Origin of the sequence: Lentzea tibetensis (genome assembly GCF_007845675.1) — a bacterium.
Classification (GTDB): Bacteria; Actinomycetota; Actinomycetes; order Mycobacteriales; family Pseudonocardiaceae; genus Lentzea; species Lentzea tibetensis.
The window spans coordinates 115,344-170,835 of record NZ_VOBR01000018.1; the positions used below are offsets into that span (position 1 = coordinate 115,344).

The 55,492-nt window shown below is 69.8% G+C and carries 57 protein-coding genes and 1 pseudogene (2 of these 58 only partly in view); 27 read left to right on the forward strand and 31 right to left on the reverse strand.

Annotated features, from left to right (window positions below):
• The 3 genes in view from FKR81_RS26640 to FKR81_RS43740 are tightly spaced (at most 44 nt apart) and all read right to left on the reverse strand, a layout consistent with a single transcriptional unit that may run on beyond the window.
• Positions 1-464, reverse strand: the 5' portion of a protein-coding gene (locus FKR81_RS26640) for a hypothetical protein (protein WP_146355635.1). It extends 235 nt beyond the left edge of the window; only the first 464 of its 699 coding nucleotides appear in the window; it begins with the start codon at positions 462-464; its stop codon lies off the left edge, out of view.
• A gap of 44 nt (positions 465-508) precedes the next feature.
• Positions 509-2,752, reverse strand: coding sequence for a TOMM precursor leader peptide-binding protein (locus FKR81_RS26645; protein ID WP_235921786.1), 2,244 nt, complete (start codon positions 2,750-2,752; stop codon positions 509-511).
• A 14-nt stretch (positions 2,753-2,766) separates the two neighbouring features.
• Complete coding sequence (locus tag FKR81_RS43740; protein ID WP_186763189.1) at positions 2,767-2,940, reverse strand: hypothetical protein; 174 nt, start codon at positions 2,938-2,940, stop codon at positions 2,767-2,769.
• A 232-nt stretch (positions 2,941-3,172) separates the two neighbouring features.
• Here FKR81_RS43740 and FKR81_RS26650 point away from each other — a divergent pair, with 232 nt between their 5' ends.
• On the forward strand, positions 3,173-3,958 hold the full coding sequence (locus FKR81_RS26650) for an AfsR/SARP family transcriptional regulator (protein ID WP_146355639.1): 786 nt from the start codon (positions 3,173-3,175) through the stop codon (positions 3,956-3,958).
• Positions 3,959-3,972: 14 nt separating this feature from the next.
• Positions 3,973-4,908, forward strand: a complete 936-nt coding sequence (locus FKR81_RS26655) for an LLM class F420-dependent oxidoreductase (RefSeq protein WP_146355641.1) — start codon at positions 3,973-3,975, stop codon at positions 4,906-4,908.
• On the opposite strand, the gene FKR81_RS26660 is transcribed toward FKR81_RS26655, so the two are convergent.
• The 6 genes from FKR81_RS26660 to lpdA form a co-directional block, all read right to left on the reverse strand.
• Positions 4,889-5,368 carry a hypothetical protein gene (locus tag FKR81_RS26660; protein ID WP_146355643.1) on the reverse strand — a complete coding sequence of 160 codons (480 nt, stop codon included), beginning with the start codon at positions 5,366-5,368 and terminating at the stop codon, positions 4,889-4,891. The genes FKR81_RS26655 and FKR81_RS26660 overlap by 20 nt on opposite strands.
• Complete coding sequence (gene lipB, locus FKR81_RS26665) at positions 5,368-6,096, reverse strand: lipoyl(octanoyl) transferase LipB (protein WP_146355644.1); 729 nt, start codon at positions 6,094-6,096, stop codon at positions 5,368-5,370. Before lipB ends, FKR81_RS26660 begins: the two co-directional genes overlap by 1 nt.
• Positions 6,053-6,631, reverse strand: a complete 579-nt coding sequence (locus tag FKR81_RS26670; protein ID WP_146355646.1) for a phosphatase PAP2 family protein — start codon at positions 6,629-6,631, stop codon at positions 6,053-6,055. The genes lipB and FKR81_RS26670 overlap by 44 nt, the downstream gene beginning before the upstream one ends.
• A complete protein-coding gene (locus tag FKR81_RS26675) occupies positions 6,628-7,518 on the reverse strand; it encodes a TIGR01777 family oxidoreductase (protein ID WP_146355648.1) in 891 nt (296 codons plus the stop codon). The genes FKR81_RS26670 and FKR81_RS26675 overlap by 4 nt, the downstream gene beginning before the upstream one ends.
• Before the next feature lie 1,415 nt (positions 7,519-8,933).
• Entirely contained in the window at positions 8,934-10,658 is a 1,725-nt protein-coding gene (gene sucB, locus FKR81_RS26680; protein ID WP_146355650.1) for a 2-oxoglutarate dehydrogenase, E2 component, dihydrolipoamide succinyltransferase, read from the reverse strand.
• Between the two features lie 50 nt (positions 10,659-10,708).
• A complete protein-coding gene (gene lpdA, locus FKR81_RS26685; RefSeq protein ID WP_146355652.1) occupies positions 10,709-12,079 on the reverse strand; it encodes a dihydrolipoyl dehydrogenase in 1,371 nt (456 codons plus the stop codon).
• Positions 12,080-12,256: 177 nt separating this feature from the next.
• Here lpdA and FKR81_RS26690 point away from each other — a divergent pair, with 177 nt between their 5' ends.
• Complete coding sequence (locus FKR81_RS26690; RefSeq protein ID WP_146355654.1) at positions 12,257-12,571, forward strand: oxidoreductase; 315 nt, start codon at positions 12,257-12,259, stop codon at positions 12,569-12,571.
• On the opposite strand, the gene FKR81_RS26695 is transcribed toward FKR81_RS26690, so the two are convergent.
• Together FKR81_RS26695 and FKR81_RS26700 are read right to left on the reverse strand one after the other, a co-directional pair.
• Entirely contained in the window at positions 12,572-13,036 is a 465-nt protein-coding gene (locus FKR81_RS26695) for an OsmC family protein (RefSeq protein ID WP_146355656.1), read from the reverse strand.
• Between the two features lie 88 nt (positions 13,037-13,124).
• A complete protein-coding gene (locus FKR81_RS26700; RefSeq protein WP_146355658.1) occupies positions 13,125-14,597 on the reverse strand; it encodes a leucyl aminopeptidase in 1,473 nt (490 codons plus the stop codon).
• Between the two features lie 191 nt (positions 14,598-14,788).
• Between FKR81_RS26700 and FKR81_RS26705 the strand changes: the two genes are divergently transcribed.
• The gene (locus FKR81_RS26705; protein ID WP_146355660.1) at positions 14,789-16,015 is read left to right on the forward strand and encodes an APC family permease; all 1,227 of its coding nucleotides are present in this window, start codon (positions 14,789-14,791) and stop codon (positions 16,013-16,015) included.
• On the opposite strand, the gene FKR81_RS26710 is transcribed toward FKR81_RS26705, so the two are convergent.
• From FKR81_RS26710 to FKR81_RS26730, 5 genes are all read right to left on the reverse strand, one after another.
• Positions 15,963-16,214 (reverse strand): hypothetical protein, encoded by a 252-nt coding sequence (locus tag FKR81_RS26710; RefSeq protein WP_146355662.1) that lies wholly within the window; start codon positions 16,212-16,214, stop codon positions 15,963-15,965. The genes FKR81_RS26705 and FKR81_RS26710 overlap by 53 nt on opposite strands.
• The gene (locus FKR81_RS26715; RefSeq protein ID WP_146355664.1) at positions 16,211-16,474 is read right to left on the reverse strand and encodes a hypothetical protein; all 264 of its coding nucleotides are present in this window, start codon (positions 16,472-16,474) and stop codon (positions 16,211-16,213) included. The genes FKR81_RS26710 and FKR81_RS26715 overlap by 4 nt, the downstream gene beginning before the upstream one ends.
• Positions 16,475-16,519: 45 nt before the next feature.
• Entirely contained in the window at positions 16,520-16,768 is a 249-nt protein-coding gene (locus tag FKR81_RS26720; RefSeq protein WP_146355666.1) for a hypothetical protein, read from the reverse strand.
• Positions 16,765-17,019, reverse strand: a complete 255-nt coding sequence (locus tag FKR81_RS26725; RefSeq protein ID WP_146355668.1) for a hypothetical protein — start codon at positions 17,017-17,019, stop codon at positions 16,765-16,767. The genes FKR81_RS26720 and FKR81_RS26725 overlap by 4 nt, the downstream gene beginning before the upstream one ends.
• A 161-nt stretch (positions 17,020-17,180) precedes the next feature.
• Positions 17,181-17,462 (reverse strand): hypothetical protein, encoded by a 282-nt coding sequence (locus FKR81_RS26730; RefSeq protein ID WP_146355670.1) that lies wholly within the window; start codon positions 17,460-17,462, stop codon positions 17,181-17,183.
• Between the two features lie 124 nt (positions 17,463-17,586).
• Here FKR81_RS26730 and FKR81_RS26735 point away from each other — a divergent pair, with 124 nt between their 5' ends.
• Positions 17,587-18,675: a branched-chain amino acid aminotransferase gene (locus FKR81_RS26735; protein ID WP_146355672.1), complete on the forward strand. Its 1,089-nt coding sequence runs from the start codon at positions 17,587-17,589 to the stop codon at positions 18,673-18,675.
• On the opposite strand, the gene cobS is transcribed toward FKR81_RS26735, so the two are convergent.
• The 3 genes and pseudogenes from cobS to cobU form a co-directional block, all read right to left on the reverse strand.
• Positions 18,668-19,372, reverse strand: a complete 705-nt coding sequence (gene cobS / locus FKR81_RS26740) for an adenosylcobinamide-GDP ribazoletransferase (protein WP_146355674.1) — start codon at positions 19,370-19,372, stop codon at positions 18,668-18,670. The genes FKR81_RS26735 and cobS overlap by 8 nt on opposite strands.
• A 317-nt stretch (positions 19,373-19,689) precedes the next feature.
• Positions 19,690-20,718: pseudogene (cobT, locus tag FKR81_RS26745) on the reverse strand (nicotinate-nucleotide--dimethylbenzimidazole phosphoribosyltransferase); the annotation flags it as partial.
• An 8-nt stretch (positions 20,719-20,726) separates the two neighbouring features.
• Positions 20,727-21,266, reverse strand: coding sequence for a bifunctional adenosylcobinamide kinase/adenosylcobinamide-phosphate guanylyltransferase (gene cobU / locus FKR81_RS26750; RefSeq protein WP_146355676.1), 540 nt, complete (start codon positions 21,264-21,266; stop codon positions 20,727-20,729).
• Positions 21,267-21,282: 16 nt separating this feature from the next.
• Here cobU and FKR81_RS26755 point away from each other — a divergent pair, with 16 nt between their 5' ends.
• Positions 21,283-21,483 carry a hypothetical protein gene (locus FKR81_RS26755; protein WP_146355678.1) on the forward strand — a complete coding sequence of 67 codons (201 nt, stop codon included), beginning with the start codon at positions 21,283-21,285 and terminating at the stop codon, positions 21,481-21,483.
• Here the strand turns inward: FKR81_RS26755 and FKR81_RS26760 are convergent.
• Positions 21,458-21,868, reverse strand: a complete 411-nt coding sequence (locus FKR81_RS26760; protein ID WP_146355680.1) for a GNAT family N-acetyltransferase — start codon at positions 21,866-21,868, stop codon at positions 21,458-21,460. The genes FKR81_RS26755 and FKR81_RS26760 overlap by 26 nt on opposite strands.
• A 176-nt stretch (positions 21,869-22,044) precedes the next feature.
• On the opposite strand from FKR81_RS26760, the gene FKR81_RS26765 reads away from it, so the two are divergent.
• Positions 22,045-23,031: an aldo/keto reductase family protein gene (locus FKR81_RS26765; RefSeq protein WP_146355682.1), complete on the forward strand. Its 987-nt coding sequence runs from the start codon at positions 22,045-22,047 to the stop codon at positions 23,029-23,031.
• A 260-nt stretch (positions 23,032-23,291) separates the two neighbouring features.
• Here FKR81_RS26765 and FKR81_RS26770 read toward each other — a convergent pair whose 3' ends face one another.
• Positions 23,292-23,924, reverse strand: a complete 633-nt coding sequence (locus tag FKR81_RS26770) for a DUF3043 domain-containing protein (RefSeq protein ID WP_146355684.1) — start codon at positions 23,922-23,924, stop codon at positions 23,292-23,294.
• Between the two features lie 41 nt (positions 23,925-23,965).
• Here FKR81_RS26770 and FKR81_RS26775 point away from each other — a divergent pair, with 41 nt between their 5' ends.
• Positions 23,966-25,045, forward strand: a complete 1,080-nt coding sequence (locus FKR81_RS26775) for a glycerate kinase family protein (protein ID WP_146355686.1) — start codon at positions 23,966-23,968, stop codon at positions 25,043-25,045.
• A 106-nt stretch (positions 25,046-25,151) separates the two neighbouring features.
• Complete coding sequence (locus tag FKR81_RS26780; RefSeq protein WP_146355688.1) at positions 25,152-25,520, forward strand: HesB/IscA family protein; 369 nt, start codon at positions 25,152-25,154, stop codon at positions 25,518-25,520.
• A gap of 63 nt (positions 25,521-25,583) precedes the next feature.
• Here the strand turns inward: FKR81_RS26780 and FKR81_RS43745 are convergent, their stop codons facing one another.
• Positions 25,584-25,754, reverse strand: coding sequence for a hypothetical protein (locus tag FKR81_RS43745; protein WP_186763191.1), 171 nt, complete (start codon positions 25,752-25,754; stop codon positions 25,584-25,586).
• A 181-nt stretch (positions 25,755-25,935) separates the two neighbouring features.
• Here FKR81_RS43745 and FKR81_RS26785 point away from each other — a divergent pair, with 181 nt between their 5' ends.
• The 3 genes from FKR81_RS26785 to FKR81_RS26795 all read left to right on the forward strand — a co-directional run bounded on the left by FKR81_RS26785 (position 25,936) and on the right by FKR81_RS26795 (position 28,730).
• Positions 25,936-26,865, forward strand: coding sequence for a carbohydrate kinase family protein (locus FKR81_RS26785; RefSeq protein ID WP_146355690.1), 930 nt, complete (start codon positions 25,936-25,938; stop codon positions 26,863-26,865).
• 27 nt (positions 26,866-26,892) lie between these two features.
• Complete coding sequence (locus FKR81_RS26790; RefSeq protein WP_146355692.1) at positions 26,893-27,666, forward strand: class I SAM-dependent methyltransferase; 774 nt, start codon at positions 26,893-26,895, stop codon at positions 27,664-27,666.
• A 116-nt stretch (positions 27,667-27,782) separates the two neighbouring features.
• Complete coding sequence (locus FKR81_RS26795) at positions 27,783-28,730, forward strand: hypothetical protein (protein ID WP_146355694.1); 948 nt, start codon at positions 27,783-27,785, stop codon at positions 28,728-28,730.
• Between the two features lie 37 nt (positions 28,731-28,767).
• On the opposite strand, the gene asnB is transcribed toward FKR81_RS26795, so the two are convergent.
• Positions 28,768-30,696 (reverse strand): asparagine synthase (glutamine-hydrolyzing), encoded by a 1,929-nt coding sequence (gene asnB / locus FKR81_RS26800; protein ID WP_146355696.1) that lies wholly within the window; start codon positions 30,694-30,696, stop codon positions 28,768-28,770.
• Positions 30,697-30,906: 210 nt separating this feature from the next.
• On the opposite strand from asnB, the gene ctaC reads away from it, so the two are divergent.
• Both ctaC and FKR81_RS26810 read left to right on the forward strand, forming a co-directional pair.
• The gene (gene ctaC / locus FKR81_RS26805; RefSeq protein ID WP_186763190.1) at positions 30,907-31,839 is read left to right on the forward strand and encodes an aa3-type cytochrome oxidase subunit II; all 933 of its coding nucleotides are present in this window, start codon (positions 30,907-30,909) and stop codon (positions 31,837-31,839) included.
• An 18-nt stretch (positions 31,840-31,857) separates the two neighbouring features.
• On the forward strand, positions 31,858-32,274 hold the full coding sequence (locus FKR81_RS26810; protein WP_146355698.1) for a cytochrome c oxidase subunit 4: 417 nt from the start codon (positions 31,858-31,860) through the stop codon (positions 32,272-32,274).
• Positions 32,275-32,326: 52 nt separating this feature from the next.
• Here FKR81_RS26810 and FKR81_RS26815 read toward each other — a convergent pair whose 3' ends face one another.
• The 4 genes from FKR81_RS26815 to FKR81_RS26830 form a co-directional block, all read right to left on the reverse strand.
• Complete coding sequence (locus FKR81_RS26815; RefSeq protein WP_146355700.1) at positions 32,327-32,998, reverse strand: lysophospholipid acyltransferase family protein; 672 nt, start codon at positions 32,996-32,998, stop codon at positions 32,327-32,329.
• A 264-nt stretch (positions 32,999-33,262) separates the two neighbouring features.
• Entirely contained in the window at positions 33,263-34,315 is a 1,053-nt protein-coding gene (trpD, locus tag FKR81_RS26820; RefSeq protein WP_146355702.1) for an anthranilate phosphoribosyltransferase, read from the reverse strand.
• Positions 34,316-34,325: 10 nt separating this feature from the next.
• The gene (locus FKR81_RS26825; protein WP_146355704.1) at positions 34,326-34,742 is read right to left on the reverse strand and encodes a hypothetical protein; all 417 of its coding nucleotides are present in this window, start codon (positions 34,740-34,742) and stop codon (positions 34,326-34,328) included.
• A 42-nt stretch (positions 34,743-34,784) separates the two neighbouring features.
• The gene (locus FKR81_RS26830) at positions 34,785-35,174 is read right to left on the reverse strand and encodes a hypothetical protein (RefSeq protein WP_146355706.1); all 390 of its coding nucleotides are present in this window, start codon (positions 35,172-35,174) and stop codon (positions 34,785-34,787) included.
• An 82-nt stretch (positions 35,175-35,256) separates the two neighbouring features.
• On the opposite strand from FKR81_RS26830, the gene ctaE reads away from it, so the two are divergent.
• Genes ctaE through qcrB form a run of 4 tightly spaced genes read left to right on the forward strand, consistent with a single transcriptional unit; the run spans position 35,257 to position 39,505 of the window.
• A complete protein-coding gene (ctaE, locus tag FKR81_RS26835) occupies positions 35,257-35,865 on the forward strand; it encodes an aa3-type cytochrome oxidase subunit III (protein ID WP_146355708.1) in 609 nt (202 codons plus the stop codon).
• Positions 35,866-35,913: 48 nt separating this feature from the next.
• Entirely contained in the window at positions 35,914-36,738 is an 825-nt protein-coding gene (gene qcrC / locus FKR81_RS26840) for a cytochrome bc1 complex diheme cytochrome c subunit (protein ID WP_146355710.1), read from the forward strand.
• Positions 36,735-37,859, forward strand: coding sequence for a cytochrome bc1 complex Rieske iron-sulfur subunit (qcrA, locus tag FKR81_RS26845; RefSeq protein ID WP_146355712.1), 1,125 nt, complete (start codon positions 36,735-36,737; stop codon positions 37,857-37,859). The genes qcrC and qcrA overlap by 4 nt, the downstream gene beginning before the upstream one ends.
• A complete protein-coding gene (qcrB, locus tag FKR81_RS26850) occupies positions 37,856-39,505 on the forward strand; it encodes a cytochrome bc1 complex cytochrome b subunit (RefSeq protein WP_146355714.1) in 1,650 nt (549 codons plus the stop codon). Before qcrA ends, qcrB begins: the two co-directional genes overlap by 4 nt.
• A 108-nt stretch (positions 39,506-39,613) precedes the next feature.
• Here the strand turns inward: qcrB and FKR81_RS26855 are convergent, their stop codons facing one another.
• The gene (locus FKR81_RS26855; RefSeq protein WP_146355716.1) at positions 39,614-39,898 is read right to left on the reverse strand and encodes an Lrp/AsnC family transcriptional regulator; all 285 of its coding nucleotides are present in this window, start codon (positions 39,896-39,898) and stop codon (positions 39,614-39,616) included.
• A gap of 45 nt (positions 39,899-39,943) precedes the next feature.
• Between FKR81_RS26855 and FKR81_RS26860 the strand changes: the two genes are divergently transcribed.
• A complete protein-coding gene (locus tag FKR81_RS26860; protein WP_235921787.1) occupies positions 39,944-40,753 on the forward strand; it encodes an MIP/aquaporin family protein in 810 nt (269 codons plus the stop codon).
• A gap of 479 nt (positions 40,754-41,232) precedes the next feature.
• Here the strand turns inward: FKR81_RS26860 and FKR81_RS26865 are convergent, their stop codons facing one another.
• Complete coding sequence (locus FKR81_RS26865; protein ID WP_146355718.1) at positions 41,233-42,933, reverse strand: DEDD exonuclease domain-containing protein; 1,701 nt, start codon at positions 42,931-42,933, stop codon at positions 41,233-41,235.
• A 129-nt stretch (positions 42,934-43,062) separates the two neighbouring features.
• On the opposite strand from FKR81_RS26865, the gene FKR81_RS26870 reads away from it, so the two are divergent.
• From FKR81_RS26870 to FKR81_RS26885, 4 genes are all read left to right on the forward strand, one after another.
• The gene (locus FKR81_RS26870) at positions 43,063-44,400 is read left to right on the forward strand and encodes an NYN domain-containing protein (RefSeq protein ID WP_146355774.1); all 1,338 of its coding nucleotides are present in this window, start codon (positions 43,063-43,065) and stop codon (positions 44,398-44,400) included.
• 64 nt (positions 44,401-44,464) lie between these two features.
• The gene (locus FKR81_RS26875; RefSeq protein WP_146355720.1) at positions 44,465-45,493 is read left to right on the forward strand and encodes a C40 family peptidase; all 1,029 of its coding nucleotides are present in this window, start codon (positions 44,465-44,467) and stop codon (positions 45,491-45,493) included.
• An 11-nt stretch (positions 45,494-45,504) separates the two neighbouring features.
• Positions 45,505-46,557 (forward strand): hypothetical protein, encoded by a 1,053-nt coding sequence (locus FKR81_RS26880; protein WP_146355722.1) that lies wholly within the window; start codon positions 45,505-45,507, stop codon positions 46,555-46,557.
• A gap of 9 nt (positions 46,558-46,566) precedes the next feature.
• Positions 46,567-47,667, forward strand: a complete 1,101-nt coding sequence (locus FKR81_RS26885; protein WP_146355724.1) for a glycosyltransferase family 4 protein — start codon at positions 46,567-46,569, stop codon at positions 47,665-47,667.
• A 56-nt stretch (positions 47,668-47,723) separates the two neighbouring features.
• On the opposite strand, the gene FKR81_RS26890 is transcribed toward FKR81_RS26885, so the two are convergent.
• Together FKR81_RS26890 and FKR81_RS26895 are read right to left on the reverse strand one after the other, a co-directional pair.
• On the reverse strand, positions 47,724-50,612 hold the full coding sequence (locus tag FKR81_RS26890; protein WP_146355726.1) for an AfsR/SARP family transcriptional regulator: 2,889 nt from the start codon (positions 50,610-50,612) through the stop codon (positions 47,724-47,726).
• A 253-nt stretch (positions 50,613-50,865) separates the two neighbouring features.
• Positions 50,866-52,662, reverse strand: a complete 1,797-nt coding sequence (locus FKR81_RS26895; protein ID WP_146355728.1) for an AMP-dependent synthetase/ligase — start codon at positions 52,660-52,662, stop codon at positions 50,866-50,868.
• 98 nt (positions 52,663-52,760) lie between these two features.
• Between FKR81_RS26895 and FKR81_RS26900 the strand changes: the two genes are divergently transcribed.
• The 4 genes in view from FKR81_RS26900 to FKR81_RS26915 are tightly spaced (at most 37 nt apart) and all read left to right on the forward strand, a layout consistent with a single transcriptional unit that may run on beyond the window.
• Positions 52,761-53,159, forward strand: a complete 399-nt coding sequence (locus FKR81_RS26900) for a polyketide cyclase / dehydrase and lipid transport (protein WP_146355730.1) — start codon at positions 52,761-52,763, stop codon at positions 53,157-53,159.
• Positions 53,160-53,196: 37 nt separating this feature from the next.
• Positions 53,197-53,985, forward strand: a complete 789-nt coding sequence (locus FKR81_RS26905; RefSeq protein ID WP_146355732.1) for a metallophosphoesterase family protein — start codon at positions 53,197-53,199, stop codon at positions 53,983-53,985.
• Between the two features lie 22 nt (positions 53,986-54,007).
• On the forward strand, positions 54,008-54,430 hold the full coding sequence (locus FKR81_RS26910; RefSeq protein WP_146355734.1) for an SRPBCC family protein: 423 nt from the start codon (positions 54,008-54,010) through the stop codon (positions 54,428-54,430).
• Positions 54,427-55,492 carry the 5' portion of an ArsA family ATPase gene (locus tag FKR81_RS26915; RefSeq protein ID WP_146355736.1) on the forward strand. It continues 155 nt past the right edge of the window, so 1,066 of the gene's 1,221 nt are visible here — the first part of the coding sequence; it begins with the start codon at positions 54,427-54,429; its stop codon lies beyond the right edge, outside the window. Before FKR81_RS26910 ends, FKR81_RS26915 begins: the two co-directional genes overlap by 4 nt.

Sequence of the window (55,492 nt, forward strand, 5' to 3'; positions counted from 1 at the left end):
CCATCAACGTCCTCTATCGACGCACCTGGCCGGATCGTGATCAGCTGTTCGTCGGCCACGTGCGGACATCGGAACACCGCATTCCCCACGACCGCGATCAGCGACAGAATCGGGCCCGCACCGTCCTGCAGGCCCAGCGACGGCACCACGCAGCCGCCGAGCCGGTCGAGCGTCCGCCGCAGCCGCAGCCACTGCGCACCGATCTTGCCGGACGACTTCCACAGCACGAAGTCGTTGAACAGCACGGGAATGTTCTCCAGCGACACCGGGCCGAGCCCCATCCGGTGCAGCGCCTCGCGCACCAGCGGACTCGAGTCCGTCACCTCCACGGCACCCCATCTGCCGTGCACCGTCAGCCTGCCGGACTCGGCGCTGACGAGCGTGTCCTCGAGCAGCGAGAACAGAGGTCGCCCGGCGGGGATGTGCCCAGAAGGAAAGTCCCCAGCAGGGATGTCAGATGTCACCGCGCTTCTCCAGCTCTGCCAAGGCCGCGCGAGATCAACGCCGGTCATAAGAACATCGGGACCGGGTTGAGTTCTTCGAACGCGGCACGTCGCTCGACCCGTCCCAGGGTTAGCGGGACGTCGTAGAGGCGCCCTTGAGCGAGCCTGGACCAGAAGTGCCGCATCCCTGGCACCACGACCCTGACGACGGGCAGTTCGACGTCGGGTCGCGTCTGGTCGAGCACCAGCAGTTCCAGGCCCGCGGCCTCCAGGCGCGTCCGGATGCTCTCGACGTCGGCGCGCAGGTCCTGCTGCGGCACGTACGAATGCCGAGGAGTGAGCAGAGTGGGATCTGGTACCAGGTAGGGATGTTCGGCGGTAGTCGCGGTCAGCAGCCACCGCCGCAGATCCACGTCCATCGTGCGCCACTGGTGTTCGGAGACGTTCAGCACGGGCGGCATCACCTGGTTCAGCTCGGTCAGCGCGCGCTTCACCGCGATGCGCGGGTCGAGGTGCGCGCCGAAGCCGAAGACGATGTCCTCGCGCGGGCCGTCGACGCACCGCGAGATCGCGGCCATCACGGGCACCGCGAGGTCCGCGGTCAGGTCGAGCACCCACACCTCGCGACCGAGCGAGGCGTAGACGGAGCGCAGCTCGTCGACGAACGGGTCGTTCATCCGCTCGAGGTCGATGGTGGGCATGCGGGTGCGGTTGTACCACCACAGCGCGACCGCGTCCCGTTCGATCACCTCGAACAGCGCCTGCAGGATCGCGTCCTCGACGCTCGACCCGGCCGCACAGCCGTTGGAGCTCGCGGTGATCGACGCGGGGGAGGGCGCCCCGTAGTAGAGAGATGCGGTCGGCAGCAGCCGGTGGCACTGGTTCGTCACCGACCACACCGGCGTCCAGTCGAGCACGCCGTGCTTGTCGAACGGTTCCGGCACGTGCTGGAACGCCGCGTGCGCCGCGTTCCACTCCGTGCGCGAGTCGAACTGGCGCGGGTCGAACAGCTGGAAGGCATCCGGGTGCACGGCTTCGTCGCCGAGCGCGCGGAAGCTGGCGCGGATCCTGGCCTCGTCGCCGTGGTAGGTGCCGCTGTAGCGCTCGACGGCCTCGCACAGCGCGCCCGCCTCGGCGTGCAGCGGCGTGACGCCCTTGCCGCCGTTCTCGCAGCGCAACGTCGAGCGCAGTGAGTCGAGACCGGGTCCGCCCGCGGCCACGTTCGTGCCGGAGCGGTAGGAGTTGAAGAAGTCGTGGCCCCTGCTGTCGCGGCGGATCTCCTTGACCACACCGGAGATCGGGCTCACCAGGTGCCGGTAGCGGTCCAGCACCTCGCGCGCGGACGCGGACCGGTGCCCGCCGCCGTCGGAGGACCGCTTGATCCTCGACTCGACGCGCACCGGCCGGAGCGTCCGCTTGCGCACCAGGTCCGGGTCACCGCACGCGGGACACTGCGGCAGCGCCCGCACGGCGTGCTGCGTCGCACGCAGCTCCAGGCTGTCGAACGCCCAGATCTCGCGCTGCCCGGCGTGCCGGTACCCGGCCAGCCACTTGGTCGCCTCCAGCGCCGCGACCTCGACCGCGGTGGCCGAGACCGAGGGCAGGCCGACGGCGGGCCGCGCCGCGGGACCGTGCACGCCTCGCCGGGCCTGCACGTGCGCTTCGGCCGGCCGGTTGGCCGACAACCTGGCGGCGAGACAACGCCAGCAGGCGCCGTCGCCGGGCGTGAACACCGGGCCGACCCACACCTGCGCGCCGGTCGGCTTGACCAGCAGCCAGGGTGTGCCGGTCGCCCGGTGTTCGTCGTCGACTTCCCTCAGCGCGGGAGCGAGGTAGTCGTTGCAGATCACGATGGAGAGCGAGGGCGGGATGTCACGGGCTGCGCCGGCCGTGACATCCAGTTCGGCGCGGCGTAGCGCGCCGATCATCGCATCGGGCTCGACGCCACCGGCGGTGATGACCCGGACGTGGGCGTTCCTCGTCGCGCCGACGGCGGTGGAGGCATCCAGGCCCGCTGCGTCCCAGTAAGCGTGCGCAGCGGTGCCGTCGGTGTCGTCCGATGAGCGGGTGCCGATGAGCCCGGCGGCACCCAGCCTGGTGAGCAGGCGTCCCGCCTGTTCGGCGGGCACCTCCTCGGGCAGGTCCCTCAGCAGCGCCGAGAGATCCCGTGTTCCGTCCAGCAGCGAGGCCAGCAGTTCGACGTGAGGTCCTTGCAGGGCCGTCACCCCGCTCTCCGAGAACAGGTAGACCGCCTCACCTCGGACGATCTCCGGTCTCAGATGACGCTTGAACCCGATTCGTTCGTGCACGGCCCCGCTCCTGCTCAGGCTGCTGCGGTTGTCGGCGCCTCACCGATGATCACTGGGCCGCCGCAATGGACTGTGAACGCGAGCAGGTCGAGATCTCCAGCCGTGCCGGTGGGCCGGTCGAACTCGTAGATCACCAGGTCGGCCTCGTCGGCAGGAACGATCTCTTCGAGGGTGCGGGTGCTGAACATGATTGTCTCCCCTTGGGGTCTGGCGTGGACCGGAAGTGCTGGGAGCGATTCTGGGTCGGTGGCCGATGCCCCCGGTAGTTACGCGTTAACGCGCCCGAATATGAAGTTCTCACCCCTCCGCACGGGGTGACTTCATGCGCAACTGGTGGTAGGGACACTGCCGCTGGAGGCCCAGTTGCGATGGACTGATCTGCACACGTCGGGGCGGGTTTTCCTGAGGAGGAACGTGGCGATGCAGATCAAGATCCTGGGGCCGCTCGAGGCCACGCGGAACGGCCGTTCGACGTTGCCGACCGCCGCGAAACCGCGGCAGATCTTCGCCCTGCTCGCCCTGCGCGCCGGGCAGGTCGTACCGGTGACGACGCTCATCGAGGAGCTGTGGGGCGAACGTCCGCCGCGTAGCGCGCGCACCACGCTGCAGACCTACATCATGCAGCTGCGCAGACTCCTCGGTGACAACGCCAGCGACGTGCTGGTCACCCGGTTCGGCGGCTACCTGCTGAACGTCCCGGTGGAGAACGTCGACGTGCACGAGTTCGAACGCCTCGCGGCGGCCGGACGGCGTGCCTCCGAAGCAGGAGACCACGAGTCCGCCGCCCGGCTGCTGGGCACGGCGCTCGGCATGTGGCTCGGGCCCGCGCTCGTCGACACACCGACCGGTGACGTGCTCAGCATCGAGGCGACCAGGCTGGAGGAGTCGCGGCTGAGCGTCGTGGAGAGCCGCATCGACGCCGAGATGCTGGTCGGACGGCACCACACGCTGCTCAGCGAGCTGGCCGTGCTGACCGCGCGGCACCCGATGAACGAGAACCTGTGCGCCCAGTACATGGTCGCGCTGTTCCGGTCGGGCAGGCAGTGGCAGGCGCTGGACGCGTTCAAGTCGCTGCGTCAGACGCTGATCGAGGAGCTGGGCGTCGAGCCGTCGGCCAGGCTGCGCGAGCTGCACCGCGCCGTGCTCACCGCCGACTCGTCCCTCGACCGGGTGGAGACCTCCGAGGTGCGCCAGTTACTCGCTTGACTAGATTCGGGGTCGTGGAACTCCGGATCTTCACCGAGCCCCAGCAAGGGGCCAGCTACGACGACCTGCTGCGCGTGGCGCGGACCGCCGAGGACGCGGGCTACGGCGCGTTCTTCCGCTCCGACCACTACCTGAAGATGGGGTCGGTGTCCGGTCTGCCGGGCCCGACCGACCCGTGGATCACGTTCGCGGGCCTCGCCCGCGAGACGTCCACCATCCGGCTCGGCACGCTGATGACCGCCGCGACGTTCCGCTACCCCGGACCGCTGGCGATCAGCGTGGCCCAGGTGGACCAGATGTCCGGCGGCCGCGTCGAGTTCGGCTTCGGCGCCGGGTGGTACGCCGACGAGCACACCGCCTACGGCATCCCGTTCCCGTCCGTCACCGAGCGCTTCGAGCGGTACGAGGAGCAGCTGGCGATCATCACCGGCCTGTGGGAGACGCCCGCCGGTGACACGTTCTCGTTCTCCGGCGAGCACTACGAGCTCACCGACTCGCCCGCGCTGCCCAAGCCTCTTCAGTCGCCGCGCCCGCCCGTGCTGATCGGTGGCGTTGGCGCTCGGAGGACCCCGGCGCTGGCCGCCCGCTACGCCAACGAGTTCAACCTGCCGTTCCAGTCGATCGAGACCGCCGAGACGCAGTTCGCGCGCATCGACGCGGCGTGCTCGGAGATCGGCCGCGACCCGAGCGAGATCACCCGCTCCGCCGCGCTCGTCGCGTGCATCGGCCGCACGGACGCCGACGTCGCGCGCCGTGCCTCGGCCATCGGGCGCGAGGTCGAGGAGCTCAAGGAGAACGGCCTGGCCGGTACTCCGGACGAGGTCGTCGAGCGCCTCTCGGTGTGGCGCGAGCGCACCGGCATCCAGCGCGTCTACCTGCAGGTGCTGGACCTGTCCGACCTCGACCACATCACCGAGATCGCGTCGGACGTCATGCCGAAGCTCGGCTGACCGCCTTCACGACGGACTCGGGGAGCGCGAACGCGCGATCCCGGAAGCGCGGGAAGTTGCCGATGACCCGCAGCTGCAACGCCGGGTCGCGCAGGTAGCGCTCCTCGAGACCGTCCTCGTCCAGGATCAGCTTGAGCCCCTTGCGCAGCATCGACGGCGTGTCCAGCTTCAGCCGGTCGCGCAGGTAGTCGGCCGCGGCGTGGTCGCCGTGCTCGACGACCGCCTTGACCACGTCGGCGATGTCGACCTCGCGGTTCGGCTCGTCGGCGCGGACGCCGTCGCGGTGCGCGATGCCCAGCGCCTTCATGGCCCGCTGGTGCGCGCCGCCGTCCAAGCCGAGGTAGTAGCGCTCCCAGTCGCCGATGCGCACGGTCCCCTCGGGCACCGAGGCGTGCGCGACCGAGGGAGCGATCACGGTGATACCGATGGCGGCGAAGAGCTGACGCCGGGAGAGGAGCACTACGGCATGCTAGCGAAGGTGATCCCAGGTGCGACTGGGCCAGATCGGGCAAGGTAGCGGTCCGTCAGTGGCAACGTTCCGTCAAGTGCGGCCAACACCGCGTCACGAGCGAGCGGAAGCACCTCTGCGACCGTGACGTCGCGCCCCAGTTCGACGGACAGCGACGCGACACCCGCGTCCCGGATGCCGCACGGGATGATCTCGCCGAACGCCGACAGGTCCGCGTTGCAGTTGATCTCGAAGCCGTGCATCGTCACGCCGCGCTGCACCCGGATGCCGATCGCGGCGATCTTGCGCTCCGGCCCCCGGTCGTCGGCGGGCAGCCACACGCCGCTGCGCCCGTCGACCCGCCCGGTGTGCACGCCGAGCTGGTCGCACACGTGGATCAGCCCCTGCTCGACGCGCCGCACGTACTGCACGACGTCCATCGGCTCGGTCAGCCCGACGATCGGATACCCCACCAGCTGACCGGGCCCGTGCCAGGTGATCTTCCCGCCGCGGTCGACGTCGATGACCGGGGTGTCGCTGTTGGTGGGCCGCTCCTCGTCGAGCGTGCGGCGTCCGCACGTGTAGACGGGCGGGTGCTCCAGCAGCAGCAGCGTGTCCGGCCCCTCGCCGGCGGCACGCGCTTCGGCGATCTCCTTCTGCAGGTCCCACGCGGCCGTGTACTCGATGAGCCCGAGCTCACGAACCTGGACCGGATCTGCGGAAATGCGGCACGACGTCACGTCCCGACGTTACCAACCCGAGCGCCAGCGCGGCGAGGAGCCCGACCCCCACCACACCCAGCACCGACCCGATCACATCGGTCACCCAGTGCCGCTCCAGCACCACCCGGCTGGCAGCCGTGAGCACCGTCGCCGTCACCGCGATCGTCGCGCCGCGCCCGAGCAGCACGACCAGCGTGAACCCCACCGCGGCCACGGCCACCGTGTGCCCGCTCGGGTACGCCCACTGCGGATAGTCGACCGGCCGCACACGCCGGAAGAGGTAGCGGCTGAGCAACGTGCCCCAGCACAACCCGAACAGGACCAGCCCGCGCCACAGCCGCGCGTCTTTCTTCCGGTAGGCGATGACGGCGAGCCCAACGCCGAACGCCGACGCGACGACCGGCCCGAACACGTACCCGAAGAAGGTCGACGCCGTCCGCAGCCACTCGGGCCGGGGCACGCGCGACTGAACCCACAGGTCGAGCGCGGTGACCTCCGGCAACCCCAGGAGAACCCACGAGATCACCAGCACCGCACCGACCGCGCGCGTCATGCCACGGCAGCGCTCAACGCGGATCCGAGCGCCGGGTGCTGGAAGTGGAACCCCTTGCTCTCCAGCACCTGCGGCGTCAGCCCGGGCCCGGTCAGCAGCAGCTCGTCGGCCCGCTCCCCGCCGAGCAATGCCCGAAGCGCGAACCCCGGCACCACCCACGGCGTAGGCCGGTGAATCGCATGCCCCAGCGCCTCGGTGAACTCGGCGTTCGTGGCCGGTGTCGGCCCGGCGAGGTTGACCGGCCCGGCGATGTCGTCGTGCTCGACGACGAACCGGTACGCGGACACCACGTCATCCAGCGAGACCCAGGGGAAGAACTGGTCACCGCTGCCCAGCTTCCCGCCGAGGAACAACGAGAACACCGGCTTGATCCGCCCGAGCACACCACCGTTGGGCGACACCACCACAGCCGTGCGCAGCAACACGACGCGCACCCCGCCCTGCTGAGCCGCCGCGGTAGCCGCCTCCCAGTCCTGCGTGAGCCTGGACATGAAGGTGCTGCCACCAGGCGCACTCTCGTCAGCGATCCGGTTTCCGGTGTCGCCGTAGTAATGCGCCCCCGACGAGTTCACCAACACCGGCACCCCGTGCTCCACGACCGCGGCCGACAACACCTCGGTGGGCACGATCCGACTGTCCCTGAGCACCTGCTTGCGCGCGTCGTCCCACCGCTTGTCCCCAACCCCGGCGCCGCACAGGTTGATGACCGCGTCCACACCGTCGAGCGCACCTTCGTCGATGCGCCCCGCGTACGGGTCCCAGCCCCGCTCGTCGGGCGCGGCGGGCTTCCGACGCACCAGCCGAAGCACCTCGTAGCCCTCCGCGCGCAACGACGCGACCAGGCTGCTGCCGATCAGACCGGACGAACCCGCGATGACAACCCGCATGCGTTGATCGTCTCCCACCAGGCGTGCGCTTGCACGCGGGGAATGTGTGCTGAACGACACCTGAACCGGTAGCGGGCCGCTTGGCCCACTTCTCGAGCTCCGAACGCCGTAGTTGCAGCCCCGATGGGGCGCTCGGCGTGGGCCGGGGTGTGCGGGCTCGCCGGTTGGTGGGCGTGTCGACGTGCCCGGTTGTCGCCTGGCTGGGCTTGGCTGCCGGTTCTCGTCGGGGCCGGGCTCTTTGCCTGGCTGCCGGTTTCGTGTGGGCTGGATTCCGATGCTTGCTGCGCTTCGGTGTTTCGCTGTCGGGTGGTTGCGTCGCGCCTTCGGCGCAGCGATTGGGCCTTGACTTGGGGCCCCTCGCGGCGTGGTGGGGCCGGCTCCGCCGGCAGGAAGAGAACCTGCCGGCCCGATAGGGGTACCACGCCGCACCCCAAGTCAAGGCCCAATCGCCAGGTGCCCACCACCCCGCTGACTGCGGAAGCGCACACTCCTTGCCTGATCACACCGGCCCGCCTGCCGTCGGACTCGCTTTCCGCAATCACACCGACCCGCCTGCCGTCGGACTCGCCTTCCGTAGGTGCACCGACCCACTTGCCGTCGGGCCCGCCTTCTGTCGGCACACCGACCCGCCTGCCGTCGGCCCGCGATCCGTAGACACACCGACCTGCCCGCCGTCGGGCCCGCCAGCTCGACCCACCCGCCGCTGGGCCCGACTTCCACCCGACACGACACACCCCTGGCCCTGCCAGGCCGCCGCTCACGGCCGCGAGCGCGCTCACGCGGGCGTCCCCCGCACCCGAGAACCCCCCGAACCGATGCTCCCAGCCAGCACCGACAATCCCCCGCCCCACAGACAGGCCAGCCACGAAACCAGGGGTGCGACAGCCCGCAACATCTGCGGCGCAGCGTGGACCCCGGCGAGCGAAGCGACGCCAGCACACCAAGCAACCCACCACGAAACCGGCAGAAACCAAGGGAGCACCGGCCAAACCGGCAGGCACCAAGCGAGCCCAGCGAAACCGGCGCGAACCAAGCGAGCACCGATCAAACCGGCAGGTACCAAGCGAGCCCAGCGAAAACGGCGCGAACCAAAAGAAAAGAGCGCCCGCCGCATTCCCAACCCCCGCACTGCCAACCGGGCGCGGCCCCCGAGCCAAAACCGGCAGCCAAATGATCCCAAGCATCCGAAGGGCCAGGGTGGGGAGGTTCTCGCTGATCAGGCGCAGCCTTGCCATATTTTCAGGGCGGGGTCAAGACGTCTTTTTGTCTTGACCCCGCCCTGAAAATATGGCCACCTCTGGTGATCAGCGAGAACCTCCCCACCCACCACCGAAAGCCCGCACAACCAAAGCAAGCAAAGCAAGCAAAAGGCCACCCCGGCCGAAACCGGGGTGGCCCAAGCAATACGTCAGACGTCAGAGACCGAGATCAGCCTCGAACGCGCCTTCCTCGAGCCGGTTCTTCACCGTGGTGAGGAACCGACCGGCGTCCGCACCGTCGACCAGCCGGTGGTCGTAGGTGAGCGCGAGGTACATCATCGACCGGATGGCGATGGTGTCGCCGCCGTCCTCGTCGGTGATGACGACCGCGCGCTTCTTGACCACGCCGACGCCCAGGATGCCGACCTGCGGCTGCTGGATGATCGGGGTGTCGAACAGCGCGCCGTTGCTGCCGAGGTTGGTCAGCGAGAACGTGCCGCCGGTGAGCTCGTCCGGCGTCAGCTTGTTGGACCGCGCCCGAGCGGCGAGGTCGCCGATCTTGTGCGCGAGACCGGCCAGGTTGAGGTCACCGGAGTTGTGGATGACGGCGTTGAGCAGGCCGCGGTCCGTGTCGATCGCGATACCCAGGTGCTCGGCACCGTGGTACGTGACCTCCTTCTTCTCCTCGTCGATCGACGCGTTCAGCACCGGGTGCTGCTTGAGCGCCTCGATCGCCGCCTTGGCGAAGAACGGCAGGAAGGTCAGCTTGGCGCCCTCGCGCTGCTCGAACGCCTTCTTGGCCTGGTTGCGCAGGCGGGCGATCTTGGTGACGTCCACCTCGAACACCTGCGTGAGCTGTGCGGACATCTGCAGCGACTCGCGGGTGCGCTGCGCGACGATCTGACGCAGGCGGGGGAGCTTCTGCACGGTGCCGCGCTTGCCGCTGGTGTCGACCGAGGCCGGAGCGGCGGTGCGGGCGGCGGGTGCGGCCGCGGCCGGAGCGGCGGGTGCCGGAGCCGGGGCCTTCTTGGCCTCGACGGCGGCGAGCACGTCCTGCTTGCGGATGCGGCCACCGACGCCGGTGCCCTTCAGCGAAGCCAGGTCGATGCCGTTCTCCGACGCCAGCTTGCGGACGAGCGGCGTCACGTACGGCTGGCCGTTCGCGTCCTCGCCCGAAGCCGAAGCCGGCGCGGCGGCCGGCGCGGCGGCGGCCGGAGCAGCAGCCGGGGCCGGAGCGGGGGCAGCGGCGGCGGGTGCCGGGGCAGCCGGAGCCGGCGGAGCGGCGGCGGGAGCCGGAGCAGCGGCGGCCGGGGCCGGGCTGCCGGAACCGATGACGGCGAGCTGGCCGCCGACCTCGACGGTCTCGTCCTCGCCCGCGGTGATCGCCAGCAGCGTGCCCGCGACCGGGGACGGGATCTCGGTGTCGACCTTGTCGGTCGAGACCTCGAGCAGCGGCTCGTCGACGGCGACGCTGTCGCCGACCTGCTTCAGCCACCGGGTGACGGTGCCCTCGGTGACGCTCTCGCCGAGCGCGGGCATCGTGACCGGCGTGCCCTCGGCAGAACCGGAATCGGCAGAACCGGAATCGGAAGAGGCGGGAGCGGCGGCCGGGGCCGGAGCCTCCTCGGCGGCCGGAGCGGCGGGCTCCTCGGCGGCGGGCGCGGACTCCTGAGCGGGCTCGGGCGTGGCGGCGGGCGCGCTGTCACCGTCACCGATGACGGCGAGCTCACCGCCGACCTCGACGGTGTCGTCCTCCTGCGCGACGATCTTCTGCAGAACGCCTGCCGCGGGGGAGGGGATCTCCGTGTCGACCTTGTCGGTGGACACCTCGAGCAACGGCTCGTCCACCTCCACCCGGTCGCCTTCCTGCTTCAACCACCGGGTGACGGTGCCTTCGGTGACGCTCTCACCGAGTGCTGGCATCTGGACGGAGAAGGCCATTGTTCGCTGACTCCTCGTGCTCTCGTGTGGCTGACTTAGATGGGGAACGGTCAGCCGTGCACGTGCAGCGGCTTGCCGGCCAGGGCGAGGAAGGCCTCGCCGAGGGCTTCTGTCTGGGTCGGGTGGGCGTGGATCAGCGGAGCCACGTCCTCCGGGTGAGCCTCCCAGCTGTAGATCAGCTGGGCCTCTCCGATCAGTTCGCCGACGCGGTCGCCGACCATCGTGATGCCGACGACGGCCCCGTCCGGCTCCTTGACCAGCTTCACACCACCCGCGGTCTTGAGGATCTGCGACTTGCCGTTACCAGCCAGGTCGTAGATGAACACCTGGACATCGCCGTACTTCTCCTTGGCCGCGGCCTCGGAAAGACCGACCGACGCGACCTCGGGCTTGCAGTACGTGACGCGCGGGATGCCTGCCTCGTCGATCACCTTCGGCGCGAGGCCCGCGATCTCCTCGGCGACGAAGATGCCCTGCTGGAAGCCGCGGTGCGCGAGCTGCGGGCCGGGCACGATGTCGCCGACGGCGAAGACGTTCGGCAGGTTCGTGCGCAGCCGCTCGTCGGTGATGACGAAGCCGCGGTCGATCGTGACACCGGCCTCCTCGAAGCCGTGGCCCGCGCTGTTGGGGCCGCGGCCGACGGCGACGAGCAGCAGGTCCGCGTCGAGCACGTCGCCGTTCTCGAGGGTGACCTGGACGCCGGAGTCGGTCTGGGTGGCGGAGCTGAACTTCACGCCGGTCTTGGACTTGATGCCGCGGCGGCGGAACGCGCGCTCCAGCTGCTTCGACGCGTACTCGTCCTCGGCGGGGACCAGGCGCGGAAGGGCCTCCACGACGGTCACGTCGGCGCCGAACGACCGCCACACGCTCGCGAACTCGACGCCGATGACGCCGCCGCCGAGCACGACGACCTTCTCCGGGATGAAGTCCAGGTTCAGCGCCTGGTCGCTGGTGATGATCCGGCCGCCGATGTCGAGACCGGGCAGGCTGCGCGCGTACGAACCGGTCGCGAGCACCACGTTCTTGCCGGTGTAGCGCTGACCGTTCACCTCGACGGTGTTCGGGCCGACGAACCTGCCGGTGCCCTCGACCATGGTGACCTTGTTGGCCTTCGCGAGACCCTGCAGACCCTTGTAGAGCCTGCTGATCACGCCGTCCTTGTACGAGTTCACGCCGGCGATGTCGATGCCCTCGAGCGAGCTCTTGACGCCGAACTGGTCACCCTCGCGCGCGTTGTCCGCGACCTCCGCCGCGTGCAGCAGCGCCTTCGTCGGGATGCAGCCGCGGTGCAGGCAGGTGCCTCCGAGCTTGTCCTTCTCGACCAGGACGACGGACAGGCCGAGCTCGGCCGCGCGGAAAGCGCAGGCGTAGCCGCCGGAGCCGCCGCCGAGGATCACGAGGTCGGCGGAGGTGTCGGTCACTTCGATCTCCTCGGGATACTTACTTCGCGCGGGTGCGCGCGAGACACGAGTCATCTTGTCACTACTTGCCCCGACGTGGGCACGGGGCCCGCTGACCACGTCCTGTTGAGATCATTCGGCCACCTGGCCGCCGCACGCCTGGCACCATGGAGGGGAGAAAACCGCAGGAGGTGCCCGGTGGGGCTGTTCGATCGTTTTCGCAGGAAGTCGCGTCCTGGTGTGCTGCGCACCGCGTCCTCACAGGACACCAGCCACCTCGAGCAGTGGGCTACCAGCCGCCGGGGCGTCGAGGCCTATGTGGAGCCCAAGACCACGGTGACCGAAACCACTGTGGTGCTCGTCGCGCACGACGGTGAGTGGACGCGCCGCCGCATCGACGGCACCGAGGCGGCGCGGAAGTTCGCGCGCAAGCTCGGCATCCCGATCTACGACGCGGGCATCGTCGGTTACCCGAAGCGCATGCGCGAGTACAAGAAGAACAACGGCAACTAGCTAGCTCGCCGTCTGGGGGTCGTGGCGGACGGGGAAGTTCACGCTCGCCGCGATGAAGCACATCGAGTGCGCTTTCTCGTGCAACGCCTGCGCGGTGTCCTTGGTCGCCGGGTCGGCGACCGTCACCCGAGGGTTCAGCGTCACCTCGGTGAACCGCCCGCTGCCGTCGGGGTGCTCGGTCATCAGCCCGGTCGCGTGGTCGCGGTAGTCGGTCACCACCACGCCGTTCACCGAGGCCAGGTGCAGGTACCAGAGCATGTGGCACTGCGACAGCGATGCGACCAGCAGCTCCTCCGGGTTGTACCGCTCGCGGTCGCCCCGGAACGCGGGGTCGGACGAGCCGAGGATCGTGGCCTTGCCGGGGACGCTGACCTCGTGGGCCCGTTCGAAGTCGCGGTAGCCGGACGTTCCGCTACCCGAGTTCCCGGTCCACACGAGATCCACTTCGTACCTGTGCGCGCCCATGCCCCGATCCTGCCCCGCGGGGTGACGCGAGGGCCACCCTCACGCGTGTGAGGGTGGCCCCATCGGACGCCAGCCGTTAGCTGCGACTTCAGCCGTTCGCGGCGATGTCCGCCAGCACGGCCGCGATCGTGCGGACCGGAACGCCGGTGCCGCCCTTCGTGGTGTACCCGTACGCGCCACCCGTGTGGAACGCCGGGCCCGCGATGTCGATGTGCGCCCACTGCACGCCCTCGGCGACGAACTCGCGCAGGAAGATGCCCGCGGCGAGCATGCCGCCCCAGCGGTGGCCGGTGACGTTCGCCAGGTCGGCGAGCCGGGAGTCGAGGTCGCCGCGCAGCTCGTCCGGCAGCGGCATGGCCCACGCGCTCTCGCCGACGGCGCGGCCGAGCGCGGCGATCCGGTCGCGGAACTCGTCGGAGCCCATGATCCCGGAGGTGCGCTTGCCGAGCGCCACGACCTGCGCGCCGGTCAGCGTGGACGTCTCGATCAGGTAGTCCGGCTCGTCCTCGCACGCGCGGACGATCGCGTCGGACAGGATGAGCCTGCCCTCGGCGTCGGTGTTGAGGACCTCGACGGTCTTGCCGCCGTACATGGTCAGCACGTCGCCGGGGCGGTACGCGTCGCCGGACGGCATGTTCTCCGCCATCGGCACGGTCGCGATCACCTCGAGCGGGTACTTGAGCTTCGCGGCGAGCACCATCGACGCGACGACGGCGGCGGCACCGGACATGTCGCTCGACATCTCGTCCATGTTCGCGGCCGGCTTGATCGAGATACCGCCCGTGTCGAACGTGATGCCCTTGCCGACGAGCGCGACCTTCTTGGCCGCCTTCGGGCCCTTGTAGGACAGGCGCACCAGGCGCGGCTGGCGGGACGAGCCGACACCGACGCCGAGGATGCCGCCGAAGCCCTTCTTGCGCAGCGCCTTCTCGTCGAGCACCTCGACCTCGAGCCCGGCGTCCGCGGCGAGCTTGGCCGCGCGCTCGGCGAACGAGGCGGGGTAGAGGTCGTTCGGCGGGGTGTTGATGAAGTCGCGGGCGATGATCACCGACTCGGCGATCGCGGTCGCCGCCTTCACCGCGGCGCGGGCCTCCTTGGAGACCGGTGCGAACAGATCGACCTTGGCGACGGGACCGTCGCCCTTGTCCGACTTGTACTCGGTGAACGCGTACCCGCCGAGGAGCGTGCCCTCGACGGCCGGGCCCAGGTGGATCGACGCGAGGGTGGTGACGGCGCGCTTCTTGCCGCCCAGCGCACGCGCGGCCACACCGGACGCGCGGCGCACCTGCTCCTCGGTCGCCTCCTTGCCGAGTCCGACGGCGAGCACGACCGGCGCGGCCAGCTTGCCGAACGTCGGCACCTTGACGAGCTCGTCGGCCTTGCCGGACGCGCCCAGCGTGCGGAGCACCTCGACCAGGGTGCCGTCGAACGCGGCGTCGACCGCACCGGCGCCGTCCGCCAGTGACAGACCGTCAGGACCCTGCAGGGTGCCCACGACGACGGCGTCCGCGGTGATGCTGCTCAGGTCACCTTCAGTGAGGGCCAGCTTCGGGGCTGTCACGTGCTGCTCCAGTTGTGCGCAGGGGCCATGTCTCGGAAATCGTGACCTATGCTAAAGGTCGGCCTGTCCCACGAATGCCGTGGGCCATCTCTGTCGGCCGGTCCTCGTCGCAATCCGTAGTGATACACCCAATCAGCTCATCAACCGACCGGGTGGTTACCGCCGGCGAAACCATCTGCGACTGTGTACCGGTGACGCAAACGCCACGCGCCGTCGTCCTCGGCCTGACCGCGATGCTCGGCGCAGGTGTCTTCGCGGGATTCGCACCGGCCGCCGGCCTCGCGGGCTGGTGGTTCGTCCCCGCTCTGCTGCTCTCGGCGCTCGCGGCGCTGTGCTCGGCGTTCTCCACCGCCGAGCAGTCGCACGCACTCCCCGACGCGGGCGGCGGCTACGGCTACATCCGCACCCAGCTGGGCCCGTGGCCCGCGCGGCTCGGTGCCGCCGCGTACCTGCTCGGCCGGTTCGCGATGGCCGCCGCGATCGCCACGACGTTCGGCCGTTACGTGGTGCCGGACCACCCGGTGGCCGCGTCCGTCGGGCTCGTCGCGTTCACCGCGCTGCTGCTCGCCGCGGGTTTCCACTGGACGACCGGCCTGAGCTGGGGCGCGGTGTTCTTCGTGCTGGCCGCGCTGGCCGTCGTCGTCGTGTCGTGCTTCTCGATCGCACCCCCACAGGCGGTGACCACCTCCGGTAACCCGAACGAGCTCGTCGGCGTGGCGGGCCTGATGTTCGTCGCGTTCCTCGGCTTCGAGCGCATCACCGCTCCGCTCGCCGGTGAGCCGGTGCACTCGCCGCGCGTGCTGCGCGTCGCGATCCCGGTGACGATCGTCGGTTCGCTCGCGATCTACCTGACCGTCGGCGCGGCCGTGCACCGCCAGCTCGGCACGGACCGGCTGTCGCTGTCCGGCGCCCCGCTGCACGACGCGCTGATCGCGGCCGACGCGTACGCGCTGATGCCGGTCCTCCAGGCGGGCGCCGCCGTCGCCGGGCTGTCGTCGATGTACTTCGTGCTCGCCGGGACGCGCCGGACGATGACCGCGATGGTCGAGCACGGCGACCTGCCGACGTCGCTGTCGCGCGCACCCAGGTCCGTCGACGTGCTGGCCGCCGCGGCCGTGCTGGTCACGGTGCTGCTGATGCCGTTCACCGTCGCGCTGGGCGTGGCCGCGTGCGCGATGCTCTTCTACTACGCGTTCACGAACGCGTCCGCGCGGATCCTGCTGCAGGACGAGCGCACGTGGCCGATGCGCACGGCGTGCTTCGGGCTCGGCATCTCGGTGCTGCTCGCCATGAGCGTGCCCGTGCCCGCGCTGCTGACCACGATCGTCGGGCTCGGCGTGGGCACCGGTTTGTTCGGACTCATCGCTAGAGCAGCAAAACCATCAGTGCGAACAGGTCCCACGCTACGAGCGACATGACGCGGTCGCGGTTGCCCAGCTCGTCCCGCTTGTCGAACCAGGCGAAGATCAGCAGCGGGGTGACGGCCGCCGCGACGAGCAGCCCGCTGATCTCCCCGTGAGTCCAGCCCGCCAGCACGGCCGCGCCGCCGCCGAGGGTGAGCAGCGCGGACTCGACGAACAGCGGCGCGCCGCCTTCCGGCGGCCTCTCGAGGCTCAACGCCCGTACAGGAACAGCAGCACCGTCCCCGTGGTCAGCAGCGCGAGCAACAAGAGCCGGCCGAAACCGGGCGGCCCGTAGTTCTCCCGTCCGCGCGCCCACTGCCAGAAGAACGTTCCGACGATCATCCCGCAGACGATCAGCCCACCGACGTCTTCACCGCCCCAGCCCCACAGCATCAGCGCCCCGCCGCCGAGCGTGAGCAACGAGGCCTCGGTGAACAACTTGACGTCAGCGCCCGTGGACTTGTCCCGGCCCATCCTCGGACCGTAGCCCGGTGATCATGCCCGGACCAGGGTCGCCCGTCACGTGACCAGCAGGATGAACACCGCCAGCAGATCCCACGCCACGAGCCACCCGAGGCTGCCGATCGACACCGGCGTCTTCCGCTTCCCGAGCCACCAGACGGCGTAGACGAACGTGACGAGCCCGGCGACGCCGAGTGCGTCATCGGCCCAGCCGATCATCATGATCGTCCCGATGCCGACCGTCAGCAGCGCCGCCTCCACCGCGAGCCGCCAGCCGGGGGTGCTCTGCGTCTCGACTTCCGTCATCCCCACACCACGAGCACGAGTGCCAGCACGACGATCAGCACGCCGAGGCAGCCGAGCCGCCGGTTGGTGACCGCGAAGTTCTCCCGCAGCCCGAACCAGACGCCGAGCAGCACGCCCAGCGGGACGAAGGCCGCGATGATCAGCCCGGCGCCGCCGCCGACCACCCAGCCGTCGAGCAGGATCAGGCCGCAGGCCAGTGGAACCAGCGCGGCTTCGGCGAACAGCCGGGCGTCCGTCCCCTTCTCAGTCACGCCTGCGAACCTAGGTACGTGCGCCACACCCGGACCACACTCGCGCGGTGGTGACGGTCAGGCCTGTGCCTGTGCCTAGGACGCGGCCGTGCTCGCGCAGGGGTCCCCGCTCGGGGGCACCCTAGATCCATTCTCCCAGGCAGCACCGACAATTCCGGGCGCTAGCGGTTCGCGAGAAAAACGATCAAGGTCATGCCGGAGTAGATGGCGTACCAGACGACGGCGCCGGTGCTGGGCCCGGTGACCTCGCCCTTCTTCTTCGCCTCGTTCCGCATCGACCAGAGGAACAGGTAGAAGACGCCCACCATCATCGCCGAGCCCACCAGGCCGACCACGCCGCCGAGCGCCAACCCGGCCAGCAGCGTGAGCCCGGAGCCCAGCACCAGCAGTGCCGCGTTCAGCAGGACGCGGACGTCCGCGGCGGTCGATTTCTCCTCACTCATGAGGGCACACCCTAGTTCCCGATCTTGCCGGCGGTCTGCGGAACGCCTCAGTCCGCATTAGTAGGACGTCCGAGTATTGGGATCGCGATTTTCCGTACGGCCATCCGGGCATTACCGTGCACACATGACGACGTCGTTGCCTTTCACCCGGACCCCCAACCCGCAGCCGGAGACCCCGGAGCGCGTTGCGGAGGTACTCGAGAAGCCGGGCTTCGGGCAGCACTTCACCGACCACATGGTGACGATTCGTTGGAACCGGGAGCAGGGCTGGCACGACGCTGTCGTCGGCCCGTACGGCTCGTTGCAGCTGGATCCCGCCGCGATGGTGCTGCACTACGGCCAGGCGATCTTCGAAGGGCTCAAGGCCTACCGCCAGCCCGACGGATCGATCGCGTCCTTCCGACCTGAGGCGAACGCCGCGCGCTTCCGCGCGTCGGCCCGCCGCATGGCCATGCCGGAACTCCCCGACGAGCTCTTCCTCGAGTCGGTCCGCGAGCTCATCGCGATCGACGAGCGGTGGGTGCCCACCGCCGACGAGGAGTCGCTCTACCTGCGTCCCTTCATGTTCTCCACGGAGAAGGGCCTCGGCGTGCGGCCCGCCAAGGAGTACATCTACGTCCTGATCGCGTCCCCCGCGGGCTCCTACTTCGCCGGCGGCATCAAGCCGGTGAGCGTGTGGCTGTCCACCGAGTACGTCCGCGCGGCGCCCGGTGGCACCGGTGCGGCGAAGTTCGCGGGCAACTACGCCGCGTCCCTCGTCGCGCAGGCGCAGGCCGCCGAGAAGGGCTGCGACCAGGTCGTGTGGCTCGACGCGATCGAGCGCCGCTGGGTCGAGGAGATGGGCGGGATGAACCTGTTCTTCGTCTTCGGCGACAAGGTGATCACGCCCGAGCTGACCGGCACGCTGCTGCCCGGCATCACCCGCGACTCGCTGCTGAGTCTCGCGAAGGACCTCGGCTACTCGGTCGAGGAACGCCGGGTGTCCACTGAGGAGTGGGAGAAGAAGGCCGAGTCCGGTGAGCTCACCGAGGTCTTCGCCTGCGGCACCGCCGCGGTCATCACGCCCGTCGGCCACGTGAAGCACGCGGGCGGCGAGTTCTCGGTGTCCGAGGGCAAGACCGGCGAGCTGACCATGAAGCTGCGCGAGCGGCTGACCGGCCTCCAGCACGGCCACGTCGCCGACGAGCACGGCTGGATGACCAAGCTCAGCTGAGCACGACCAGCACCACGAGAGTCGAGAGTTCGGCGGCAGCACCGAGAACGTCCCCGGTGATGCCGCCGAACCGCTTCCGGGTGTGCTTCACCAGCAGCACGACGACCGCCAGCGCGAGCACGACCGCGACCGGCCCGCGCACACCGAGGTAGAGCGACGCGCACGCCAGCCCGAGCCACCACACCGCGACCACCCAGTGCGGCTGCGAGCCCGCCACGAGCGCGCCCAGCCCCTCCGGCCGCGCCGCGGGCACACCGCGCAGGCAGCACACGCCGAACGCCGCGCGTCCGGCCGTCAGCGCCAGCACGACCGCTTCCCAAGGCGCAGAAGGCAAAGCGACCGCCTGCGCACCCAGCACGACGATCAGCGTGACCACCGCGAACGGTCCCGCTCCACCGTCCTTCATGACCTCCAGCGCGCGCTCCGGCGGCCCGTAGCAACCGAGCCCGTCCGCCGTGTCGGCCAGCCCGTCGAGGTGCATGCCGCGCGTCACCAGCGCGAGCACCCCCACCGTCAGGAACCCGGCCAGCAACGGCGGGACGTCCAGTTGCGACAGTCCGAAGAGGATCGCGGAGGCGAACCCGCCCAGCAGCAGTCCGACGGCCGGCGCCCAGTACAACGCGCGGCGGGCAGCCGTGCCGTCGACCTCACCGACGCGGACGGGCAGGATCGTCAGCCACGACAGCGCGAGGCGCATCAGTCCCTGTCCGCGTCGCCGGACTGCTGCTCAGCGTCAGCCGCTGCCCCAGGTCCAGCCGCTGCCCCAGCGCTGGTCCCGGCCCCAGTCCCAGTCGCAGCGTTGGTCTCAGCCCCAGCTCCTGCCCTGGGTCCGGCTTCAGCGTCAGGTCCGGCCTCAGCTTCGGCTCCAGCCGCAGTTGCAGCGTTGGTCCCAGTCCCAGTCCCAGTCCCAGTCCCAGTCGCAGCGTTGGTCCCAGCCCCGGCCTCGGCTCCAGGTCCAGCGTCGGCTCGAGCCTCAGCCTCCGGTGCCGCCTCAGCCTCGGCCGCACCGGCCTTGCCCGAGACGCCCGCGCTGTCGAACGTCGCCATCTCGGCGAGCAGCTTCGTCGCCGCGGTCAGCAGCGGCAGCGCCGCCACCGCGCCCGAGCCCTCGCCGAGCCGCATGTCGAACTCCAGCAGCGGCTTCAGCGACAGGTGCGCCAGCGCGATCGCGTGCGCGGGCTCGGCGGACTGGTGCCCGGCGACCCACCACTCGCGCGCACCCGGCGCGAGCTCCTCGGCGACGACCGCGGCCGCGCCGACGACGACGCCGTCCAGCACGACCGGCGTGCGCCGCACAGCCGCCTGCGCGAGGAAACCGGCCATGGCCGCGATGTCCGGGCCGCTGGCGGTCGCGAGCAGCGCGATCGGGTCGCTGATGGTCAGCCGGGCCCGGCGCAGCGCGTCGCGGATCGCCGCGGTCTTGCGCATCCACGCCTGGTCGTCGATGCCGGTGCCGCGGCCGACGACCGCCACCGGCTCGGAGCCGGTGAGCGACGCGATCAGCACGGCCGACGGCGTCGTGTTGCCGATGCCCATGTCGCCGGCGACGAGCACGTCGGCGCCGCCGTCGACCTCCTCGTCCGCGACCTGGCGCCCGGCGGCGATCGCGGCCTCGCACTCCTCGCGGGTCATCGCGTCCTCGCGGTCGATCGACCCCGAGCTCCGCCGGACCTTGAGGTCGCCGACGGGCGTGTCGCCGTCGACGGACATGTCGACCACGCGCACCGTGGCGCCCGCGACCTGCGCCAGCACGTTCACCGCCGCGCCGCCGGTCAGGAAGTTCTGCACCATCTGCCCGGTGACCTCGCTCGGGAACGCCGAGACACCGTGCCGCGCGACACCGTGGTCGCCGGCGAACACCACGACGCGCGGCCGCACGAACGGCTTCGGCGGGCACACGCCCTGGCACGCCGCGACCCAGTTGCCCAGCTCCTCGAGCCTGCCGAGCGAGCCGACCGGCTTGGTCAGCACCGACTGGCGCACCTCGGCTTCGCGGGCGACGGCCTCGTTCGGCGGCTCGACCGGCGGGAACTCCGTGGTCACCTGTGCTCCTAACGCAGTCGCAGTGGGATGCCCGCGACGAGGAGCAGCACCTCGTCGCACACCTCGGCGAGCCGTGCGTTCAGCGAACCGAGGTGATCTCGGAAGAGCCTGCCAGAGTGGGTGCTGGGCACCACGCCGAGGCCGACCTCAGCGGACACCAGCACGAGCCGCGTCCGGCAGGCCGTGACCGCGCTCAGCAGCGCGTCGACCTCCCGTTCGACCAGCTCGAAGCCGTGCCCCTCCCACGCGCCCGCGTCGTCCAGCGCGCCGACCAGCCACGTCGACAGGTCGTCCACCAGGATCGACGGGTCCTCCGGCCGCGTCGCGGTGAGCAACGCGGGCAGGTCGCCGGGCGCGGGCGCCTCGACCGTGTGCCAGCCTGCGGGCCTGCGCGCGACGTGCCGGGCGATGCGCGCGTCCCAGTCCGGGTCGTCCGGGTAGCGGCGCGATGTTGCGACGTACGTCACCGCAGGGTCGGTGAGCAGGCCTTCCGCGTGCGCGGACTTCCCAGAACGGGCTCCGCCGAGCACCAGAGTTCGTCGGGTCACGAGTTAGCCTTCGCTCATGGAGTTCCGTTGGCGGTACCAGGATGCACAGGGCCGCGAGGTCGTCGGTCCCGAGGTGGCCTTCGCCGACCAGGCCGAGGCCGAGGAGTGGTTCAGCGCCACCTGGCAGGACCTGCTCGACAGCGGCGTCGAACAGGTGACGCTGCTGTGCTCGGAGTCCGAGGTGTACGGACCTATGAGCCTGAGCCCGTCTGCCTGATGCCCCTCGGTCTGAAGACCATGCCGTTGACGCGCTGGAAGCCGAACCGCTCGTAGAACGGGACGACGTCGTCGTCGCAGACCACGTCGATGCTGTAGACCCCGCCGATCTCGCCGACGACGCGCCGCACCAGAGCGCCGCCGATGCCCTGCCACTTGTACTTCGGCAGCACCTCCAGCAGCGGCAGGTAGGCGGAGAACACGCCGTCCGACAGCGCCGTGACGAACCCGACGACGCGGTCGCCGTCGAACGCCAGCACCGCGTGTTGCGCGTGTTTCAGCAGCTCAACGTGCGCCTGCGGCGACGGTGGCGACGGCCAGCCGACGAAGAACCCGGTCAGCTGGTCCGGCCGCAGGTCATCTGGGACGCCCGCATAACGGATCACGGTGCTCGACGATACCCAATGGTCGTTAGCCAGACGAACGACTAGCGGCGATCCGGCGAACAGTTGACTGTCGACAGTTGGCAGGCATCGCCGGCCGCGCCCGTTGTCGACTGCCAACTGTTGACATCTCCGTCAGTTCATTAGCAAGCCGAACGAGTTCGAGTTAGTCTTCGAGCATGGAGTTCCGACGTCTCGGCCGCAGCGGCTTGAACATCAGTGAGATCTCGTACGGCAACTGGCTGACCCACGCGTCGCAGGTCGAAGAGGACCAGGCGCACGCCTGCGTGAAGGCCGCGCTCGACGCCGGCATCACGACCTTCGACACCGCCGACGTGTACGCCAACACGGCGGCCGAGTCGGTTCTCGGCCGTGCGCTCAAGGGCGTGCGCCGCGAGTCCATCGAGGTGCTGACCAAGTCGTACTGGCCGACGGGCCCTGGCGGCCCCAACGACCGCGGCCTCGGCCGCAAGCACATCATCGAGTCGGCCAACGCGTCGCTCCAGCGGCTGCAGACCGACTACCTCGACCTCTACCAGGCGCACCGCTTCGACCACAGCGTGCCGCTCGAGGAGACGATGCTCGCCTACAGCGACCTCGTCCGTCAGGGCAAGGTGCTGTACATCGGTGTGTCCGAGTGGACCGCCGAGCAGATCGCCCGCGGTGCCGCACTGGCCCGCGAGCTGAAGGTGCCGTTCATCTCGCACCAGCCGCAGTACTCGATGCTGTGGCGCGTCATCGAGTCCCAGGTCGTGCCGACCTGCGAGCGCGAGGGCATCAGCCAGATCGTGTTCTCGCCGATCGCGCAGGGCATCCTGACCGGCAAGTACCTGCCGGGCGCCGAGCTGCCTTCGGGTTCGCGCGCCGCCGACGAGCGCGGCTCGCGGATGATCTCCCGCTGGATGCGCGACGACGTGCTGACCGCCGTCCAGGGCCTCAAGCCGCTGGCCGCCGAGGCCGGCCTCACGATGGCCCAGCTCGCGGTCGCGTGGGTGCTCCAGAACCCGAACGTCGCGTCCGCGATCATCGGCGCCTCCCGCCCCGAGCAGGTGCGGGAGAACGTCAAGGCCGTTGGCGTGAAGCTGGACGCCGACCTGCTGAAGAAGATCGACGAGGTGCTCGACGGCGTCGTCACCGACGACCCGAGGCTGACCGCCGAGGGCTGATCCGCGGAGGAGGCGCTCCGACCATCAGCCGGGGCGCCTCCACCCGAGCTAGTACCCCACTCGCGCGATTCGAGCACATCTCGGTCCGCGCACCGCGACTGTCAGAGTGCGTCGCTACCCTCGGATTCGGGGGGAATCCCCGGCCCCCAAGGGGGAGTGTGAGGTCCCCACTCCAAGCGTATCGCCGAGCACCGACAATCCCGGCCACCCACATGATCAACTCACGCCCGCGGCTGCAGCCGCGGGCGTCGTCGTCGGTGCTACTTGACCGCGTCGCCAGGGGAGACGCGCGGCTTCGGGACGCGGAGCCTGCGCAGCTGGCTGGCCCGGATGAACGAGTACCAGCCGATCGAGATGCCCTTGATCGGCTCGGTCGGGAACTTCTCGCGCACCCGCTTGGTGACGAGCCTGCCGAGGACGAAGCCCTCGACGACCATCGCGAGCAGCATGAACGTCGTCGCCAGCGTCGCGTACTGCTGCACCGCGATCGACGGCGTCAGCAGCGCGACGAACACGAGGATCGCCAGCGGCATGAAGAGGCCCATGAGGTTGCGCCGCGAGTCGACGACGTCGCGGATGTAGGCCTTGACCGGACCGCGGTCGCGCGGCAGCAGGTACTTGTCGTCACCCGCGAGCATGCGCTTGCGGCGCTCGGTCGCGGCGGCGCGGCGCTCTTCCTTGTTCACCTTGCTCCCGCGCATGCGCTTGAACGCCTCGCGCTGGGTGCGCGGAGGCGGGGGCACCGGGCCGGAGCGCCGGCCCTGTGCTTCGCGCCGCTTCGGCGTGGGCTTGCCCTTGCCCTGGGTGTGGCCCTTTTCGAGCGGTGGAGCCAGTTCCGCCTCGGTCTCGGCGGTCTCGCTGGCTTCGGCGGAATTACGGCGCAGGAACCTCACGCGCACAAGGGTATGACAGGGGCATCTGTACCTTTCGCGAGGTGCGCGTACTCATCGCTCCCGACTGCTTCGGCGGCACGCTCACCGCCCGCGAGGCGGCCGACGCCATCGCCTCCGGCTGGCACTCCGCCAAGCCGGACGACCACCTGGTGCTGCGACCGCTCGCCGACGGCGGCCCCGGTTTCGTCGACGTCCTGCACGCCTCGCTCGGCGGCGACGTGCACGTCACGACAGTGACCGGCCCGCTCGGCACGCCCGTCGAAGCACGCTGGCTCACGCACGACGGCACCGCGTACGTCGAGTCCGCCGAGGCCTGCGGGCTGCACCTCGTGCCCGCTGACCAGCGCGCACGCGTGTGCGAGACGACGACCACGCGCGGCGTCGGCGAGTTGCTGCTGGCGGCTCGGGCCGCAGGCGTCCACACGATCGTCGTCGGGCTGGGCGGCTCGGCCACGACGGACGGCGGCGCGGGCCTGTTTGAAGCTCTCGATCATGACCCCGCGGGGGTACCCCCCACTTCCAGCCTACCGACGAGCACCGACAATTCCGGTGCGCTGATCGGGAGTTGTCCACAGCTCGTCGCGGCATCCGATGTCGAGAACCCGCTGCTCGGCCCCCACGGCGCCGCCCACACGTTCGGTCCCCAGAAGGGCGCCTCCCCGGAGGCGGTGGAACGCCTGGAGCAACGACTGGCCGGCATGGAACGCCTGGAAGCGGTCAAGGACCAACCGGGCGCGGGCGCGGCGGGCGGCCTGGGCGCGGCACTGCTGTCGCTGGGCGCGACGGTCACCTCGGGAGCCGGATTGGTACGCGACCTGACCGGGCTCGACACCGCACTCGACACCGTCGACGTCGCCGTCACGGGCGAAGGCAGCTTCGACTGGCAGTCGCTGCGCGGCAAGCTCGTCACCACGGTCGCAGCCGGAGCCGCCCACCGCGGCCTGCCGTGCGTGGTGCTGGCCGGACAGGTCAGCGTCGGCAGGCGGGAAGCCGCGTCAGCAGGGGTGCAGGACGCGTACTCGGTGTCCGAGCACGCCGGGTCGACCGAACGATCGCTCGCCGAACCGGGGCCGACGCTCGAAGCGCTGGCCGCGCACGTCGCGCGGCAGTGGTCCACGTGACGTTCGACAAGCACGCGTGCTGTGGGACCATGGGAACTGGAACAAAGCGGGGTACGCCCGTGTTAGACAGGGGCGAACGCCCGCATGAGGACCTCCGAGGAGAGCCATGACGACCGCTCAGGACGCCGCTTCGAACGCGGAGACGCAGACCCACGGCGTGACGCTGACCGAGGCTGCCGCCGTCAAGGCGAAGGCGCTGCTCGACCAGGAGGGCCGCGATGACATGCACCTCCGCATCGCCGTCCAGCCCGGTGGCTGCGCTGGTCTGCGCTACCAGCTGTTCTTCGACGAGCGCACGCTCGACGGTGACCTCTTCCGCGACTTCAACGGCATGAAGGTCGCCGTGGACCGGATGAGTGCGCCGTACGTCGAGGGCGCCAGCATCGACTTCGTGGACACCATCGAGAAGCAGGGTTTCACGATCGACAACCCGAACGCGGGCGGCTCGTGCGCCTGCGGCGACTCGTTCCACTAGGTCATCTGCAACGCGGAAAGGCCGCGATCCTGAGTGAGGATCGCGGCCTTTCGCGTGTGCGAGCTACACGAATGCGTCCAGGCCTTCGACCTGGCGCATGCACGCTTCGTCGACGTGCCAGGCCGCTGCCGCACGAGGTTGGGGCAGCGGGTGCTCCGGATGGGTGACCGCGAACGGGATCTGCGCACAGTCCTCGATCAGTTCGGTCATCGTGGTCGCGTCGGGAATGGTCACGACCTGACCGTAAGTCGGCGCTCTGACCTGCGGTAGGCCTACCAAACGGTAGTGTTCGAGAGTCAGCCTTCCGGGCGAGCGGCCGGACCGGTAAACCTTGTTGAACAACTTTCACAATTTGGAATGGGAGGGCCGCCTGGTGCCCGTCGCTGTCTGCGGAAGCATCGCAACCGACCACCTGATGCACTTTCCGGGCAGATTCGCCGAGCAGCTGGTCGCCGACCGCCTCGACCGGATCTCGCTGAGCTTCCTCGTCGACGACCTGGTGGTGCGGCGCGGCGGCATCGGCGCGAACATCGCGTTCGGCCTCGGTGTGCTCGGCCGGCGGCCCATCCTGGTCGGCGCCGTCGGCGAGGACTTCGACGACTACCGCTCGTGGCTCGAGCGGCACGGCGTCGACACCTCCGGCGTGCACGTCTCCGAGGTCGCGCACACCGCCCGGTTCGTCTGCACCACGGACGACGACATGTGCCAGATCGCGTCGTTCTACGCGGGCGCCATGGCCGAGGCCCGGCTCATCGAGCTCGCCCCGATCGCCCGCGAAGGCCTGGAGCTGGTCCTGATCAGCCCGGACGACCCGCAGGCGATGCTGCGCCACGCCGACGAGTGCCGTCAGCGCGGCTACGACTTCGCCGTCGACCCGTCGCAGCAGCTCGCCCGCATGGACGGCGCGCAGGCCCGCGCGTTCGTCGAGGGCGCGAAGTACCTGTTCAGCAACGACTACGAGTGGGAGCTGCTGCTCCAGAAGACCGGCTGGACCGAGCAGGACGTGCTCGCCCGCGTCGGCATGCGCGTCACCACGCTCGGCGAGAAGGGCGTCGAGATCGTCGACGCCAACGGCCTCGCGCTGCAGATCCCGGCGGTCGCCGAGGTTGCGAAGACCGACCCGACGGGCGTCGGCGACGGCTTCCGCGCGGGCTTCCTCGCCGGCGTGTCCGGCGGGCTCGGCCTCGAACGCGCCGCGCAGCTCGGCTCGCTGATCGCGGTGCTCGTGCTCGAGACCGTGGGTACGCAGGAGTGGGTGCTGGACCGCGCTGCTGCCATCGCACGCATCAGTGAGGCGTTCGGCCCAGAGGCCGCGGCGGAGATCGCCGGGGTGCTTCCAGCCTGACCCTGATCCACGGCATGATCAGGTGACATGGGGAAGTACTTGTTCGGCAACACCGGGGCGTTGCTGGAATCGCAGTTCGACGCGCTCAGCGGACTGCTCGATGCGGGGACGTTCGCCCGCATCGAGCAGCTCGAACTGCCTGACCGCGCGCGCTGCCTCGAAATCGGCGGCGGAGGCGGCTCGGTCACCGAGTGGCTCTCCGACCTCGTCGGCCCGAACGGCCACGTCACGGCCACCGACCTCGACGTCGAACGCCTCGCGCCGCTGGAACGGGACAACGTCACCGTGCTCCAGCACGACGTGGTCCGGGACGTGCTGCCAGAGAACGCGTTCGACCTGGTGCACTCCCGGCTCGTGCTGATCCACCTGCCCGAGCGCGAAGCCGTGCTGCGCAAGCTCGCTCGCGCGCTGCGGCCGGGCGGCTGGCTCGTGCTCGACGAATTCGCCTGCTCGCCGCAGCACGTGCTCGCGGCACCGTCCGACGCCGACACCGAGCTGATCATGATCATGAAGGCCCGCCTGCTCGGACTGCTGGAACAGGCGGGCGCCGAGATCGACTGGGGCAACCGGATCGAACGCCTCCTGCGCGAAGCGGGCCTGCGCGACGTCGGCGGGGTGCGCGAGATCGAGGAGTGGAAGGGCGGCTCACCCGGCTGCCGGCTGATGGCCACCACCGCGCTGCAGACGCGGGCCAGGAGCGGCGCGTCCCCGGCCGAGCTCGACCGCTACCTGGAACTCATGGCCGACCCCTCGGTCGTCCTGTCCGGGTACGCGATCTGCTCGGCTTGGGGCCGCCGCTGAGCAAGGTCGTGAGTGATTAGGAGGCCTATAGCACTCCCAATCACTCACGACCCGGTTATCCACAGGTTCGAGATTGACCCTGACACGACCGTTCGGACCTGATCACGCTGGTCTGCATGGGGGATCACTTCGACGAGTGCGGGCTTGCCACCACGTGGCAGCTGCGGGTGAACGGTGTCACGAAGGACTTCATCGAGGCGCAGGTGGCGGCTCAGCGTTGGCAGCGGGTTACCCGGGGCGTCTACGCGTGTTTCACCGGACCTTTGCCTCGACAAACCAGACTCGCTGCCGCGCTCCTGTACGCGGGACCGCTGTCCGTCCTCAGCCACCAGACCGCGGCCGAGGAGTGGGGGATCCTGCGGATCGATGAAGACCGGCCTGTGCACGTCACGGTTCCTTACACATGCTCGGCTGTCTCGTGCCTCCCGCTCGTGCAGTTGCACCGTTCGCGCGCATTCCGCTACATCGGTGTCGGGACAGACCTGTTGCCGCGTACGACGAGCGTGGTGACGGTCGTCGATCTCGCGGTCGCGGAGACCTCCCCGGACGAGGCGATGCGCTCACTCATAGCGCTTGCCAACCGAGCACACGTGACCGTCTGGCAGCTGCTGAACCAACTCGCAGTCCGTCCGCCGTATCGGTATCGCGCAGTGCTGAAGGAAGCGGTGGGCCACTTCGCTCGAGGTGTGACCTCGGCACTGGAATACGAGTACATGTCCGAAGTGGAGATGGCGCACCGACTTCCTGCGGGGCAACGCCAAACGCCGTTCGCCGTGGATGGACGCACGTTGTACGAGGACGTCACCTACGACAACATCGGGGTGCGGCTGACCGTTCGGTTGGACGGCAAGGAGCACCACTCGGTCCGGGGCGTGGCTTTCCGGGATCGGCGACGTGACAACGCTGCTGAGCTCCAAGGCCGCGCGCGGCTCGTCTACGGCTGGCACGACGTGCACAGCAATCCGTGCGAGGTCGCGCGAGAAGTGCTGACCGTCCTGCGCCGTGAAGGATGGAACGGGCCCGTCACAACGTGTTCCCGCTGCTCAGGGCTCGTGAGTGATTAGGAGGCCTATTGCACTCCTAATCACTCACGAGCGTCTGTCAGAGCTTCACCGGGTAGTGCGGCTCGGGCACGACCGGGTGGATGCGGCCCTCGACGAAGATGCCGTGCCAGATCATGAACACCAGCAGCGCCCAGATGCGGCGGCTGTGGTCCAGGATCCCGGACCGGTGCTCCTCGATGAGCCGCAGCACGGCGTTCTTGTCGATGTACTGGTCGGTCTGCGACGAGCGCACGATGCCGACCGCCCAGTCGTGCATCTCGTCCTTCAGCCAGTGCCGGATCGGTACCGGGAAGCCGAGCTTGCGGCGGTTCAGCACGTGCGCGGGCACGATGTCGCGGATCGCCTTGCGCAGCGCGAACTTCGTCGTGTCCTTGGTGATCTTCAGCTCGGACGGGATCTGCGACGCGATCCGGAACACCTCGGGGTCGAGGAACGGCACGCGCAGCTCGAGCGAGTTCGCCATGGTCATCTTGTCGGCCTTGACCAGGATGTCGCCGCGCAGCCACGTGAACAGGTCGACGTGCTGCATGCGCGTCACCGGGTCCCAGTGCTCCGACTCGCGGTACGCCTGGGCCGTCGCGTCCATGTGCGACACAGCGGGGTCGTACGTGCGCAGCACCTGGCGCAGCTGGTCGTCCAGGAAGATGCGCGCGTTGCCGTAGTAGCGCTCCTCCAGCGTCAGCGCGCCGCGGCGCAGCAGGTCCTTGCCGCGCACGCCCTGCGGGATCTTGGTCGAGACCTTGCCCATCGCCTTGCGCAGCGCACCCGGCACCTTCTCGAACGGCGCCAGCGACAGCGGCTCGCGGTAGATCGTGTAACCGCCGAACAGCTCGTCCGCGCCCTCACCGGACAGCACGACCTTCACGTGCTGACGCGCCTCGCGCGCGATGAACCACAGCGGCACCAGCGCCGGGTCCGCCACCGGGTCGTCGAGGTACCACGTGATCAGCGGCAGGGAGTCCATCATCTCCTGCGCGGTGACCGTGCGGACCACGTGCTTCACGCCGATCAGCGCCGCGGACTCGGCCGCGACGTCCACCTCGGAGAAGCCCTGGCGCTCGAAACCCGTCGTGAACGTGATCAGGTCCGGGTTGTGCTCCTTGGCCAGCGCCGCGACGACCGTCGAGTCGATGCCGCCGGACAGGAACGAGCCGACCGTCACGTCCGCGCGCATGTGCTTGGCGACCGAGTCGCGCAGCGCCTCGGTGATCTCGTCGTACAGCGCGTCGGCCTCGGCCTCGCTGCGCACCGTGCGGATCTTGAACGACGCCGGGAAGTACCGCTCGGTCGTCACCTTGCCGCCGGGCGTGATGGTGAACGACGTGCCGGACTCGATGCGGCGCACGGTGTCGTGCAGCGACGCGGGCTCCGGCACGTACTGCAGCGTCAGGTAGTGCTGCAGCGCCTTGCGGTCCATCTGCAGCTGGATGCCGAGCGTGCTCGCGAGCTCCAGCACGCTCTTCTTCTCGCTGGAGAACGCCGTGCCGTTCGGGCCCGTCGCGTAGTAGAGCGGCTTGATGCCGAACGGGTCCCGTCCGCCGAACACCATCGAGCGCTCGGAGTCCCAGATCAGGAACGCGAACATGCCTCGCAGCCGGGTGATCGCGGCCGGGCCGAGGTAGTGGTAGGCGGCGACGATCGTCTCGGTGTCACCGTCGGTCGCGAAGCGAGCGCCGTACTTCTCGGTCAGCTCCGCGCGCAGCTCGAGGTAGTTGTAGATCTCACCGTTGAAGTTGATCGTGTACCGGCCGGGAGCCTCCGGCGGGCCCCAGTGCAGGGGCTGGTGGGAGTGCTCGATGTCGATGATCGACAGGCGGTTGAAGCCGAACACGACCTCGCTGCCGTGCCAGGTCCCGTGCTCGTCGGGGCCGCGGTGCCGCTGGCAGCGCATCGCGGAGTCGACGGCCGCGCGCGCGACCTCAGCCTCGTTCTCGGTGGGGCTGACCAGTCCTACCAGGCCGCACAAGGCGATCGCACCTCTCGACGTATCCGTTTCGGGGACGTACGGGGAAGAGCCCAGTATGCCGGGGGCCTGTTGTGTGACCGAAACTGCACTCGGCGGGCCTGCCCCCAAGGGGTGTGCCGGGTTGCGCTGGGCTACGCTCCCGCATGATCCGGCAAGGAGGAAGTAGCCCCCTTGCCTGCGAGCTTTCGGTAAACGAGGAGGCGGCGAGCAGTGGGCCTGAAGGAGGGCACCAGGGCTACCCGGCTGGCGAAGACCGCCGGGCTGGTCGGCCTGGTCGGGATCGGGGCCACCGGTTGCTCCACGGATGAGGTCCTGCGCTTCGGCTGGCCGGTGGCCGTCACGCCGCAGGGCGAGCAGATGCGCGAGCTGTGGACGTGGTCCGTGATCGCCGCGCTCGTCGTCGGCGTCATCGTGTGGGGCCTGATCCTGTGGTCGGTGGCGTTCCACCGCAAGAAGTCCGAGGAACTGCCGCGCCAGACGGCCTACAACCTGCCGTTGGAGCTCGTGCTCATCGTCGTGCCGACGGTGATCGTGGCGGTGCTGTTCTACTTCACCGCGGTGACGCAGAACGACGTCCTCAAGAAGACCGGGAACACCGACGTCACGGTCGACGTGATCGCGTTCCAGTGGAACTGGGAGTTCCAGTACCCGGAGCACAAGACTTCCGACGGCCAGACCGTCAGCACGCTGGGCACCTCCACGGAGATCCCGCTGCTGGTCGTGCCCGCTGGCCAGTCGATCCGCTTCAACCTGAAGTCGACCGACGTCATCCACTCGTTCTTCGTCCCCGAGTTCCACTTCAAGCGGGACGTCTTCCCCGAGGCGAAGAAGAACAACCAGGACGACGCGTTCGAGATCACCTCGATCGACCGTCCGGGCGCGTTCGTCGGTCGCTGCGCCGAGCTGTGCGGCTCCTACCACTCGGTGATGAACTTCGAGGTCAGGGCGCTGCCGAAGGCGGACTGGGACAAGTACATCAACCTGCGCGAGCAGACGAACGACAAGACCGGCAAGGCCTACACGGCGGCCGAGGCGCTCGCCGAGGTGAACTGCCCCGACTGGTGCTCGCCTCTCGCCACCACGACCACGCCGTTCAACACGGATCGGACCGCCCGCGAGGCGTCCGGTTCGGGCAACAAGTGATCCGGGAGGTTTGACGAGATGAAGATCGAAGCCCGGATTTTCGACCTGGTCATGGGATTCTCGTTCCTGATGGCCGTCGTGTACGGCTACTGGACGTGGGCGGACACCAAGGCGGTGGAGCCGACCGGCACCGTCGCACTGGCGCTGACCGGTGGTCTGGCCCTGATCGTGGGCACGTACTTCCGCTTCGTCGCCCGCCGCATCGAGGTCCGTCCCGAGGACAACCCCGAGGCCGAGGTGGCCGACGGTGCTGGTGACCTGGGCTTCTTCAGCCCCGGCAGCTACTGGCCGATCGGTCTCGCGGCCGCCGCCGCGACCGCGGGCATCGCCATCGCCTTCTGGCAGATCTGGCTGCTCGTGATCGGCGTCGTGATCCTGCTGATCATGATCGGTGGCCTCGTGTTCGAGTACCACACGGGCCCCGACCACAACTGATCATCACGTTCGATGAAGAGGGGCGCTCCGCGGAGCGCCCCTCTTTCGCGTCTCAGGCCGCGACAGCCGACTTCTGGTAGGCGTCGACGTACTCCTGGCCCGACAGGTCCAGGATCCGGTAGATGATCTCGTCGGTGACGCTGCGCAGCACCGGCAGCGAGTCCTGCATGCCGTCGTACCGCGAGAAGTCCAGCGGCTGGCCGAACCGGATCGTCACCGGCACGATGCGCGGAAGGACCTTGCCGACCGGCTGCACCTTGTCCGTGCCGATGATGCCGACCGGCACCACCCGCGCGCCCGTCTCCAGCGCCATGCGCGCCACACCGGTGCGACCGCGGTGCAGTTTCCCGTCCAGCGACCGGGTGCCCTCGGGGTAGATCGCGAACGCGCCACCGTCGTTCAGCACCTGGTTCGCGGTGTCGAGCGAGTCGCGCGCCGCCCGCCCCTGGCCGCGCAGGACCGGGATGTGGCCGAGCGAGCTGAAGAACCACCTGCTCAGCGCACCCTTCACGCCCGTGCCGGTGAAGTACTCGGCCTTCGCCAGGAAGCTGACGCGGCGCGGGATCACCATCGGGATGACGATGCTGTCGATGAACGACAGGTGGTTCGGGGCGAGGATGACCGGGCCATCCTTGGGGACGTTCTCCAGGCCCTCGACGGTCGGGCGGTAGATCAGCCTGGCCGTGGGGGCGACGACGTGCCGCATCACCGGGTAGAGGACCATGCGTCAAGCATCCCAAATCCCCATTGCGGTGCCGTTACTACGTGGCGCGGATCTCCGGACCCGTTCGGCTCAACACCGTCGTCCGTCGACGAACAGGGCGTGCCTCCGCAGGGAGCAATCCGATCACCCCGGCCGTGCTTTCGCAGGCGTCCCCGCCGGGGGAACCCCTGATTTCAGCATCCCACGCGACACCGACAGTTCCGGCCCGCCAGCGACCAGTTCAAGCCCGATCCGCGCGGTGAACGGGCCGTTCACCGCAGCCCCTCACGAAGCCGAAGCGGCCTTGATCTCCGTCGACAGCGCGGCCCACCGCGCCAGCAGCTCACCGGAGGCGCCGGAGTCGATCGCCGCGGCAGCCCGCCCGAGAGCGGCCCCCATGTCCGCGTGCAGGTCCCCGGACAACCCGGTGTGCGCCGCGATGGCCCCGGCCGCGTTCACGAGCACCGCGTCCCGCACGGACCCGGTCTTCCCGGCCAGCAGGTCCCGCACGACCTCCGCGTTGTAGGCGGCGTCGCCGCCCCGCAGGTCCTCCGCGGACGCAGCCGAGATCCCGAGCACCGAAGGATCGATCCGGTCGGTGCGCACGACACCGCCGTCAGCGATCCACACGGACGTGGTCGTCGTCGTGGTGATCTCGTCCATCCCGTCGTCACCGTGCACGACGAGCGCGGTGTGCCCCCGCCGCGCGAACACCCCCGCGATCAACGGCGCCGCGGGCTTCCGCGCGCACCCGATCAGCCCGACGGTGGTCTGCGCCGGGTTGGTCAGCGGGCCGAGCAGGTTGAACGACGTCGGAATGCCGATCTCCCGGCGCGGCGCACCCGCGTGCCGGAAACCGGGGTGGAAGACCGGGGCGAAGCAGAACCCGATGCCGATCGCCTCGACGGTCCGCGCGACGCCCTCCGGCGGCAGGTCGATCGCGACGCCCAGCGCCTCGAGCACGTCGGCCGTCCCGCACTTCGACGACGCGGCTCGGTTGCCGTGCTTCACCACGGGCACGCCGGCCGCCGCGGTGACGATCGAGGCCATCGTCGAGATGTTGACCGAATTGGAATGGTCGCCGCCGGTGCCGACGATGTCGGTCGCGCGCACGTCCACGGTGAAGCGGCGCGCGTGCTGGAGCATCATCGTCGCGAGGCCGTCGATCTCCTCCGGCGTCTCACCCTTGGCGCGCAGCGCGACCGCGAACGCGGCGAACTGCGCGGGGGTGGCCGCACCGGACATGATCTGGTCCATCGCCCATGCGGTGTCGTCCTCGGAGAGGTCGACGCGGTCGATCAGCTGGTTCAGCAGCCTGGGCCATGTGCGGTCGCCCATCGCGCGCGCCTCAGCCTTGGGCGGAGACAACGGTGCTGCCGGTCGAGCGCAGCACCTCGGCCACGGTCTCGGCAGCGGCCAGCGGGTCGAGGGGGTGCACGAGCACCGCGTCGGCCTGCGACCACGTCGCCAGCCAGCGGTCGTCCTTGCGACGGACCGCGACGATGATCGGCGGGCAGTTGGTGATCTCGTTCTTCAGCTGGCGCGAGAGACCCATGCCGCCGGTCGGCTGCGCCTCGCCGTCGAGGATCAGCAGGTCGATGCCGCCGCCGTCCACCTCTTGCAGGACCTCGGCGATGGTGCCCGACTCGACGTAGTCCACCTTGCCCAGGTCGAGTGCGGGACGACGGCCGACCGCAGTGATGATCGTCTCACGCACCTCGGGCCGGTGGCTGAACACCAGGATCTTCGTGGTCTGCGTGCTCATCTGCGCGATCCTCCGCGTCTAGTGACCAAGGTCGCGCCGATGTTATCGGGCCGGTTGCAGCGCATCCCAGCCGAGGGCTTCGCCACCGAGCCGCTGGGCGAGGCTCGCCATTCTGGAACGTTCCTGAGCGCAGTGCAGCGCGTCCAGTTTCTGCACGCGCACAGCGTGCAGCGGCGAGCCGTCGAGCACCGTCCAGTCGTCCGGCGCCAGCAGCTCGCGGGCGCGCTCTACCTGGTCAGCGGGCAGCGACAGGTGGTGACGCAACACCGCGAGCTCGTCGGGACGCCAGTCAGGGGAACGCGCGAGCACCGCCGAGTCCGCCTCGGCGGGGTCGAACGCCGACGCCACCACGACCAGGTCGGGGGAGTCGATCGTGAGCTCTGGTTCCCGTTCCCGTGACAGCAGATCGCGCAACCGGCCTAGCAATCCCACTCGACGTTCACCCTCCGTGTGACCCAGGCGACCCAAGATCTGCCCCGGACCCGATGGGCGGAGCAAAAAACCGCAAGCAATAATGCGTCCCGTGACAACGGCAGCGCCTTCCATCGGCCAGCGCGTGCACTCGCTGAACCGCCCGAACATGGTCAGCGTCGGCACGATCGTCTGGCTGTCCAGCGAGCTCATGTTCTTCGCTGGCCTCTTCGCCATGTTCTTCACGGTGAAGGCCCAGAACGAAGGAGAATGGCCGCCTCACCCGACAGAGCTGAACATCCCGTACGCGTCGTTCTTCACGATCATCCTCGTGGCGTCGTCGTTCACCTGCCAGTGGGGCGTCTTCGCCGCTGAGCGGGGCGACGTCTTCGGGCTGCGTCGCTGGTACATCGTGACGCTGATCATGGGTGCGATCTTCGTCGGCGGCCAGGCGGGCGAGTACTTCAACCTGGTGCACGAGGGGACGACCATCCCGGGCTCGGCCTACGGAACGGTCTTCTACCTGACCACCGGCTTCCACGGTCTGCACGTCATCGGCGGTCTGGTCGCGTTCTGCTTCCTGCTGGTCCGCACGAAGCTGAGCAAGTTCACGCCGGCACAGGCCACGTCCGCGATCGTCGTGTCGTACTACTGGCACTTCGTCGACGTCGTCTGGATCGGCCTGTTCGCCATCATCTACATCGTGCCCTGACCCAGCCCGCACGACCCTCCCGAACTGACACAAAGGGTTGCCGTACACATGACCACCGCACCAGCCAAAACGGCTACGAAACGGGCCCGCGCGCGCACCAAGCTGCGCCGCCGGGTTGCCGGCCTGCTCGCGCTGGGGTTCGCCCTGCTCAGCGCGGGGTTGCTCTTCAGCGCGTTCGCGCCGCAGGCGCAGACCGCTCAGGCGCAGCAGGACTCCGCGCTCGTGCGGCAGGGCGAGCAGCTCTACAAGAACACCTGTTCGACGTGCCACGGCAAGTCGCTCGAAGGTGTGAAGGACCGCGGTCCGACGCTCGTCGGCGTCGGCGACGCGGCCGTCTACTTCCAGACTTCCACCGGCCGCATGCCCATGGCGCGGCAGGAGGCGCAGGCCCACCGCAAGCCGCAGAAGCTGTCCGACGAGGACATCGCGGCGCTGATGGCGTACATCAACGCCAACGGCGGCGAGGGCCCGAAGAAGCCGGCTGAGTCCGGTGAGGCGCTGCGAGGCGACAACCCCGCGCGCGGTGGTGAGCTCTTCCGCCTGAACTGCGGCAACTGCCACAACGCCAGCGGCCGCGGCGGCGCCCTGTCGTCCGGCAAGTTCGCGCCGACGCTCGACGGTGTCTCCGAAGAGCAGATCTACACCGCGATGCTGACCGGCCCGCAGAACATGCCGAAGTTCGGCGAGCGCCAGCTCACGCCGGACGAGAAGAAGGACATCATCGCGTACGTCAAGTCCGTCACGGACGGGAACAACAACCCCGGTGGTAACCCCATCGGCGGGTTCGGTCCCGTCTCGGAGGGCCTGATCGCGTTCATCGTGGGTATCGCCGCACTCGTGGGCGTGACCCTCTGGATCGGAGCCAAGGCATGAGCGGCGAGACGCCGACCAACCTGCCCTCTGAGGCAGAGCTCGCTGAGATGAGCAGGGACGAGCTGGTTCGGCTCGGTACGAAGCTGGACGGCGTCGAGCTCGTCCACTACGAGGAGAAGTGGCCGGTCGAGGGCACCAAGGCCGAGCGCCGCGCCCAGCGGTCCGTGGCGGCCTGGTTCCTGCTCGCCGCCGTGACCGGGATCGCGTTCCTCGGCGTCTTCCTCTTCTGGCCGTGGCAGTACGAGGCCCCGCACAGCGACAAGCACCTGTTGTACCTCGCGTACAACCCGCTGATCGGCCTGTTCATGGGCCTCTCGGTGCTCGCCATCGGTGTCGGCGCGGTGCTCTACACCAAGAAGTTCCTGCCGGACGAGATCGCGGTCCAGCAGCGCGGCGACGGCAAGTCGTCCGAAGTCGACCGCGCGACGCTGGTCGCGGAGCTCGCCGACGCCGGTGAGCGCAGCGGCATCGCCCGCCGTTCGCTGATCAAGCGCACGGCCGGCCTCGGTGCGGGCGTGTTCGGCCTGGGTGTCGCGGTCGTCCCGCTGGGCGCCCTGATCAAGAACCCGTGGTCGGACAGCGAGAGCAAGAACTCGCTCTGGCACACCAGCTGGAAGCCGGAGAACGGCGAGAAGGTCTACCTGCGCCGCCACACCGGCAACTTCCACGAGATCGTGAAGGTCCGGCCCGAGGACATCGAGCCGGGCGGCTTCGAGACCGTCTTCCCGTTCCGCGAGTCGGAGCGGGGCGACGAGCACGCGCTGGTCTCGGCGCTGAAGCGGTCCGACGCGCCGGTCATGCTGATCCGCCTGCGCCCGAACCAGCCGATCGTGAAGCGGGCCGGCCAGGAGGACTTCAACTTCGGCGACCTGTACGCGTTCTCGAAGATCTGCACGCACCTCGGCTGCCCGACCTCGCTGTTCGAACAGCAGACCGGTCTGCTGCTGTGCCCGTGCCACCAGTCGCAGTTCGACGTCTTCCACTACGCGAAGCCCCGGTTCGGCCCCGCTACCCGGCCGCTGCCACAGCTTCCGATCACGGTGGACGAAGACGGATACTTGATTGCCCGCGGCGACTTCATCGAGGCTGTGGGTCCGGCGTTCTGGGAGCGGAAGTCATGAGTGCCATCACCACCCCGACGAAGCCGGCCAACGCGGCCGCGCGGATCGCGGGCGCGGCGGCCAACGCTGCCGACGAGCGGTTCCACGCGGCCAAGGGCATTCGTCACCAGCTGAACAAGGTCTTCCCGACGCACTGGTCGTTCCTGCTCGGCGAGATCGCCCTCTACAGCTTCATCGTGCTGCTGCTGTCGGGCACGTACCTGGCGCTGTTCTTCGACCCCTCGATGACCGAGGTGACCTACAACGGCGCCTTCGAGAACCTCAAGGGCATCGAGATGTCGCGGGCGTTCGCGTCCACGCTCGACATCTCGTTCGAGACGCGCGGCGGCCTCTTCGTCCGCCAGGTGCACCACTGGGCGGCGCTGCTGTTCATGGGCGCGATCGTCGTGCACATGTTCCGGATCTTCTTCACCGGTGCGTTCCGCAGGCCGCGTGAGATCAACTGGGTCATCGGCATCTTGCTGTTCATGCTCGGCGCGATCGAGGGCTTCCTCGGCTACTCGCTCCCCGACGACCTGCTCTCCGGCACCGGCCTCCGCGTCATGGCGGCACTGCTGATCTCCATCCCGGTCATCGGCACCTGGCTGAACTGGCTGATGTTCGGTGGCGAGTTCCCCGGCAACGACATCATCCCGATGCTCTACACCGCGCACATCCTGCTCATCCCGGCGATCATCCTCGGCCTGATCGCGGCGCACCTGGGTCTGGTCTGGTACCAGAAGCACACCCAGTTCCCCGGCGTCGGCCGCAAGGAGACGAACGTCGTCGGCGTGCGCATCATGCCGGTGTTCGCGGCCAAGGGCGGCGGCTTCTTCGCCATCGTCGTCGGCGTCATCGCGATCATGGGTGGCGTCTTCCAGATCAACCCGATCTGGACGTTCGGCCCGTACAACCCGGCTCAGGTGCTCGCGGGCTCGCAGCCCGACTGGTACATGGGCTGGACCGACGGCCTGGTCCGCATCTGGCCCGCGTGGGAGCTCTACCTGGGCAACTACACGGTGCCCGCGCCGTTCCTGCCGTTCATCCTGGGCCTGCCCCTGCTGACCGGCATCGCGGCCGTGTACCCGTGGATCGAGAAGCGGCTCACCAAGGACTACGCGCACCACAACCTGCTGCAGCGCCCGCGTGACGTGCCCGTCCGCACCGCGCTCGGCACGATGGCGATCACGTACTTCATGGTCCTGCTGCTCATGGGCGGCAACGACATCTTCGCGCTCAAGTTCAACATCTCGCTGAACGCGACGACGTGGATGGGCCGGATCGGCATGCTGGTCCTGCCGCCGCTGGCGTACTTCATCGCCTACCGCATCTGCATCGGCCTGCAGCGCGGCGACCGCGAGGTGCTCGAGCACGGTGTCGAGACCGGCATCATCAAGCGCCTCCCGCACGGCGAGTTCATCGAGATCCACCAGCCGCTCGGCCCGGTGGACTCGCACGGCCACCCGGAGCCGCTGGAGTACCAGGGCTCGTCGGTGCCGAAGAAGATGAACAAGCTGGGCTCCGCTGGTCACCCGGTGCCGGGCAGCACGTGGACGCCCGACCCGCCCGAGGAGACCGTCGCGCTCGAGAACGCGCGCAAGAAGAAGGCCGCCATCGAGTCGGCTTCGACCTCCGAGGAGCTGGCGGGCAAGCCGCAGCAACCCTGATTTCCAGGTCAGCGAAAAAGCCCCTGTGCACTTTGGTCACAGGGGCCTTTCGCATGTTGGTGCCGCCGAGTTAATCCCTCGGGACCGAACGTGTGAGCAGCTCGGTTACTACGCGTCATCCAGGCCGATGGCGAACGCCGCCTCAGCATCTCGCTTCGAGTACGACCGGAACGCGATGTGCGTGTCCGTGTTCAGCACACCGGCCACCTTGCTGATCTTGCCGGGGACGAGCGCGGCGAGATCCTCGTGCTGGGCGACCTTCACGAGCGCGATCAGGTCCACGTCACCTGCGCAGGAGTAGACCTCGGTGACGCCATCGATGTCGGCGATCTCCTGCGCCGCCTCGGGGATGCGCTCGGCGGCGGCCTGGATCAGCACGATCGCGGTGACCACTGTGGTCCTCCTAGGTCTCAGCAGGTGGTATCGAAAGCACCGCTAGTGTGCCCTATCGGCAGATCGTGTTCCCGCAGCTCCTCCTGCGAGTTTGGTTTCTCCTTCGTCTCCCGGAAAGAGAAACCTGTGGACCATTCCCATGCCCGCAAGCTGGCGGCCGAGCTGGCTGGCACCACGATCCTCTGCCTGTTCGGCATCTCCGCCGCCGTGTCGGTCGTCGCGGCCGGCAACGAGTCATCCGGTCTGCTGATCGTCGCGCTCGCCCACGGGCTCGCGCTGGCCGTCGGCATCTACGCGTTCGGTGGTGTGTCGGGCGCCCACTTCAATCCGACCGTCACCATCGCCCTCGCCGTGTCCGGGCGGTTGTCCTGGCGCGAGGTGCCGGGGTACGTCACCGCTCAGCTCTTCGGTGGTGTGCTCGCTGCTTACCTCGCCTCGTTGATTCACGGGCAGCAGGCCATCGATGCCGGGCTCGGTGCTACCTCGTTCGGGGCCGGGGTCAGTGTTACCCAGGCTGTTGTCGCTGAGGCTCTCGGTGCGTTCCTCCTCGTCACCGCTGTGTTCGCGCTCGCTGTTTCGCCCTCTGCTCCTCGTGGGGTGCACGGGTTGGGGATCGGGCTTGCGTTGGCTACGCAGATCCTCGCTTTTGGGCCTGTTGCCGGGGCTTCGGTCAACCTCGCCCGGACGTTCGGGCCCGATGTTGTGCTGACGTTCGGTGGTGGGGCTGTTTCTTGGGCTCAGTTGCCTGTGTACATCGTGGCTCCGGTGTTCGGTGGTGTGCTGGCTGCTGGGTTGTACAGCGCTGTCAACGCGCTTTCTCGGGTGCGGGAGAGTGTGGCTTCGTCTTCGTCCTGACTGTGGTTGCGGGGTGGTTGGGGCGCTGCCCCTTGCCCCCGCCGGGGCTCCGCCCCGGACCCCGGCACCACCGGAGGTCTCGGGCTGGGTTTCGTAGTTGGTTGCTTTGGTGGTGGGGATCTCCGTACGGCGCGCCAGAGGCAGCCGCATTTGGGGGTGTGTGTCAAGACAGAAAAGCTGTCTTGACACACACCCCCAAATGCGGCAGGGCTTCGCCCGCGCCGTACGGAGATCCCCACCACCTGTGGTTGTTGCGCCTTCGGCGCTTTGGTCTGCTCGCCTTCGGCTTCGCGGGCCTTTGGTCGGCTCGCCTTCGGCATCGCGGTTGTGTGGCTTGCCTTCGGCATCGTGCCGTTCGGCACGGCTCGGCTTTCGCCTCGCGGCCGTCGCGGGTTCGGCTTCGGCAGCGCTCGCCTCGGCGCGGCTCGGCTTCCTGTCTCGCCGCAGCGCCTGTGTCTGCGGCATCGTGTGGGCCGGTGTCAGCGGTAGAGGTCCTCCTCTGGGCGGGCGGCGGCTGCGCGGTCTGCCCATTCGGTCCACGTTGCGGCGCCGTGGGCCGGGGACGACCACGGGTGGTCTGCGTAGACCAGGCGGGTGCCCGGTTGGGTCAGCCAGCGCAGGACTACGCCGGTTTCCTCTGGAGGGGCGCCGCGCAGTGGGCCCGGTGTGGGTTGGACGGTCTCGGCCCCCGCGACCAAGGCGTCCACCACCGGCATCGGGTGGATGCCTCTGCGGGCCAGGCCTGCTGAGGCCAGGCGGCCGTAGCGGACCACCGAGAACTCCCAGCCGCCCTGGCGGTCCGGGCGGGCTGCCACCAGTTGGGGCAGTTCGGCCAGGGCGGTCAGGCGTTGGGCTCGGTCGAGGGTGCGGACCAGCCATGCCAGGCGGTCGCGGCGGGACGCCGCCTCCTCGTAGCGCTGGGCGTCGGACAGGTGGTCCAGTTGTGAGACGAGGTTGCGCAACGGGTCGGCGCTGTGGCCTCGGATCAGGTCGCGCAGCGCGTCTACAGCGGGGGAGTACTCCTCCACCGACTGCCTGCCCGCGCACGGGGCGCGGCAGCGGCCCAGTTCGGCCAGGGCGCAGGGGGAGGCGCGTTGGTTGCGGGCTGGGATCTTCAGCTTGCACGAGCGCAGGGGGACGGCGTCGAGGATGGCGTCCATGGCTCGTGAGGCGGCGTGTTGGGTGCGGAACGGGCCCAGTGCGCCGTCGCGCGGGTGGCGGACCAGGGACAGGCGTGGGTAGGGCTCGTCGGTCAGCACCAGCCACCAGGCGTGGTGCGGGTTCTTCGACCTCCTGTTGTAGGCGGGGCGGTGGGCGCGGAGCAGGCGCAGTTCGCGCACTTCGGCCTCCAGGGAGTGGGCGCATTCGACGCCGTCCACGCGCACGGCCAGTGCGACCATCTCGCGCAGGCGGCGTCTGCCCTCGCTGGCGGTGAAGTACTGGCGGACGCGGCGGCGGAGGTCCGACGCGGTGCCCACGTACAGGACTTCCTCGTTCGGGCCGCGGAACAGGTACACGCCCGGCTTGGAGGGCAGGTGTGCGGCTAGCGAGCGTTTGCGGCGTTGCTCGGGGGTCACCTCCGGCAGGTACGCGAGCAGCTCCTCCAGCGAGTGCACGCCGACGTTGCCCACGCGCTCCAGCAACGCGTGCAGCACGTCGACCGTCGCGCGCGCGTCGGCCAGGGCGCGGTGGTTCGGCGTGGTCGACGCGCGGAACAAAGTCGCCAGTGCGGACAGGCGGCAGCTCGGGGCCTCCTCGCGGGTCAGGATCCGGCGAGCCAGGCGCACGGTGCACACGACGGACGGCTTGGGCCACCGGTAGCCGTACCGCTCGCACGCCGCCTTCACGAAGCTCACGTCGAAGCCGGAGTTGTGCGCCACCAGCACCGCACCGGCCGCGAACTCGAGGAACGCGGGCAGCACCGACTCCAGGCGCGGCGCGCCCGTCACCATCGCCTGGGTGATCCCGGTGAGCTGCACGACCTGCGGCGGAATGCCCTGCTCCGGGTCGACGAGCGTCGCGAACTCGCCGATCACGGCCCCGCCGCGGACCTTCACCGCACCGATCTCCGTGACCGAGTCCTCGGTCGCGCGGCCACCCGTGGTCTCCAGGTCGAAGACCACGAACGTCGTGTCGCGCAGGGGAGTCCCCAGCTCGTCGAAAGTGAGTTGGACGGTCACGCCTCGGACGTTAGCGACGAGGTCTGACAATTCCCGGAGTCACCTGTGGAACGTTCGCGTGCTGCTGGACGGGGAAGCGGGTCGCTGACCGATGTCAGGTGGCTCTAGCCTGTAGCGGTGCAGGACCCGATGCCCGACCCCGACCTCGATCAACCCGGCCCCGAGGAGCCGGGTGAATCCACTGTGGACTGGGCAGCCCTGCCGGAGCCGCTGCGCACGCGGCTGGCCGAGCTGGGCGCCGACGCGCTCGGTGACATGGCCAAGGTCGACGTGCCGCAGAACCTGAGGCCCGTCGCCAAGTTCGCGCCCACGAAACGCGCCAGGCTGGGCGGTGCCCAGGTGATCGCGGGGCTGCGGGACTCGGCGAACTTCCGCACGGCCGTCGTCGAGTGGCTGCGCAAGAACCGGCCGTCCACGCTCGAGATCACCTCGCCGGACCCGGTCACGGCCGCCGCGGCCGCCGTGCTGCAGGGCGAGGAGGTCGCGACGCACTACGTCGAGCTGGTGTCGCGGCGGGTGGGCGATGCGAACCTGCGCGCCGAGCGGGACGTGGCCGTCGCCAAGCTCGAACGGGCCGAGGTCGAGCTCGAACGGCTGCGCGCCGAACGGTCACAGCTCGACGGAGCAGCCGAGCGGATCCGCGCCGAGGGCGACGCCGAGCTGGAACGGCTGCGCAAGCGGCTGCGGGAGCAGGGCGTGAAGCTGCGCGAGGCCAAGGACCTCGCCGCCAGCGCGAGCGCCGAGGTGGAGAAGGCGCAGGCCGCCGCCGAGCAGGAGCTCAAGCGCCTCACCGCGGAACGCGACCGCGAGCGGGAGCGCGCCGAGTCCGAGCGGTCGAAGGCGCAGCGGGCCATCGCGGACGCCGAGGTCGCCCGGCAGTCGGCGCGCGAGGCGCGGCAGGCCGACGAGGTGCGGCTCGCGCTGCTCGTCGACACGCTCGACGGCGCCGTCACCGGCCTGCGCCGCGAACTGGCGCTCGGCGGCGGCACCGGACCGCGTCCCGCCGACCTCGTCCGGGGCGCCAGCGCGTCCCAGGGCACCGTGGGACGCGTCGAGGACCCCGCCGCACTCGACCGGCTGCTCGCGCTGCCCTCCGTGCACCTCGTCGTCGACGGCTACAACGTCACCAAGACCGGCTACCCCGAGCTGTCGCTGTCCGACCAGCGCGACCGGCTCGTGCACCAGCTGGCCGTGCTCGCGGCCCGCACCGGCGCCGAGGTCACCCTCGTCTTCGACGGCGCGGGCGTCGTCGCCGTCCCGGCCGCCGCGCCACGTGGCGTGCGCGTGCTGTTCAGCGACCCCGGCGTGCTCGCGGACGACGTGATCCGCGCGCTCGTCACGGCCGAGCCGGAGGGCCGCCCGGTCATCGTCGTGACGTCCGACCGCGCCGTCGCGGACTCGGTCCGCCGCCGCGGCGCGCACCCCGTCCCGTCCGCCGTCCTGCTCGCTCGCCTCGGCCGGGTCTGACCCGAAGTCGATCACCCGGTAGCCTGGCGCAGCTCTCGTGACAGGACTGAGGGGACACGGGAAAGTGGCATCTCACAGACTCAAGCGCGGCATCTTCGCGGCCACCGCGGTGGCCGTCGCATCGGTCAGCCTGACCGGATCGCCCGCGACCGCACAACCACCGGCCACCGCGGCGGACGCGCTCAAGAAGTTCAACGAGCTGTCCGAGCAGGCGACCAAGCTCAACGAGGAGGTCCTGCGCGCGCAGGACGACCTCAACGCCAAGAAGGCGGAGCTGGACAAGGCCAACTCGGACGTCGGCGCGGCGCAGCAGGTCGTCGACCGGGCGCAGGCCGACGAGGAGAAGTTCCGCGAGCACGTCGACGTGCTCACCCAGGCCTCCTTCGAGGGCGCCCGGTTCAACCAGCTGTCGGCGCTGCTGGTCAGCGAGTCGCAGCAGGACTTCCTGAACCGCATGTCCGCGCTGGGCATCCTCGCCGCGGACAACAGCGAGGCGCTCGCGAAGCTGTCCGGCGCGGTCGACACGGCGAACCTGGCCAAGCAGTCGGCGCAGGACGCGCAGACCCGCGCGCAGGACGCCGCGAAGGCCGCCGAGCAGCTCAAGACGGACGTCGACAAGCGCAACGGCGAGCTGCAGACCCAGATCAAAGAGGTCAAGACGGCGCTGAACAACCTGTCGGCGGGTGACCAGCGCAAGCTCGCCGACAAGGGCGACATGTCGAACATCTCGGTGCCCGCAGGCGCGGCCGGTGCGGCGCTCGAGTTCGCGCTCAACCAGCGCGGCGACGGCTACCGCTACGGCTCGACCGGCCCGGACCTGTGGGACTGCTCCGGCCTGACCATGAAGGCGTACGCGGCGGCGGGCGTCTCGATCCCGCGCACCAGCGGCGGTCAGGCGGGTGTCGGACGATCGGTGTCCCGCGCGGACGTCCGCGCCGGTGACCTGATCATCTACTACTCGTCGCAGTCGCACGTCGCGATGGCCGTGGACAACGTCCGCGCCGTCCACGCGTCGACCGAGGGGCGGCCGGTCCTGATCGCCAACATCGACGCGATCGGCCCGGTCAGCGTCATCCGCCGAGTGGCTGGCTAGCCTTCGGCGGTGTGAGTCGTCTTCGAGGTGCGCTGGTCGCGGCGGTCGCGGTCACGCTGCTGGCAGGCCTGACGCAGGCACAGGCCCCCGCCCAGCGCACCCTCGACGACCTGCTGAGCCAGCGCGCGGACGCCGTTCGCGCGCACAACGAGCAGGCGTTCGCCGAGGGTGTCGACCCCGACGCGTCACCGCAGTTCGCGGACGCCCAGCGGCAGCTGTTCCGCAATCTCGTGTCCCTGCCGCTGCGGACCTGGTCGTACGAACGCGACGGCGACCAGGTCAGGCTCGTCTACGCGCTGAAGGACGAACCCGAGATCACCGCGGACGTCCGTTACGAGTTCGTCGAGCGCCGCAACCGCTGGTACCTGCGCGACGCGAAACCCCTGCTGCCGTGGGACTTCGCGCCTCTCCAGGTCCGGTCGGCGGCTAGCGGGGTCGTGCTGAGCCACCCCGGCGACGAGGCACTGGCCGAGCGCGTGCTGGCCGAGCTGGACCCGGCCGTCGACGCCGTCACGGAGGTCTGGGGCACCGACTGGGCGCGTCAGGTCGTGGTCGTCATCCCGCACAACCCGGATGAGCTGCGTGAGCTCGTCGGACCGGTCCTCACGGACGTGGCGGGCATCGCCGTCGCCGCCCGGTCCGATCCGCCGGCAGGCCAGCGGGTGGTGATCAACCCGGACCGCGCGGGCTCGTTGCCGTCGCTGGAACTGGGCATCCTCATCCGGCACGAGATCACCCACGTCGCGGCCAGGCGCGTCACCCGCGCGACCGCGCCGATGTGGCTGCAGGAGGGCTTCGCGGACTACGTGGGCTTCCGCGGCACCGGGCTCAGCCTGAAGCAGGCGGCACCGCTGCTGACGTCCCAGGTCACGGCGCCGCCGAAGGACTTCGTCGGACCGGACCGCGACCTGGCCTACCAGCAGGCGTACTCGCTGTGCCTCTGGCTGGCGGAGGAACGCGGTGAGCAGGGCCTCGTCGACTTCTACCGCACCCATCAGTCCGAAGTGGACATCAACATCGACGTGGAGGCCTGGCGGAGGTTCCTCCTCGACCGCATCGGCTAGCGTGGAGCCGTGCGTCGGACCCTCCTGGTGACCAATGACTTCCCGCCCCGGCCGGGCGGCATCCAGTCCTACCTGCACGCTTTCACGACGAGGCTGCCCGCTGACGACCTCGTCGTGTACGCGCCGAGCTGGAAGGGCGCCGAGGAGTTCGACGCGAAGCAGCCGTTCCAGGTGGCCCGGCACCCCACGTCGCTCATGCTGCCCACACCGGACGTGCTGAAGCGCGCCCGCGACATCGCGCGCGTGGAGCACTGCGACGCCGCGTGGTTCGGTGCCGCCGCCCCGCTCGCGCTGCTGGCGCCGCACCTCGGTTTGAGCCGCGCGGTCGCGTGCACGCACGGCCACGAGGTCGGCTGGTCGATGCTCCCCGGCGCGCGGCAGGCGTTGCGCCGCATCGGGTCCGGTGTGGACGTCGTGACGTTCGTCAGCCGCTACACCCGGTCCCGGTTCGCGGCGGCGTTCGGCCCGATGGCCGCGCTGGAGCACCTTCCGTCCGGAGTGGACACTGAGACGTACCGGCCGGATCCCGTTGCGCGGGAGGAGATCCGCAAGCGGCACGGGCTCGGCGACCGGCCGGTGATCGTGTGCGTGTCGCGCCTGGTGCCGCGCAAGGGACAGGACGTCCTCATCCGCGCGCTCCCCGAGATCCAGCGGCGCGTGCCCGGCGCCGCGCTGCTGATCGTCGGCGGCGGGCCGTACCGCAAGACGCTGGAAGCCATGGCGGGCAACGACGTCATCATCACCGGATCCGTGCCGTGGGAAGAGCTTCCCGCGCACTACGCCGCCGGCGACGTGTTCGCGATGCCGTGCCGCACCAGGGGCAGGGGACTCGACGTCGAGGGACTCGGCATCGTCTACCTGGAGGCGTCGGCGACCGGGCTCCCGGTCGTGGCCGGCCGGTCGGGCGGTGCACCGGAGACCGTGCGCGACGGCATCACCGGCAACGTCGTCGACGGGCGTGACGTGGCGCAGGTCGCGGACACCCTCGCGACCCTGCTGGAGGACCCGGAACGTGCCGCCAAGATGGGGCGGGCCGGACGCGAGTGGGTCAGTGAGCAGTGGCGCTGGGACCAGCTCGCCGAGCGGCTGGCGCGCTTGATCGACGGCTGACTCGTGATCGGCGAGCAGTGGCGCTGGGACCAGCTCGCGCGACAGCCGGAGGACGGCTAAAGAACCTGATCGGCGGCTGACCGGGCGCGTTGCTCCAGCGCCCGCAGCCCGAGCCGCGCCGACATCGACGCGGCCTCCTCGGCCACCGCGCGCGAGGCGTCCGCCCTGCCCTGCCGCCGGTGCACCTCGGCGAGCCCGAGCAGCGCCCGCACCTCGCCCGAGTGGTAGCCGATCCGGTGCGCGGTGCCCTGCGCCTGCTCGTACAGCGCCATCGCGTCGTCGAGCCGTCCCTCGCTGACGAGCACGTCGCCGAGTCCGATCCGCGCGCTCGTCGCCACCTGCTGGTCGCCGCCATCGGACACCAGCGCCAGCGCCCGCGACGCCAGCTCCTCGGCCCGCCGCGGCTCACCGAGATCGAGGTGCAGCGCCGCCAGCTGCTCCAGCGCCTCGGCGACGCCCTCGGGCACGTTGTCCATCTCGAGCGCGCGTTCCAGGTGCTTGCGGGCCTCCTCGCGCTCGCCGCGCAGCCGCAACGCCATGCCCAGGTACATGTTGCTGTCCGCGGACGGCTGGAGCCGCAGCGCCTCGCGGAAGTGCTCGACCGCCTCGTCCAGCTCACCGAGCTCGACGGCGAGCTGACCCAGGTTGTAGAGCACCGTGCACACGGTGTCCGCCGACCGCAGCATCTCCAGCCCGCGCAGCAGCGTGTCCTTGGCCGCGGTGAGGTTGCCGGACCGCCGGTGCACCAGCGCCAGGTTGTTCAGCACGCCCGCCTCGGCGTCACCGTCGCCCAGGTCCCGGTACAGCGCGATCGCCCGGTTGTGGTGCTCGATCGACCGGTCGAACTCCGCCAGCTTCAGGTACAGCGTGCCGAGGTTGGCGTGCATCGCCGCCTCGGCCGGCCGGTGGTGCTGCTCGTACGCGGCGTGCAGGCCGTGGTGCGCGGTCGCCAGCCACTCACCGACGTGCTGGCCGATCCACAGGTAGCCGCGCAGCCCGTCCGCGAGCCGCCACGCCATCGCCGCCGGACCGTGCTGGGCGGCCTGCCGGATCGCGGCCGTCAGGTTCGCGCGCTCCGCGTCGAGCCACGCCAGCGCCTCCACGCCCGACGAGATCCGGGGCACCGGGCCCGCGGACGCCGACGGCAGCCGCACGGCGCCGGGGTAGAGCAGCTCGGCGCACCGGTCCACCCAGCGCGCGTAGTGGTCCAGCAGCCTGCTCCAGGCCACGTCCTGCGACTCCTGGTCGTCCTCGGTCTCGCGCAGCCGCGCGGAGAACCGGACCATCTCGTCGTGGAACCGGAACCGCCCCGGTGTCGCCTCGACCACCAGGTTCGCGATCGCCAGCACCGCGAGCAGCCCGGCCGCGTCGACGTCCGCCAGCGACGACGCGACGTCCGCCGTGAAGTCCGGGCCCGGCACGAGGCTGAGCAGCCGGAACAGCCTGCGCGGCTCCTCGGGCAGCGCCGCGTAGGCGAGCTCGATCGGTGAACCGGAGATCGTCATCTCGTCGCGCCCCGCCAGGTAGGCGGCGGCGATGCGCAGTGCCAGCGGCAGGTGGCCGCAGCGCTCGGCGAGCGCCGCGTGGTCGCCCGGCCCGAGCACACCGGTCAGCAGCTCGACCGACTCCTCGGGCGTGAACGCGTCCAGCGGCACCGTGCGCGCGCCGTTCATCGCGATCAGCCCGCGCAGGTCGTCGCGGCTCGTCACGATCACCGGGCAGCTCGCCGCACCCGGCAGCAGCGGCCGCACCTGGTCCGGCACGGACGCGTTGTCCAGCACCAGCAGCATCCGCCTGCCCGCGAGCAGCGAGCGGAACATCGTGCTCTGCTCGTCCGCGTCGGCCGGGATCTCGTCCGGCGGCACACCCAGCGCCCGGAGGAACCGCGACAGCACGTCCACGCCGTCCGCGGCCGGCCCGAGCGCGTATCCGCGCAGGTCGACGTACAGCTGGCCGTCCGGGAACCGTGCGCGCAGCAGGTGCGCGACGTGCACTGCCAGCGTCGTCTTGCCGACACCGGCTGGCCCGGAGAGCGTCACGATCGGCACGGCCGTCGCCTCCGGCGGCGCGATCAGCTCGGTGATGCGCCGGACGTGGTCCAGGCGTCCGACGAAGTCCGGGATGTCCGTGGGCATCCGCGTCGGTGTCGTCGCGACCGGTTCGGGTTCCGCGCGCGCCTGCTGCCGCGGTGCCGCGATCTCCGGCGCGCCCACCAGGATCGCCTGGTGCAGCTTCCGCAGCTCCTCGCTCGGCTCGATGCCCAGCTGGTCGCCCAGCAGCTTGCCGACCTGCCGGAACGTCTCCAGCGCCTCGGCCTGGCGGCTGCCCCGGTACAGCGCGAGCATCAGCTGACCCCAGAACCGCTCCCGCAGCGGGTGGTCGCGCGTCAGCGAGAACAGCTCGGACACGAGGTCCGCGTGGTTGCCCAGCGCCAGCTCGACGTCGATGCGCCGTTCGTGCACCTGCATCAGCTGCTCGTTCAGCCTGGGCACGTGCTCCCGGTGCAGCGTCTCGCTGGGGACGTCCGACAGCGCCGGTCCGCGCCACAGGTCCAGCGCGGTGGAAAACGCTTGCCTCGCCGTCGCCAGATCGCCGTTCTCGGCCGCCTGCTGTCCGCGCGCCGCCGCGTCGGCGAACCGGTGCACGTCGAGCTGCTCGTGCTCGACGCGGATCTGGTAGCCGTCGGCGACCGTGCGGATCAGCGCCGGGTTGCCCAGCGCGTGCCTCAGCCGCATCACGTACGTCTGCAGCGTGCCGCGCGTCCTGGCCGGGGGCGTGTCGCCCCACACGTGCTCGATCAGCTCCGTGACCTGCACTGTTCGGTTGGGACGCAGCAGCAGTGCGGCCAGCAGAGCGCGGTGCTTGCCCGCGCGCAGCAGCACCTCGCGCCCGTCGAGGCGCACCTCCATGGGACCGAGCAGCCGGAACTCCGGACCCGAACCCATACCGTCCCCTCATGAGCTTCACGGTGGCGTGCTCCGCGTGCCGGAACAGCCTATGCGCGCACTGTCGCGAAGTGACATCGCGGCGTCAGCGATACGACAGCGCCATCGGGCAATCTTCTACTCGTCCCGGTCGGGGGGCCGGGGCATCAAACTTCTCGGGTTCCGTGGCGGAGGAAGGCCACGGATCACGAACACTGGGGGTCGAAAGGCCCAGAGGCACCGCCTCTGGGCCTTTCGCGCTGTGCTGGGGTCGTTACTTGGCGTAGATGGCGTCGATGTCCGCCGAGTACGTCGTCGCCACGACAGAGCGACGCAGCTTCAGCGACGGCGTCATCTCGCCACCCGCCTCGGTGAAGTCGATCGGCAGCACCCGGAACTTCCGGATCGCCTCCGCCTTCGACACCGACTTGTTGGCCTCGTCGACGACCGCCTGGATCTCGGCCACCAGGTCCGCGTCGTCGATGAGGTCGGCGACCTCGGCCGAAGCAGCCTTGCCGTGCTGCTCCTTCCACGCCGGGAAGAACTCCGGGTCGATGGTGACCAGCGCACCGATGAACGGCTGCTTGTCACCGACGACCATGCACTGGCTGACCAGCGGGTGCGCCCGGATGCGGTCCTCGAGCTGGGCCGGGGAGACGTTCTTGCCACCGGCGGTGACGATGATCTCCTTCTTCCGGCCGGTGATCGTCAGGAAGCCCTCGTCGTCCAGCACACCGATGTCACCGGTGTGGAACCACCCGTCCTCCAACGACTCCTTCGTCGCCTCCGGGTTGTTCCAGTAGCCGCTGAAGACGATGTCGCCCTTGATGAGGATCTCGCCGTCCTCCTCGATCCGCACCGCCGTACCCGGTACCGGGCGGCCGACCGTGCCGACCTTCGACGCGCCGTGCGCCGTGACGCACGCGGCGGCGCTGGTCTCGGTCAGGCCGTAGCCCTCGAACACCGGGATGCCGACGCCGCGGAAGAAGTGCGCGAGCCGGTCACCCAGCGGCGCACCACCCGACACGGCGGCGATGCAGCGGCCACCGAGCGCGGCGCGGAGCTTGCCGAACACCAGGCGGTCGAACAGCGCGTGCTTGAGACGCAGCGCGATGCCGGGGCCGCCGGAGTCGAGCGACTGGCTGTACTCGACGGCGGTCGCCTCCGCCGCGTCGAAGATCTTGCCCTTGCCCGCCGCGTGCGCCTTCTGCTTGGCGCCGTTGTAGACCTTCTCGAAGACGCGCGGCACGGCGACGACGAACGTCGGCCGGAAGGTGCCCAGGTCCGCGACCAGGTCCTTCACGTCGGCGGTGTGGCCGACGGTGGCGCGCGAGTAGATGCACGAGATGGCCAGCGCGCGGGCCAGGATGTGCGCCAGCGGCAGGAAGATCAGCAGCGAGTTGCCCGCCGCCAGGATCTCCGGGAACAGCACCAGCGCCGACCGCACCTCGGACAGCAGGTTGCGGTGGGTGAGGGTGCAGCCCTTCGGACGGCCGGTGGTGCCGGACGTGTAGACGAGCGTCGCCGTCTCGTCCGCCTTCACCTCGCGCCTGCGTTCGTGGACCGCCTCGTCGGAGACGTCCTTGCCGAGCGCGGTGAGCTCGTCGATCGCTCCCGCGCTGCCTTCGATCTGCCACACGTGCTGCAGCTCGGACAGCTTGTCGATGACCGAGTCGAGCGTTTTTCGATGCCCGTTGGTCTCGACGAACACGGCCTTGGCGGCCGAGTCCGAGAGGATCCAGTCCATCTGGTCGGCCGAGGAGGTCTCGTAGATCGGGACCGTGATGCCGCCGGCCGCCCAGATGGCGTAGTCGATCAGTGACCACTCGTAGCGGGTCTTCGACACCAGGCCGATGCGGTCGCCATGCTCCAGGCCGGCCGCGATGAGGCCCTTGGCCACGGCCATGACCTGCGCCGCGAAGTCACGCGCTGTGACGTCGACCCAGGTCCCGTCGACGTGCCTCCGGAAGCTGACCGTGTTGCCGAAGCGCTCCGCGTTGGCCCACACCATGTCGGTGAGGTTCTCCTCCGGAGCCACTGCAGCGGTGGCGGGGACGCTGAACTCGCGCACGTCAACCTCCGTACGGTTGTTTGTTACTGGTGGGGAAACTTAGCGTGTGATTCCGGCGATACAAAGGTTGGGACGCCCTTCCGTTACCTTTTGACGTCATGCCGAGCGTGGACGTCGTCGACGAGACATTCCTGGCCGTGCCACCGACCGTGGTCGCGGCCGCGTTCGCGGCGCCCTCGTCGTGGCGGACGTACTGGCCGGATCTCGACCTCGACGTCTACGCGGATCGGGGTGTCGAAGGGCTTCGCTGGACCGTGCGAGGCGCACTCGTGGGGACGATGGAGGTCTGGCTGGAGCCCGTCCTGGACGGCACGGTGGTGCACTACTTCCTCCGTGCTGATCTCGCCCAGAGCGATGGGGGGAGCCTGTCGGAACTCACGCCGCGGCAGGCGCAGCGGGAGGTCCGGCGTCGCCAGATCGCCGCGAAGACCGTGGCGCTCCAGCTCAAGATGACATTGGAGGACGGTCGCCCCCCTGGCTGCCCGCCAGCCGGGTGATCTTGGTTGCCCTCCGTCTCGAAACTAGGTTGTGGGTGTGCGGGTTCACGTTGTGTCCGATGTGCACGGCAACGCCGAGGCTCTGGCCAGAGCCGGTGACGGTGCCGATGCGCTGGTAGTGCTGGGTGACCTGATCGACTTCGTCGACTACTACGACCACTCCAAGGGCATTCTCGGGCGCGTGTTCGGTCCGGAGAAAGTAGGAGTGTTCGCAGAACTTCGGCGCGGCACGCGCCGGGCGGACACGTCGACCTACATCCGGTCGCTTTGGGACGGTCTCGAGGACGCGGCCGCGGTCGTCGAGGAAGCCGTGCTGGAGCAGTACCACGCGCTGTTCTCGGCGATGTCCGCGCCGACGTACGCGACGCCCGGCAACGTCGACAGCCCGCACCTGTGGCCGCAGTTCGTGCGCGACGGCGTGCACGTGCTGGACGGCGAGGTCGCCGAGATCGGCGGCCTGCGGTTCGGCTTCGCCGGCGGCGGACTGCTGCCCGCGGGTGCCGTGCGCAGGCCCGGCGCGCCGTGGTGGCCCTACCTGCGCACCGAGGAGAACATGCGCGAGGCGTTGCTCGGGCTCACCGACGTGGACGTCCTGTGCACGCACATCCCGCCCGCCGTGCCGGAGCTCACCTACGACGTCGTCGCGCGCCGCCCCGAGTGGGGTTCGCGGCCCGCGCTGGAGGTCATCGAGCGCGACCGGCCGCGCTGGGCGCTGTTCGGCCACGTGCACCAGCCGCTCGCCCGCCGGGTGCGCGTCGGGTACACCGAGTGCGTCAACGTCGGGCACTTCCAGCGCAGCGGCAAGCCTCACGTCCTGACTTGGTAGAAGCAGCGGTAACCTGCACCGCATGGCCGACGAGTCCACTCAGTCCATCGTCATCGACGCACCGCCCGAGCAGATCATGGCGGTCATCGCGGACTTCGCCGCGTACCCGGACTGGGCGAACGGGGTGAAGAAGGTCGAGATCCTGGAAGACGACCAGGTCAAGTTCAACATCGACCAGGGCCCCGTCAAGGACGAGTACGTCCTCAAGTACGACTGGGCGGCCGACGGCAAGTCCGTCAGCTGGGACCTGGTCAAGGGCACCATGCAGAAGTCGCAGCACGGCAGCTACGTGCTCGAGCCGTCCGGCGCCGGCACCAAGGTGACGTACACGCTGTCCGTCCAGCTGGTGATCCCGATGATCGGCCTGTTCCGCCGCAAGGCCGAGAAGATGATCCTGGACACGGCGCTGAAGGAGCTCAAGAAGCGCGTGGAGAGCGCCGCTTGAGCCGAGTCCTCCTCTTCACCGGCAAGGGAGGCGTCGGCAAGACGACGCTGGCCGCCGCCACCGCCGCCTCGTTGGCCGCGAGCGGGCGCAAGGCGCTCGTCGTGTCCACCGATCCCGCCCATTCGCTCGGTGACGCACTAGGTGTAGCTCTGGGCGCGCGCCCGTCCGAAGTGGACGGGTCCGGCCTTTCGGGCGGCCTGTTCGCGTGCCAGATCGACCCGCGCGGACTCGTCGACGGCGCGTGGGGCGAGCTGCGCGGCCACCTGCGCACCGTGCTCGCCGGCGCGGGCGTCGAGGAGCTCGACGCCGAGGAGCTGACCGTCGTGCCGGGCGTCGAGGAGCTCCTCGCGCTCGCCGAGGTGCAGCGGCTCGCGTCGTCTGGCCCATGGGAGACGGTCGTCGTCGACTGCGGCCCGACCGCGGAGACGTTGCGGCTGCTGGCGTTGCCCGAGGCGTTCGCCGGGTACCTGGAGCGGTTGTTCCCCACGCATCGCAGGGTCGTGCGCGGCCTGCTGGCCGGTGTCGCGGGGACCGGGACGGTGGAGAAGTGGGACGCCACCGCCGACGCCCTGTCCCGGCTCGCCGAACAGCTCGACGCGCTGAAGTCGTTGCTCGCCGATCACTCGTCGACGAGCGTCCGGCTGGTTCTCACGCCTGAGCGCGTCGTCGCCGCCGAGACGCGCCGCACGCTGACCGCGTTGGCGCTGCAGGGAATCCGCGTCGACGGCGTGATCGCGAACCGTCTCGTGCCGTCACCCGGTTCCGCTCGCGGCACGGCCGCCTCGTGGCTGCGCACGCGTCGCCACGAGCAGGACGCCGTGCTGGCGTCGCTGACCGGCGTGGCGTCGCTGCGCACGGTCGACCACCGCGCGTCCGAGCCGGTCGGTGTCGCCGCGCTGCTGGAGGTGGCGGACGGCCTGTACGGCACGTCCGACCCGCTGGACGGCTCGCCGGACACCGGTCAGATGCTCGAGGTGTCGGGCAGCGGCCGCGGCCAGGACGCGCTCTACACGCTGCGGATCACGGTGCCGCTGGCCGACGACATGGAACTGGACCTCGCTC

Excerpts from the sequence above, each read along its gene's own strand:
- FKR81_RS26730 (WP_146355670.1), bottom strand. The coding sequence starts at position 17,462 with ATGAGTGAGGAGAAATCGACCGCCGCGGACGTCCGCGTCCTGCTGAAC.
- trpD (WP_146355702.1), bottom strand. The coding sequence starts at position 34,315 with ATGGGCGACCGCACATGGCCCAGGCTGCTGAACCAGCTGATCGACCGC.
- qcrA (WP_146355712.1), top strand. The coding sequence starts at position 36,735 with ATGAGCGGCGAGACGCCGACCAACCTGCCCTCTGAGGCAGAGCTCGCT.
- FKR81_RS26780 (WP_146355688.1), top strand. The coding sequence starts at position 25,152 with ATGACGACCGCTCAGGACGCCGCTTCGAACGCGGAGACGCAGACCCAC.
- FKR81_RS26670 (WP_146355646.1), bottom strand. The coding sequence starts at position 6,631 with ATGACGCGCGCGGTCGGTGCGGTGCTGGTGATCTCGTGGGTTCTCCTG.
- FKR81_RS26815 (WP_146355700.1), bottom strand. The coding sequence starts at position 32,998 with ATGGTCCTCTACCCGGTGATGCGGCACGTCGTCGCCCCCACGGCCAGG.
- FKR81_RS26755 (WP_146355678.1), top strand. The coding sequence starts at position 21,283 with ATGGAGTTCCGTTGGCGGTACCAGGATGCACAGGGCCGCGAGGTCGTC.
- qcrC (WP_146355710.1), top strand. The coding sequence starts at position 35,914 with ATGACCACCGCACCAGCCAAAACGGCTACGAAACGGGCCCGCGCGCGC.
- FKR81_RS43740 (WP_186763189.1), bottom strand. The coding sequence starts at position 2,940 with ATGTTCAGCACCCGCACCCTCGAAGAGATCGTTCCTGCCGACGAGGCC.
- FKR81_RS26825 (WP_146355704.1), bottom strand. The coding sequence starts at position 34,742 with ATGAGCACGCAGACCACGAAGATCCTGGTGTTCAGCCACCGGCCCGAG.
- sucB (WP_146355650.1), bottom strand. The coding sequence starts at position 10,658 with ATGGCCTTCTCCGTCCAGATGCCAGCACTCGGTGAGAGCGTCACCGAA.
- FKR81_RS26900 (WP_146355730.1), top strand. The coding sequence starts at position 52,761 with ATGCCGAGCGTGGACGTCGTCGACGAGACATTCCTGGCCGTGCCACCG.
- FKR81_RS26890 (WP_146355726.1), bottom strand. The coding sequence starts at position 50,612 with ATGGGTTCGGGTCCGGAGTTCCGGCTGCTCGGTCCCATGGAGGTGCGC.
- ctaE (WP_146355708.1), top strand. The coding sequence starts at position 35,257 with ATGCGTCCCGTGACAACGGCAGCGCCTTCCATCGGCCAGCGCGTGCAC.
- FKR81_RS26735 (WP_146355672.1), top strand. The coding sequence starts at position 17,587 with ATGACGACGTCGTTGCCTTTCACCCGGACCCCCAACCCGCAGCCGGAG.
- FKR81_RS26765 (WP_146355682.1), top strand. The coding sequence starts at position 22,045 with ATGGAGTTCCGACGTCTCGGCCGCAGCGGCTTGAACATCAGTGAGATC.
- FKR81_RS26795 (WP_146355694.1), top strand. The coding sequence starts at position 27,783 with ATGGGGGATCACTTCGACGAGTGCGGGCTTGCCACCACGTGGCAGCTG.
- FKR81_RS26870 (WP_146355774.1), top strand. The coding sequence starts at position 43,063 with ATGCCCGACCCCGACCTCGATCAACCCGGCCCCGAGGAGCCGGGTGAA.
- FKR81_RS26790 (WP_146355692.1), top strand. The coding sequence starts at position 26,893 with ATGGGGAAGTACTTGTTCGGCAACACCGGGGCGTTGCTGGAATCGCAG.
- FKR81_RS26720 (WP_146355666.1), bottom strand. The coding sequence starts at position 16,768 with ATGACGGAAGTCGAGACGCAGAGCACCCCCGGCTGGCGGCTCGCGGTG.
- FKR81_RS26695 (WP_146355656.1), bottom strand. The coding sequence starts at position 13,036 with ATGGGCGCGCACAGGTACGAAGTGGATCTCGTGTGGACCGGGAACTCG.
- FKR81_RS26910 (WP_146355734.1), top strand. The coding sequence starts at position 54,008 with ATGGCCGACGAGTCCACTCAGTCCATCGTCATCGACGCACCGCCCGAG.
- FKR81_RS26810 (WP_146355698.1), top strand. The coding sequence starts at position 31,858 with ATGAAGATCGAAGCCCGGATTTTCGACCTGGTCATGGGATTCTCGTTC.
- FKR81_RS26675 (WP_146355648.1), bottom strand. The coding sequence starts at position 7,518 with ATGCGGGTTGTCATCGCGGGTTCGTCCGGTCTGATCGGCAGCAGCCTG.
- qcrB (WP_146355714.1), top strand. The coding sequence starts at position 37,856 with ATGAGTGCCATCACCACCCCGACGAAGCCGGCCAACGCGGCCGCGCGG.
- FKR81_RS26785 (WP_146355690.1), top strand. The coding sequence starts at position 25,936 with ATGCACTTTCCGGGCAGATTCGCCGAGCAGCTGGTCGCCGACCGCCTC.
- FKR81_RS26715 (WP_146355664.1), bottom strand. The coding sequence starts at position 16,474 with ATGGGCCGGGACAAGTCCACGGGCGCTGACGTCAAGTTGTTCACCGAG.
- FKR81_RS26650 (WP_146355639.1), top strand. The coding sequence starts at position 3,173 with ATGCAGATCAAGATCCTGGGGCCGCTCGAGGCCACGCGGAACGGCCGT.
- cobS (WP_146355674.1), bottom strand. The coding sequence starts at position 19,372 with ATGCGCCTCGCGCTGTCGTGGCTGACGATCCTGCCCGTCCGCGTCGGT.